We start from the raw sequence: 57,671 nt of genomic DNA on the forward strand, positions 1-57,671 counted from the left end.
TCCGCGATGGATGGGTTTCTAACATCAACTGCAGTTAAAACGATCACTGCTATGCCATTAACGATAAGATCTGTTGTGACTTACACGGACAATTGGTTGATTTTGCATAATCGGAAAGGGCATCAAACACAAGTAAATCCTAAACAATTTTATTCTGGTGAAATATTTGTTGTGAAAAGTCAGAGCGCTGCTGCCTCGGTTGACGAAGTCATCGCTTGGATTGACACGATTGGTTTGGATGGTCAGACCTTATATGTGTCTGAAAAGCTAACACCACAGTTAAATGATAATACGATGTTTAGTGGCGAATTATTTGATGTTAAATTCCAATCGCTAACGGAGGGACTGCCTCGAGGCGCACAGACGATTCATTTTCAGATTAGGTACAGTAATGGTGTTGTGAAAAAGGAAGATATTCCTATCGAAATCATTGGAAATGCTCAGCAATCGGTCGGTGTTCATCGGGTGCAATAACGTTTATATTGTAAAATCGGTGAACTGAAATTGCACCTATGGTACAATTAGTCGATATGAAGAGAGCGAGGGAGAGGATACCTTGAACTATCGATTAATCGCACTGGATGTTGATGGCACACTGCTTAACGATCATCACGAATTAACGGATCAAACGATTGAAACTATACAAGAGGTTCATGATCAAGGCTGTCATATTGTGCTATGTACGGGGAGAGCGCCGGCTAGTACGTTACCTATCCTAGAGCAATTGGGGTTGGAAGGAACGATGATCACTCATAATGGAGCGGTAACCGTTCATGCCGATGAGCGAGGGCAGTCACTGGTGAATGAGTTTTCTTTTGAAATTAGGGAAATCGAAAGTATGTTGGCTTATGCTCGCCGTGAAGGAATTCACTTCGATGTGTGTACAGCATTTAATATGTATATCGAACGTGTCGGTGAGTATGAGAGGATGATGTATCAGAAATTTCTCATCAATCCTAAACTAGTTACGTCTGTTTCAGAGCTTGGCGTGCCGATCGTTAAATTTACGCTTTTTGCTCAACCGGATGTGTTGGATCGTGTTCAACTTGAGTGGGAAGATCAGAAGCTTTATGGCAATTTGAGGATGATTCGCAGTGGAGATTTGTTCATTGATGTGATGAATCCGACTGCGAATAAGGGGAACGCATTGAAAGCTTTGGCAGCTACTTTAGAGATAGAAGCCCAAGAAATTATGGCGATTGGCAATTATTATAATGATCTGGAAATGATGAGTTTTGCTGGTTTGGGGATTGCAGTAGAGAATTCGCCGAATGATGTGAAAGAGGCAGCAGATGCTGTGACATCCTCGAATAATAATGAAGGCGTTCATGAAGCCATTCGCAAGTACTGTTTCTAAATAGAAATCGGTCAAAAACCTCGTTTTTCGAGGTTTTTTGTCGTTTAAGGGGTTTTTAGTGCATATTTCGTATGATAGAATGAGAGAAAGACTAATAGATGATGGTGGTGTATAAGGGATGGGGAAAATGAAAGTCTCCAAAAGAAAAGAGAAATTGATCGGAACGGTAGCTGGTGTTACAGCTATAGCTGCTCCACTTATGATGATTCCAGGACAGATTAGCCATGCACAAAAGGATCCAACTATAAGTAATGCCTTAACAACAATTGTGGTTCCATTACATGGTACGAAATACATAGATTTAGCAGCACTATATAATGCTGAGGATTTTACAATTCGTTTAGTAGAAGAGAATGGTTATGCATCTATTGAACCTACATTTGGTCATGATGGGATTTATGAGATCAAAGCAAACGAAATTGGAACATCAACCTTTACAATATTTGCAACCCAATATGAAGCTGATCAAATAACAGATACATTTAAAGTTGTAGTCGTACCAACTACTGAGGATCCATTCGAATATAACTTTGATATTTCCAAAATGACTTCTGAGATGATTACTGATTTGGATGGAGCAACGGGTATATTACAAAATATTAGTCCCATATCCACTAATAGCTATGATCCAGTCCAATATCCATCTTCGAATACACCTCCATATCAGTATGGAGAAATGGAAATGATAATTCAAGGCAGATTAGGAGAGTCTATTTCCGGTAGTACGTTAGAAAGCCAGATATTAGATTATTTTAGTGATGAAGATAAGGATGAATATGGTGAAGGTCACGAAGAGTTATTTGTGATTTTTAAAAATGAGGATACTCCCTTTTTGCACATTTCCCATCATTATGAAAGTGGCAATGTAGTGCGGTCTGATTTCACACCAACAACAATTGGTTCCTTCACTCTAGATGTCACGATAACTGATCATCATGGTGGATTCACAAACGCGAAGATTCCTTTCGAGATACATGCCCCCATTCCTGCTCCTCAAATCAAATCAAATAGTGTGGTTGCCAATCATTTTAGAACCGTAGACATTTCTCCCATCATGTATTTGTCAAATGACGCAGAAATTGATTTGAACGAGATTTTCTATAGTGAAGAAGATTTAGATTATTCAATTTCTGTTGAATATGGTTTATACACACCGCACACGGCCACACTTACCCTAGAGAATGACGGGACTACGCTTACATGGACAAAATTAAATACATTATTAAACCAAAAGGTGAATACACAAGATTCCGTTAAGAATATTAAAAGAATTACAGCTACAACTTCAGACAAAGAAACTGAACTTATGGTTAATATTCAGCATACAACGGTAGATCCATTCCCTGCTTCAATTGACATGTATCAAACCAATGCTGCAGGAACTAGTTCTTACATCTTAAATTTTAAAAGTGATAAAGGTTTCAATAGTAATAAAATAGTCATTCATGAGACTGATATTCAAAATAAAGCCGCGAATTCGGTTACGGCATATGTATATCAAAATGATTATCTCAAATTCGATTTTGCAAATGGGACGAGCCCAAACAATTCGAAGGTGAAAATTTATGCGCACGATTCCAATCCTAATAATTTGTATCTAGATGACTTTAATTTTAAATTAGTCTCTCCAGCACTGACGCCTTTGGCAAACTCTAACATTCCAACAGTTCACATAAAACGTTTATATCCAGAAGTGTCTGATACATATTGGGAGAGTAGAGCAAGTGAACTCGGAAGTTTCATAACTTCTGAACGAATACAGGATGTTTTTCTAGAATATTGGAAAGATCAAGTTACCCAGGTCGTGACCGTTACTGGCGTATTCCGTTATGAAGCACGACAGGGGAGTGGAGTTCTACTGAATATCGATCCTTTCAATGGTACTAAAGTATTCCAAGTACCGTTCATTAAACCATAATGTCTAACCATAACCACATCATCACCCTTATCCAATCCAACAAACACCATGAAGCCGAAGCGGAGCTTCTCCAAGCCATCCGCCGCAAGCCTCTCGAAGCGCAGTTGTGGGTAATGCTTGGTGAAACGCTGCTTCTACAGCAACAAGCTGGCGCCGCGAAGCGGGTTTTCGACCGGGCGTGGCTGCTAGACCCGCAGGCGAAATGGGTGAATCACATCTACAAGGCGATGCAAGAGGTGCCGCTTGGCGAGCCGAGACATGACATCGAGGATCTCTTGTATGTTCCCAATGTCACAGTGACCGCGGCGATTCTTTCGTACAATGAGGCTGCGAACATCGCGAAGTGTATCGTTGCTCTGCAAGGAGCTGTCGATGAAATCCTACTTGTGGACTCTTCGACGGATGATACCCGTAGGATTGCTTTGCAGTATCCGAAGGTAAAGGTTGTCCCGATAGTGTGGGAGGACAACTTCGGAGCTGCTCGAAATATTGGCTTACAGCATATCCAAACAGATTGGGTCATCTGGATCGATGCCGATGAGGTTCTGATACCGGAGGATGTCAACGCGATTCGTGAGGTTGCCAGTGTTTTTAACCATTCCAAACTTATCCCAGCTCTGCATGTCTGGCATTTGAACCGAATAAACGGTACCGTTCAACATGATTTCTCTCAAGTGCGGATGTTTCCGGCGCAGCGAGGACTTCGCTATTATGGACGCATCCATGAGCAAATCGCAACGGAAAAAGGAGTTTATCAGCTCGATATGTATCGCAGAGCTGTTAAAATCCGACTGGATCATAACGGGTATGATCCAGCTGTCATTCAAAGCAAAGGAAAGCTAGAACGGAACCTTCGATTGCTTAAGCTCATGATTGAAGAAGAGCCTGAGAATCCAGGCCACTGGTTATTTTATGGACGTGAATCGTTGGGTCTCGGACTAGAGGAGCAAGCTTTCACTGCCTTAACCGAAGCCGAACGCTTAGGTTTACAAACGCCCCTATTCGGCCGGATGCCTGAAATCTACCGACTCCTCATACAAATCATGATGCAGCGCAAAAATTACGCCGAAGCGGAAGCCTACTGCCACAAAGCGTTGGCGCATTCACCTGATTTCCCTGATGCGCATTATTTGCTCGCGCAAGTGCGTATACGACAAGCAGATGAGCTGCTGCGATTAGCGGAAACGAGTATTAAGCAGTCGCTGTCTAGTTTGCCTAATTACCGCGGCAGTGTTAGCGCTGATTATCACATTGGCGAGTGGAAGGCAGCGACGTCGCTTGGCGAGTTAGCTATGCGTTCGGGAAAGCTTGCGAGGGCGAAGCAGATTTTCTCCCAGCTCAAGGAAAAACCAGGCGCAACGGAGATATTATTAGCGAAATTAAATGCCATTGAATCAGAGCGGCAACGGCTTAATCAAGTCGATCAACACCCCAAATGAGAAAGACGATCACCATGCCTCAGTGGGCTGGTAATCGTCTTTTTGCTTTTAGCTCAACGATTAGATAACGAATGCGCTAGTGATGATAACAAGAAGGATAAAAAGCACGAGAATTGCAGCTGACGAAGTTCCTACTCCTGACATGGACATTCCCCCCTTTCGTGATGAATGTTATAAGATAAGATATGTAAGTCGGGGCATAAGTGTATAGACGAATATCCTGATTACTCATATTTTGGTCGATAATGGGCATGCTACAGAAGAATGACACAAGATCTGTAGAGGAGGCGACGAAGTCGTGGCCGATATTATGCTAAGACCCGACCTGAAAACAGCAGGCGGCGAAGTCTGCGATATTATGTACAATGGGGAGTTTGTCGGTACGTTAACGCTAGTCTACAGGGAATCGGATCGTCTCAAAGGCGCGATTCATCTGGAGCAACAATCCATCACGATTGTGAATAAGCAAGCGGTCTATGATTTTGCTCAGTCCTATATCCAGGATGTGATTGATGCGCTTGGAATCGCTCAGTGTGAAGTTACGGTTAGTTATAGTGATTATGATTTCGTCATTGTGACGGATCATGCTGTTGAGCCGATAACGTATCAAGAGGATTATATATCGAGTGTAGATCTCTTACATGATGATGGGTTAGATTATTCTTGGCTAAGGGAAGATATTAGCTTGGATGATCAGGAATCGGAAATGTCTTCGGAACAGTTGGATATGCTCGAAGAACGGAAGAAAGAACAGGGATATGAGCTTGTTATTGTGAATGAAAACAGGAGCAGTGTCGAATATCACGTGTACGATAAGGACGCGGAGTTAATCGCGGAAGCCATCCTGCATATATATGGATCCGAAGTGATCGGGGATATTACATGGAAATTCGATCCATTTGATGAAGAGATGGATATTGTCACTGAACTTATGGTGGCAGATTTCAATGAAGAACAAACAGATTCGTTCGTGTTTCATATGATCTTTAATGGGGAGACCGTAGATACGGTGGAACTAACGCATATTGATATGTTGGATCTGGTGGATGACATTCAATTTGAAGATGAAATGTGGATACCGACGAGAGATGACTATTCCATCATTTTGGTTAGAGACGATTTGGATACGTTATCTTATGAGATTTATCAACAATCCTATGGTGGCTTACCGATCGGAACCGCTACGGTGGATATCAGCTCGCGGCAACTCACAGGGTTTATTGATTTCCGTGAGCCCGGTGATTCAGATGATCGAGAGTTGATAGCTACATTGTTGTTAGACGAGTTAGATAAAGAGAAGGAATACGAAACCTTCAATTTATCGATGCTCTATCGGAACAAGCTGATCGATGAAATTATGTTTGAAACCGAACAGTTCCACTAATCCAAGCACGCAAAAAAGGCATGATCTCTCACCCTAACATGAGAGGCATGCCTTTTATTACATGGACTGTTATTAGAAAGAGTTAGATACTGTGATTTGATCTAATGGAAGGCGACCACCCGCGCGTGCTGGCGTAGCTGCCAAACCAACGCTGATCAACATAACTGGTACATAACGAGCAGGAACGTTAAACGCTTCTACGAATTTACCAGCATCATAACCACCCATTGGGCAAGTGTCATAGCCAAGTGCTTTCGCTGCAAGCATCAAGTTCATTGCTGCCAAAGAGGCGTTACGAATCGCTTCATCGCGAGCAACTTGTGGATATTGGTACGCGCCTTCGATTTGTGCAACTAGCGTATCCATCACAGCTTGTGGAAGGAACCCGCCAGCAACTGCTGGACCGAAAACTGCTTGCGCATTTTTGTTAGCTTCAAGATCACCAAGAACGGCGATAACAACAGAGCTTTCAACGATTTGTTTTTGACCATAAGCGATTGGAAGCAATTTCTCTTTTTGTGCTTGGTCATCGATAACAAGAAGTTTCCAATGTTGCAGATTCCAAGCAGATGGTGCCAAGGAAGCGGAAGTTAGAATTTGTTCAAGATCTGCTTTAGGGATTGTGTGACCAGCTTGGTATTGTTTAACGGAATGACGGTCTTCAATTACTTTCAAAACTTCATTTTGTACTTGTGTGCTCATTACGGATCCCTCCAAGGATAAGAATTAGTTCTGTATATTGTTGTTCAACCTTCGAAAAGCATGCCTGTAAGTCGTTGGTAATCGATCGAAGAACTGTAAACAACTTTGTAACAATTTACTGTAATCATAAATGTTATAGTTGTGATTGTCAAGAGAGTCTTTCCCGTTGTCGTAAAATGTTGGATAATGGAAAAAGAAAGGGGTTGTTCCTCTTGAAATTAACGCAAAAAGAGTTGAATCACCTTATTTTTTTGAGCGAGGTCGTATTGACGGGGAAAAAGAAGAGCCTTATGGACGAAACCCTGCAATGCTTGCTCTATATTGTGAAATCTCTTGAAGAAGTGGAACTTCCAGATTCTGTTGCCCGCCAGATTGAGCAGCTGACTGCATTAATTGAAGCGGACTTGCGTGATGAGAATGTACGCATGCAAGAAATACGCGGACACTTAGATTGGATGCAAAAGAAGGAGCGAAATTCTTCCATGCCATCCTAGTAAGGTGACATTCTGTCTATTTATGATATAATATAGAGTACTGTTTTTTTTGAATATATGAGGTGATAAGTAATGAGCTATGAAATCCCAAGAAATGTGCAAGAGTTGGGGCGTGACATCCAAGAGAACCAATTGAAATATCACCATAAATCCGTTTTGATTTCCAAAGAATTTACGTTTGACAGTGCGCATCATCTGCATTGTTATGAGGGAAAATGTAAAAGTCTACATGGCCATACTTACAAACTGCAAGTGATTATGCGGGGAAAAGTGGATAGCCGAGGGATCGCAATTGATTTTGGAGATATCAAAAGAATTACGAAAGAACGTGTGATTGATCGCTTAGATCATCGCTATTTGAACGACGTATTGCCGCCGATGAACACGACGGCTGAGAATATGGTGGTTTGGATTTATGAAGAAATTCACCAAGCATTGCTTGATGAGAAGCTGTATCCAGCCATATCTTTGGACGAGATTCGCCTATGGGAAACGCCGACTAGCTATGCAGCCATCACTCGCTCGATGATGGAGGAGGATCTGTAATGCGAGATATCCGCATTCCCATGGTCGAGATCTTCGAGACGGTTGAAGGGGAGGGAACCCGTGCCGGGTTCCCAACCATCTTCGTCCGTCTTTTTGGTTGCAACCTGCGCTGCTCGTGGTGTGACACCACGTACAGCTACCCGCCGGCGGAAGCCGAGAACGTCATGACCATTGCTGAAATTATCAGCAAGGTTCAGACGTTCCGCTCCCGGCATATTTGCCTGACAGGCGGCGAGCCGCTCCTGTACGGCAACAAATCACTCGCGTTGATCGAGGCGCTCGCCGAACTGGAGCAGGTCGACGACCTGCACATCGAGACGAACGGTGCGATTGATCTAGTGCCATTCATCTCACAAGTCACATCACCGAAGGTTCGCTACGTGATGGACTTCAAGCTGCCGGATTCGGGTGAAATGGAACAGATGATTTACAGTAATTTCGAGTTGCTCCGTGAACAGGATGAGTTGAAGTTCGTCATCGGAAGCGATCTCGACTTCCGAACAGCAGTTCATGTACTTCAAGAGTATCCGACGAAGGCGCTGCCGATGTTCAGTCCCGTGTGGGAAACGATGCCGCCGCGCAAGCTGGTAGATCTGATGCTGGCCGAAGGATTATCGAAGGTGAAGCTGAACATGCAGTTGCATAAGATTATTTGGGATCCAGCGATGCGAGGCGTCTAGCCAGCAGGCATTGTACACCATGTGTACAGTGCCATTTTCTAATTATAAGAAAGAGGTGCTTAGGATGAGTGAAAACACAAAAAGAGCCGTTATTATTCTCAGCGGCGGTTTAGATAGTACGACATGTATGGGACTAGCGAAGGAAGCGGGCTATGACTTGTTTCCGATTTCTTTTGACTATGGACAGCGTCATAAGATTGAAATCGAGAATGCCAAGCAAGTTGCTGAGCATTATGGGGTTGCAGCGCGCCACAAAATCATCAAATTGGATTTCCTGCGTGATTTCGGTGGCAGTGCACTCACAGATGATTCGATAGATGTTCCGAATGTGATGGAGGGGGCAGAAGTTGAAGAAATCCCTGTAACTTATGTACCTGGGCGGAATCTTTTATTTCTTTCCATTGCAACCTCTTACGCAGAAGTAACTGGCTCTCAGGCGATTTACATCGGTGTGAATGCGCTAGATTACAGCGGTTATCCGGATTGTCGACCTGAATTCATCCACAAAGTAGAAGAGGTTATCGCACTAGCTACAAAAGTTGGAGTCGAAGGCAAGGGTATTACGATTGAAACACCTCTGATTTCCTGGACAAAAGCGAAGATCGTAGAAGAAGGATTGAAAATCGGTGTTCCTTATGAACTGACAACATCTTGCTACAATGGCAAAGCAGAAGCTTGTGGTGAATGCGATAGCTGTCGGTTACGCTTGAAAGGCTTTGAAGAAGCGGGTTCTAAGGATCCGATCGCTTATTTACCGTAGCTGCATGGTTGGAGAAAGGCGGTGCCTGCATGACTCGTATTATGGTTGTTGATGATGACGCTGATATCCGAGAGTTGATTCGCGTTTATTTGGCAGGGGAAGGCCTAACGGTTGTGCAAGCCAGCAATGGCCAAGAGGCACTAAGTCTTATGGAATCCGTTCCTGCTGACTTAGTCGTGCTGGATGTCATGATGCCCCTGATGGATGGCTGGGAGCTGTGCCGCGAATTGCGATCGCATTACCCGGAACTTCCGTTGTTGATGGTGACCGCGAAGAGTGAATCTGTTCATAAGGTGAAAGGCTTTCAGCTCGGCACCGACGATTATTTAGTAAAACCTTTTGATCCCGTAGAGTTAGTTATGAGAGTCAAGGCGTTATTAAAGCGATACCGGATTCATTCCTCTCAAGTCATTCTCATTGGTGGTATGACCATCGATCGTACAACATATGAAGTACGCTATCAAGATCAGCGGATTACGTTGCCATTGAAGGAATTTGAGCTTCTCTACAAGTTCGCAAGTCATGCGGGTCAAATCTTTACACGTACCCAGCTGATTGAGCAAATTTGGGGGATGGATTATGAAGGTGATGATCGAACGGTTGATGTTCATATCAAACGTTTGCGGGAACGCTTTGAGTCCTATTCGGATGGTTTCCAAATTACAACGATACGCGGATTAGGCTACAGGCTTGAGGTGAAGGTATGATCAAATCGCTATATTTGCGAGTGGTTTTAACCTTTCTGGCGATTGTAGTGGTCAGTGTGCTTGTCGCATTTCCTTTGGCCGAGTACTTTTTTACGAATATGATATCAACGCAATTTCAATCTGAGATGTTAGCCGTAGGAAATCAAATTGTCACGTTAAGCAATGAAGTGCAGCCGAAGAACCTATATTCTTTTGTAGCAGGAAGCAATCGACTGAATGAAAATTATTTGTTCACATTATTTGATTCCAGCGGCGTTTCATTAGGGCAGACTCCTGTGGATGTAAAAGGTAGGCCGCGCATACAATCGTCCGAAGTTGCTGACGTATTGAAGGGTCATATCTATAAAAGCCTGGATTTCAGTTCACCTTTATCCGGGATTAACAGCATTAAAGTCGGCGTGCCACTGATCGTTGGCGATCAGAGCTACGCGTTATTCATACATACGAACATCACAGATGCTGCACGCGGCCAACTCCAGACATTGATCGTATCAGTTCTCGGCATCGTCCTCAGTGTGGGGAGCATTCTTATTCTAATCGCTTCGCGATATTTAGTGAATCCTTTGAAGAAGCTGACCCTAGCAACAGAGAAGCTGGCTCGAGGTAATTTTAACGTCAATGTGAATGTGAGTAATAAGGACGAATTAGGCAAACTCGCAGAGAGCTTCAATCATATGGCTGGCGAGCTTAAGCAGTTGGAACAGATGCGTCAGGATTTCGTTTCAAATGTTTCACATGAGATTCAGTCTCCACTGACCTCGATTCGCGGCTTTTCCAAAGCGTTAAGGGAGTCGGATATCGCTGATAATGATCGGAACAAATACTTGGAGATCATAGAACGTGAGAGTGAACGTCTGTCTCGTCTAAGTGAGAATCTACTGAAGCTAGCTTCGCTGGAATCCGAGCATCATCCGTTTCATCCAACGATCTATGATTTGGACGAGCAGTTGCGTCGTATTGTTGTTTTCTATGAACCTCAATGGTCTTTGAAAGAGTTGGATCTGGATCTAGCCCTGCCTCGTGTGAAAATATTTGCAGATAGTGATCAATTAAGTCAAGTGTGGATAAATGTGATTGGTAATGCGATCAAATTCACAGCTACGGGTGGACATATTTATATTAAGCTTGTTCCACTGCGTGACCGGGTTCAAATATGGATTCAAGATAACGGGATCGGTATTCCAATCGATGAACAAGGTCGTATTTTTGACCGTTTCTATAAGGTGGATCAAGCCAGGCAGCGTGATAGTGGCAGTGGTCTTGGACTTGCTATTGTTAGGAAGATCATTGATATGCACGATGGATCGATTGAGGTGCAAAGTGAAGTAGGCAAAGGCACATTATTTCTTATTGTTTTACCAACAACGCACTCACCAACTAAAAAAAGTTGAACAAGAAACTTGGGATTGTTCACCAAGTTTTTTTGTTTTGTTCATATTGAGTTCATATTGAACCTGTATTCTTTATCTCACAATCATTAGTTGAGGGGAGTACAGGAATGAATCGACTCACACAGTTTTCGATGAAAAACGTTTCCGCGTTATTCATCATCATGATCATGCTTTTTGTAGGCGGCTTGTATTCAGCAACACAGCTCAAGGAAGAGAACATGCCGAACGTTTCCTTCCCAGTTGTGGCCGTTACAACGACCTACACGGGTGCGCCTAAAGACGTTATGGATGAAATTACAGTACCCATTGAGAAGAAGCTGGCGAATCTGGAAGATCTAGATTCCATGCAGTCCACTTCCAGTGATAATTTCTCCATGGTTATTATTTTGTTCAAACAAAATGTCGATATTGACAAAAAGAAGCAAGCTGTACAGGATGCCCTTTCCACGGTCTCCTTACCGGCTACGGCAGGTGCGCCTAAAGCATCTACCTTCGGTGCAGCATCCTTCCCATCCAATTATTTAGTCGCTTATGCGAACGAGGGAGTCAGCCAAACAGAGCTTGATAAAACGTTCAAAGATACGATTAAACCAGGTCTTGAAGGTATTAAAGGGATCGATCATATGGACATTATCGGGGCTAGAGACACCTCACTCGATATTGAGCTAGATGCAGCGGCCTTAGATGTCTACGGTTTATCCCCAGGCATGGTGAGCAATGCGATTAATACCGCGGCGACGAAAACACCGATCGGTTCTGTTGAAATCGATGGTAATAGTAAAATGACCCGAGTAACAGGCAACTTATCCAGTTTGTATGATCTGCAAAAAGTAGAGATTACGACGCCTAAAGGCGCGATTGTTACTTTGGATCAAGTCTCCAAAATAAAGGCCATTAGCGAATCCGACTTCAATGGACGTTTAGATGGCAAGCCAGCCATTGGGATGATTTTATACAAAGCTGGCAGTGCGAATGCCGTTGAATTCTCCGATGAAATTGAGAAGAACATTTCGGAGTGGAAAACAACGTTACCGAACATTACGTTCAAAAGTACTTTTGACAGTGCGGATCAAATCAAAGAATCGATCTCCGGACTTGTCCGTGAAGGGATTGTAGGCGCAGTTCTTGCCTCACTTATGATTCTTGTCTTCTTACGCAATGTACGAATGACGTTGATCGTACTCGTCTCGATTCCGCTTTCCATTTTGATCACATTATTATTAATGTCGCAGTTGAATCTCACGCTCAACACGATGACACTTGGTGGTATATTTATCGCGGTTGGACGGGTTGTCGATGACTCGATTGTTGTTATTGAAAACATTTATGCTTCCTTGGAAAAAGCGCAGGAACGGAAAGAATCCGTTATTGCTTTGGCAACGAAACAAGTTTCGATGGCGATTACATCGTCTACCTTGGCTACTGTAGGGGTATTTGCTCCACTTGCTTTGGTAACTGGGGTTGTAGGTGGTTTCTTCCGACCTTTCGCTTTGACGATTGCTTGTGCACTTCTTTCATCCTTAATCGTAGCTTTAACGGTTATTCCGATGCTTTCGAAATTACTTGTGCTGCGTAGTAAACCAGGTAAGGTACAGCATGATGAAACTAAGCCAACGAAGTTGACGATGTTTTATGAAAAAGCTCTCACGTGGAGCTTGAAAAATAAAATTAAAACGCTGTTAGTCGCTTTAGTCATGCTCATTGGGACGATGGCTGGAACGATTCCGTTCTTATCAGTTGCCTTCTTACCAGCATCAGGTGCATCGCATGTCATGTATTTCCAATTAAAATTGCCTTATTCAACGTCCTTTGATGCAACAGATAGCAAAACGAGAGAAATCGAAACGGTCTTGTTAGACCTGAAGGATTCAAAAGGCGAACCGGTATTTAAATTTGTTGAAGCACTTGTTGGTTACGCTGGTAATGATGATGAGCAAACCCCATATGCATCCCAAATTTTCCTTGAAGTGAATGACAAGGTGGATCCTGAACAAGTGAAGGATCAAACGACAGCTTATATTTTATCGGAGCTTCCGAATGGTTCTGAAGTTGAGCCTAAATCTATGGAAGGTGACTTCGGGGTATCAAGTACGGATTTCGCCTATACCCTCCAAGGTGACGATCAGCTTCAATTAGAGAAGGCAGCTAGAATGGTGAAAGAGAAATTAAATACGTTCCCTGAGCTTGCCGAAGTAGAAGACAATTTGAGTGATGCCAAAACAGAAATAGAAATTGCTGTTGATCAGAAGAAAGCTAGAGCCTTTGGTTTAAGTGCAGCATCCGTAAGAGATTCAGCACGTACATGGATTCAAAAGCAAAATCTAGGCGATATGAAATTCGATAATATTGTATATACAACAACGGTTTCATTAGAAAAAACAGACAAAGATTCCCTTGCTAAGTTGGGTAATATTCCGTTAACGGCTCAGAATGGCTCAACCATTCTACTGAAGGAAGTTGCTCAGATTAGTGAAACGAAAGGCGCTGCTTCCCTTGCAAGAGAGAATCAGGCGCAACTCGTGAAAGTTTCTGCCAAAATTAATTCAGACAATAAGACTGCAGTAAGTGCCAAGCTAAGTGCTGCTTTGAAAGAGCTAGAGCTTCCAGAGGGTGTTACACCGCAAATTACAGGCGTATCCGAAGATGTTAACGAAAGCTTTACACAGTTATTTGTGGCCATGGCTGCTGCGATCTTCGTCGTCTACTTGATCATGGTATTGGCGTTCGGGAATGCAAGTGCACCATTTGCGATTCTGTTCTCACTTCCTCTAGCTGTTATTGGAGGGCTCTTAGGACTCGTCATTGCTAGAGAACCATTAACCGTAACTTCCATGATCGGGTTCCTCATGTTGATTGGTATTGTCGTAACGAATGCGATCGTACTGATCGACCGTGCACAACAGTTGCGCGAAGAAGGTTATACCGTTCGTCATGCGCTTATTGAAGCAGGGAAAATCAGACTTCGTCCTATTATCATGACAGCCGGAGCAACCATTATGGCGTTAGTGCCACTCGCGCTCGGGATCTCTGCAGAAGGCGGATTGATCGGTAAAGGTCTTGGGGTTGTTGTTATTGGTGGATTGATTACTTCGACGCTCTTGACGCTAGTCGTTGTACCTATTGTTTACGAGTTGATCGAAAGTATGAAAAACCGCATTAGCAACATGTTTAATCGGAAAAAAGATAAAGAAAAAATGACAACGAGTTCGTTAGAAGTATAAGGAGGCACATCGATGATTAACGAAGGTTCACGAAGAGGGCATAGCAAATATCGCTGGATGGGGGTCATCACGCTGTTAACCGCTGCGACGGTGTTGGCAACAGCCTGCTCTGCACCAGGGGCTAAGGGTGCGGCAACCGTACAGTTAACGCCTAAAGCGGTCAAAACGGAAGCGATCAAGCTTCAGAAAATAAGTAATCCGATTGAACAGGTGGCAGATGTTGTGGCCGGAACAACACTCGATGTGATGGCGAAAGCAAATGGTGAAGTTACGGAAGTTCTGAAGAAACGAGGCGAATATGTGACGAAAGGTGATGTCCTTTTCGTTATTGATAATACAGATGCCATATCTGCTAAACGGAAGAGTGAGCTTCAAGTGAAGAGTGCACAGGATTCCTTGCAGCAAGCTCGAGATAATAAAGTGAATACACGGAAAGATTTGGCTGATAACCTAGCTCGTACACAAACGGCTTTGAATAACGCTCAGCAAGATTACAACAAAATCAGAAATGATTTTGAAGCAGGTAGTGCGGTTCAGCGCCAAGTAGATCAAGTTAAACAAGCCTTGGATAATGCTCAAATGAGCTTAGATGCTGCGCATAGTAAGCTATCCGCTTTCGATAATACGGATTCTATCTCCAGCATTGAAACTCAAGCAGAATCCGCGCGTCTAACATTAGAGGATGCTACTCGCTCTTTGGATAATTTCGAAGTGAAAGCTCCAGGCAGCGGTATTCTGACAGATTTCAATGTCGTGGTTGGTCAAACAGCATCTGCAGCAGCAGGCAAGGTTGGTCAAGTTCAGCAGATCGATCCTATCAAAATCAAAACTGAGCTAGCTGAAACGAACTACCAACTTGTGAAAAACAAGAAGGAGCTCGTGTACTATAACCCGAATACGCCTGATAAAAAAGGGACCGCTAAGATTAGCTACTTGGCGCCAATCATGAGTGCTGCTTCCAAAACTTATACGCTGGAATTGGATATTCCGAATCCAGATCGTACGATTCAACCTGGTGGACGCTATCTGGTCCAATTGACAACAGAGACGGAAGAGAACGTTGCTGTCGTGCCTACACTTAGTATCATTCGTGAAGAATCCGATACCTTCGTGTTCGTTCAACAAGGTGACCAATACTCGAAACGGAAAGTGAAGCTTGGACGCATTAACGGCGAATTCCAAGAAGTGCTGGAAGGCGTGAAGGAAGGCGAACAACTGGTCATCACTGGACAGAACACATTGAAAGACGGTCAAAAGGTGACAAGCCCTGCAGCATCCGCACAACCAACTGCATCACCAGCTGCCAAATAGCATCATTGAAATTCATATTAAGGGAGACGTTATAGATGAAAAAAAGACCATGGAAATCCAGTCTAACAGCCATTATGCTGGGAGCAATGATCGTTCAAGGAGGTACCGCAGCGTGGGCTGCGGAGCCTTCCACGCCAACTGTTGTCGCACCAACTGTGAATTATGGTTTAACGAGTGATATTCGCGCTGCTATCAAAAGTGTAGGTGAAACACCAACAGCGACGGGCTCACAGCTTGCTGTGACAGTTCGCTTGTACAATGGCGGCACAACGCAAAATCGCGTACCGGAGCATGAGCTTCGCTTGCAAACATCGAGCGGGATTTCTTACACGCTGAAACCAAGTGCAAGTAATAAAGCTTCCCTGCAACCGAAAGAAATTGCAGAGCTTGTTTATTTCGCAGCGATTGATTCGAAGGAAATCGGCAAGATTGAAAGCCTTTCGTTCGTGAATGTCGACTTGTATGCTTATCCAAAGGTAGAGACTACACTGCTTTCAATGCCAACTAATCAAGTCTGGTATGGCGGTACAGGCAGTGCAGCACTGGAAAGCATCGCTAGTACAGAGTGGGGACAAGAATTCACGATTTCTGGTGTGAATTCAGGACTTACGTATAAGACGGTGGAATCTTCCCTACAGAACACAGCAACTGGTCGTGTAGCCGTTGTGACTGTCCTTGTAAGCAATCCGGGAGCAGGTCGTGAAACGGTACCCGCATTCCGTATAGATGCTCAATCAGAGTCGAAGAATTATGAGGGAAAACGTACAGAAGTGGCTCCAGTTGTCTTGGCAGCAGGAGAAACGACGTATATTCACTACGCGATCCCCGTTGAAAGCGGTGTGACGTTAACGAATGTAGTCGTGCTATCGACAGATACGTTTGTCCCGAAAGACGGTGGACAGCCTTCGGAATTGGCAACAGCTAAGTTGGCTATCAACTGGCCAGTAGATGGGGCTAATGCAACAGCAGCCGCGTATACGATCGGTAAACCGATCACTTTCAATGCACAAGCCAAAGTGATTGATAAGTCGACGGAAGTATCCTTAATGGAGCTGCATTTGCATGAGAATCCAGGTGAGGGCTATAAGACAGCCGTAGCGAAGTTCAAATTAACCAACACAAGCACAACGCCAGTAGCAACACCAGCATTCTTGACGGAGCTAACAAGTAAGCTAGGTGCCTCCTACCAAGGTGTTCGTCAAACGAATGTAACGACGATGCTGAATCCTGGATTGAGCTATGTGGTCAGTTATTCTTATATTGTTCCACAATCCGAAGATAGTGAAAGCTTTGCTTTGAAAATATTAGATGCACAGGCTGCAGCTCCATATACGACGACGATTGCTGCGTTGCAAACGGATGTACAGAAGGAAGAAGCGGATGCACCACTTTCCTTGTATCCGTTTGATTTGAAAATAAACGATATCTCAACTAGCATGCAAACGACTGCACAGTTGACCTACACGTATAAATTAAGAATGGATTTAAGCATAACACAACAAGAGAATGTCGTTGTCGACAACAACTTCTCCAAATTAAGATTTGAAATTATTGATCCAGCAGGACGTCTCGTTGGTGCTAAGGATGCTTCTTTTGCAGGTCCTAACAAATTAGTGAGTGGTGTTCAAATGATGGATGTATCAAATTTCTCAACAGATCAATTCACCTATCCGTTTACGATTCATGTATACGAGATCATTGAAACGCAGAACGGTACAGCGAAACGATTACTTAAAATTATTAAATAAGTCGTATTTAATAAGGGCGTCTCTCAAGTAGAAATCATTCTACAAGAGAGATTGCCCTTTTTTTACAAGTAAGACTTTTAATTGTGTACCCTAGCTTTCACAGATTTCGCATAATCCGATGGTGACATCCCGACGGTTTTCTTAAAATCTCTAGAAAAATAATGAATGCTTGTGTAACCAAGCAAGCTCGCAATTTCTGTTATGTTATAAGGTCCTTCGCGCATATAGGTTTTGGCTTGCTCGATTTTGAGGGATTTGAAGGCTTCCATAATCCCCATTCCCTTCTGGGATTGAAAGAGTTCCTTCATACGACTTTTGCCCAAGTGAAAGGTTTGGCAGAGGTCATCAAGGGTAAAGGAATCTGCCAGATGATCGCTCAAATAGGTCATAATCTGACCGACTAGCCCAATCTCAGCTTTCTCCTTTTGCAACGAGGACTGTTTCAACTTCTGAGCTTCCTGAACGTTTCCCCGTGCTTCTTGTTTACGGATAAGGGTGATAAGGAGAATTTCTAAATAAGCCTTGATGAGCTGCTCACTAGCAAACGATGCCTCTTCGTTTCTTTCTAACAAATGAACGGAAGGAGAATCGAAGGGAGGGAGGAACGCATGAAATCCCTCTTGCGTGATGATTGAAAGCATATTGCGTTCGCGATCGCCTAACGATACGACTTTATTAGCTAGCTGAGACATAGCCTCAGAATGGCAGACGAAGGCGATCACGATGAGATTCGGCGGCTTATGCGCATGTCTGACATGAACGGTATGGAACTCCTCCGGCTTGTGGAAAATCATATTCCCCTGCTGGAGGGTATGGATGACATCGTCGGCACGAACCTCGACTTCCCCCTTGTCCACGTAGAGAATTTCCCAGAAGTCATGCTGCTCACCGTCGAATACAAAGCCTTTGGCATATTCAAAATAGTGAAAGGAAATGAGCGCTTCGATCGAAAGTGATTCCTGTAAATAAATCCTTGGGAAATCCATGGTGTCCGTCCTCTCTAGGGGATTTTCTTCCCGATTACAGCCATTTTACCACATTCAAATTAGCTAAAGTGCAAATAATTCGGCTTAATAGATAAATCCAATGGGACATCACTCTTTTATAATAAAGGAAAGAAGCGGAGGCGATTATCAATGAAAAAAGGGATTAATATTTGGTCATTTCCAGGCTCTATGAGCGTGAAAGATTGCATTACAACTGCGAAAAAAGCCGGATTCGACGGCATTGAGTTAGCTTTGAACGAAACAGGTGAACTTAGTCTGGAAAGCACGGAAAGCGAAGTTCGTGCGTATCGCCAGCATGCTGACGATACAGGGATTGAGGTAAGCAGCCTAGCAACAGGCTTATTCTGGTCTTATTCCTTGACAAGCAGTGCACCGCAGACGCGTCAGAAGGCGAAAGACATTGTGAAGAAGCAACTAGAGCACGCCGCGGCACTTGGTGTTGATACGATTTTGGTCGTACCTGGTGCGGTAGGTGTTGATTTCATCCCTGACTCTGAAGTGGTTCCGTATGACCAAGCCTATGACTACTCCCTTGAAGCGATTCAGGAGCTTTCGGCCGTTGCCGAGTCTTTGAAGGTTTCGATTGGGATTGAAAATGTGTGGAACAAATTCTTACTATCACCGCTGGAAATGCGGGATTTCATTGATAAAGTAAATTCACCTTATGTAGGTGCCTATTTCGATGTAGGGAATGTTATATTCTCTGGGTACCCGGAGCACTGGATTTCTATTTTGAGCCATCGTATTAAAAAAGTACATTTCAAAGATTATCGCCGCGCAGCTGGCGGTTTGCATGGTTTCGTTGATCTGCTTGCAGGCGATGTGAATTATCCGGAAGTGATGAAAGCCCTTCAAACCATCGGTTATGAAGACTATGTGATCGCTGAAATGATCCCAGGCTATACGCATCACGGTGAGCAAATTGTTTATAACACATCAGGCGCTATGGATGCTATTCTGGGGAGGAAATAATCATGCTAAGAATCGGACTAGTTGGACTAGGCTTCATGGGAAGAACACATTTGGAGAATTATGTACGCCTAGAAGCAGAAGGTGTTGCGATTAAAGTTGTAGCGTTATGTGATATTGACCCGGTTAAGCTAGAAGGCAACGCGGTTGCTGGAAATATTGATACAGGTGATTCGGCGATCGATTTCAACCTCTATGCGAAGTACACTAGTGTGTCCGAAATGATTGAAAAAGAACAGTTGGATTACGTGGATCTAGCTCTCCCGACATACCTGCACCGTGATATTACGATTGAATGTCTAAATAAAGGTCTGCACGTGCTGTGTGAGAAGCCAATGGCTTCGAATCCGCAAGAGTGTGAAGAGATGATTGCAGCTGCTGAAGCGAATGGTAAGCAGTTGATGATTGGACAGTGTCTGCGCTTTTGGCCAGCCTATGTCTTCTTGAAAGAAGCTGTGCAGAATGGGACTTATGGTAAAGTAACAAGCGGTTATTTCTACCGCGGCGGCGCTACGCCGACTTGGGGACCATGGCTAATCGATAAAGAGAAGAGCGGCGGAGCTTTACTCGATATGCATGTTCATGATATTGATATGGTCAATTGGTTGTTCGGAAAACCTGAATCTGTTTCGTGTTTGGCACGGAATGTAGTTCCAGGCAGCGGCTATGATGTCGTGTCTACGAATTATTTGTACGGGGATGGCAAAGTTATCAATGCGCAAGCTGACTGGACGCTCGAAGGTGATTATGGCTTTGATATGCAGTACCGTGTCAATTTCGAGAAAGCGAACATTATTTTTGGCGCAAGCGGCCTGAAAGTAAACCCGAATGATGCGGCTGGATTCAATCCAGAGCTATCACCAGAGATGGGCTATTACTTGGAGCTGAAATATTTCATTGAGACGCTTCTCGCAGGGGAAGCAGTCACGACTGCAACACCGGCTAGTACACGGGAAACGATTGAAATTGCTGTCGCTGAGATCGCATCGGCAGACAAGCAAGGGGCTTGGGTGGAAGTGAAATAGTAAGCGAGATCTGCATGTAAACCTTGGGAATCGAATCTGATTTCTAAGGTTTTTTTGAATTGAGGCACTAAGTATACGCGGCTAGCTCTGGTAGGCAGTAGAACGCATACCTCTACATCATATAAAGGAATGACATCTTCGATAACTTCAGTGTCAGCAACAAAAACGGCAGTCTAGGACATATTTCCGTTTCCTAGTCCGCCGCTGTTTCCGCTGTTTCTTTTCTCGGATCAGTCTGCAATTTTATGTGCTTGAATGTCATCCCACTTGCGAAGGAATCTCGAGGAGATTCGCCTTATTTTATGCTCCATCGAGAAGCGAATAGGCGAAAAGTCGCTGCGAGTTTGTTTAAACGAAATTGACAAGGATATCGGCTGTTGTTCGACCCTTTTCCTTATGGCTGCAGCAATTTCTTTGCGCAAATGAGCATGTGCATCCCCGATTTTGAACAATGCCATGAGGCTGAACGAAAAGTATTGAAAGTATAGCTCTTCATCGTCTGCGATAAATTCGGTATGACCATTTATATTTCTTATTCCGGAAGGATCGGACAACAAGGCGATCAATTCAGGCACAATAACCGTATCCTTTAATTTACCCAGCAAATAGATCGCTGTATATCCTCTGGCATTATTATATTTGATGCTCGTTTTCGGGACGAAGGAATCGCGTTCCACGACCATAGCTCGCAGTACAGGAAGCGCTGCTTCATCCTGCATAAGGGCTAATGCAAAGGAACTGTGCTTGCGCAAATGTTCATTCTCCTGCTGATGCAGCCATTCGAGAAGCAGCGGCTTCATGGAGGGACCGTTTTTTATTGCTGACCATATGGCTAGGCCCGGCTTTTCACTGCTTAAGCCTTTCTGAATGTTCACCGTTTCGTTCAACCAATGAATAATCGGATTCTTCTCATCCTCGTAGGCGATTCGATCCTTCATTCCTACATGATTGTGCGGATTCAAACAACCGGTTGATCTTAGCAGTGCCGCTAATTCATCATAAGGGACGTTCAAGAGATCTGTTTGATGCCGGGTAGCCAGATAGGCCGCCATAGCCGCCGCTTCTCCGCACTTCTGCATATCCCGTTTCATCCGCACACAAGGGGCAAGATCATGGTCGAGCGCCAGGCACCGCCCTGCGACGATCAGACCCTTCATCCCTTTGGGGATGAGTGCCCCGAGCGGGACAGGGACTGAGAAGTTTACGCCCCACATGCTGCCTGCTACGGTCCAATCCTGCTGAGTTTCGCTTTCGAATGCCACGTCCTTACTATGATTATCCAAATTAGCATAGGCGTAAAATAAGGGCTGATCGGTGAGGCGATTGTGCAGGTATCCATCAAACGTCAGATTGGACTCGCCTTCGATAAACCTTCCTTCGCGAATACCAAGCAGCGGTGCTAGGCGGAGAAACCGCTGCTGATCGTCGTATCGATCCTTCAAGTGCGTATGCAGAAGCGCAGAATCGACAATCGCCCGAGTCAAATCCTTTTCATCTGCCTGATCCACATAGCCGGAATCGGTATAAACAAAAGTAACTCGTTGTTTCTCTAAGGCGACGATGACATTAGAAAAAGGTTGGGATTGGCCGTCGCTCTCGCGTCCTTTGCGAGTCGGACAGCCGGCCATCGTGCATACCTCTGCATCTCCCGAGCTGTCGATAACGATACGGCTTCCAGCGGTATGAACGCCATCAGCGTCGATCCAGCGTATCCCCTTGACCGTCACTCCTTCCAGATAGACGCCAGTTACTGTCGCCTCATAGCATAATTCAACACCTGCCTCCAGCGCCTTCTGTTCCATCACATACTTCTTCAACTCGCCGTTCACCGTCACCTGGGGTGTGTAAGAATCGCGTTCCAGTTCCAGAACCTGCTTATCAATTTCTTCGTAGAAGCCGCCCTTAGAACCGTAATAATAAGCAAGCACACCACCCGCCGTACCCACGCCACCCATACAATTGAGTCGCTCGATACCCAGCACCTTCAACCCCATCTTCGCTGCTGTGATAGCAGCTATCGCCCCGGCAGTTCCAAGTCCTACAACAATAATGTCATATTCGTTATCAAATGAATGATTATGAGCAAGGGTTTCAATAACGGACTTATTTACTATTTCTGATAAAATCATTCGGGCTCACCTCCTGCTTCGCATAGGATATTCCTGCTTCGAAGGCTTCCATGAAATTATCATAAGCGCAAGAGGGCAGCCAGCTCGAGCCCATTGCCGCGACTTGAACCCCCTGGTTTACCTTAATATCGAACGTATCGGCAACTGCCGCCAATTTCCATGGACGAAGCATCTTCGGCCTGTTCATCCAGAATTGATGTAATTTGTCACGAGCCACGATCCAATTGTCCTTGTTATCTACCTTCAACTGGAAATAAATCTCCGATGGAAATCCTCCTTGCACCATTTCGTAGCTTCGCCCGGAATCGCCTATCGATGCTGCCAGTGGAGGACCATCAAGAATAGCATTAATGCTTTTTGCAAGGATGGGGGGATTCCACAGATGAGATGAGCCGCAGGTTGAAGTCGTATCTATAATGTTTCGGACTTGCACTGTTTGCGAGCCTGAAGTGTTGTAAAGCATCACTTCATATCCGTCTTCTGTTGATCTTACTTCGGTGATTTCCGTCATCATACGTATATTCAGGTTATGCTTTCGAATGAAATGAAACAGAACTGGTGAAATACCGGGAAGGTGGACGGCGCCGTCCGCTTGCACAATATTGCGCCTGACAAGCTCGTCATATAACTCCTGTCCGATACCGGAAGTCGGTCTGTTGGCAAGCCCGTGTCCCGGACGATAGCTGTTAACATATTCATGACCGACTAGTGAGGACCTTTCAACAAGAATGGACTGTTTGCCTAAGCTGTATGCCATCGCTAGACCGGCAAAAGTGGCTCCATAGATCAATACAGGAGCATCAGAATGAAAGGCTGTCATGATTTCTCACTCCTAACTTGAAGAATTTCCCTCAGCTTTGCGGCCAAATGCTCACCCATGAGCATGTGGCCGTAATCGGAAGGGTGAAGCAAATCAAATACAAGCGACGACATGTCTTTCATAATCTCGTAACCTTCAATCAGATAAAGCGAAGAGTGGTCCAGTTCGGAGACGATTTCTCGCAATATGTGATTAAATTGTGTTTCGTTCCTGCTGGCTGGATAATCCATGTGCGAATAGGTCGCCGCATTCGGATAGACGGTAATGACGACCACAGGCTTCTGAGGCTGCTTCTGAATCACGGTCTGGATTAAATAGTACGCCCGTTCTTTAAACTGTTCAGGTGTAAAGAGCGTTCTCATATTGACTCCCAGCTCCAGCGTAGCTATATCCCAGTCATTCCGATTTGCAATGTAATCCGCAGCTTCTTTCTCGCAGAGACACGAGCCACTCAAACCGAGATTAAGAACATCAACGCCAAGACGTCTTGCGGCCTGTTGAGCATAGCAATTGTAGTAATGGATTGCGGCGCCTCCATGCGTGATTGACGAACCGTAGGCAAGCCATCTTAGCGCAGGCACTTCGTTCTGATGCGGCGGGCGGACACTCCGGCCCAATGTATCCAACTCGTGAAATACCGCTGTATAGCGGCAAGTCATTATCCTCCACACATGGGGCGAGAACGATAAGGACGACTCTTCCGCCAACTTCCTATCAGGGCTTTCCCTCTTGAAGCGTTCGGGTTCTTCTAATAATAGTGTACGTCTGACGCCTGCTTGCAACCGGTGGTTGGAGTGAAAGTAATCGCCTTTAAACACGATCAGATCGCCATCTTCTTCTAGTGAGGAGATCGACAGCCTCACGGCCTCGGCATCGGTGACGAAGCGAATCTCGCAACCGCTGGATTGTGTGGATATATGGGATCCTCTTGTACTTAATCGATTCCGTACGTCTCTTGGATATCGATGTAGGCGCAGTCCGGGGAATAGTTTGTTTTCTTCCAATTCCACAACATTATGAAATTCAAGTTGATCGTAGATCATCATGTACTCCTTTTATGCGGGCTGCCTTATTTTTTTAAGGAAAGCTCCTTGTAGATCTTATTGACTTCCTCAGTAATTTCTTTGCCTCCCGACTTGTTCCATGTTTCCACAAAGCGGTCAAAACCTTTATCTGTATCTACTTCTCCTGTAATAAACTTAATGAAGTATTCCTGTTCGATATTGACCAAATCCGGATATTTGACAGCTGATGGGATGATGAATTTCGCTTCATTGACGACGCGCTCTACGCCTTGGGCCAGCTGGTCCCGCTGTGCAATCTCTTCTGCAGAGTAAGTAAACGGCTCGAACGCTTTCGATTTACGTGAAAGCAGGCCATAATAATTGCCGAATCCCATATTGATCCGCTTCTTACTATCCTTGAAATCTTCCTTAATTACAGGTTTTCCGTTCTCCATCGAGTAATGTACCCCATCTTCCCCAAATTGGGACATCAAGTAGCTGTCTTTATCAGAGTAGAACGAATTAAGAATTTCATATATTTTTTCTTTCTTAGCCGGATTCTTGCCTGCATCAACGCTCATGCCTATATAATTGCCCGTTAAGCCCCACATGGCCAATTTGCCGGGTCCGTATGGACCTTCAAGCGCTTTGCCGACCATAAGGTTGATGCCATTTTTTTTAGCTAACTGCCCGATTTTGCCGTTTTCTCTAAAGTTGCTCCAGTTTTCGGTTGAAATGCCCACGCGTTTGTTCTCGAAGTCATTTCTTTTGCCGTCATTTGTAATGAATTCCGGGTCGAGGACGCCATCTTTAAACCATTTGTTGAGCAGCTTGAACGATTCGCGGGCACCTTCTGTCGTTATCCCATAGACCAGATTACCGGATTTATCTTTGGACCACGATTTGGGATGTACATGATGGGCGCCGAACACGTATTGAAAGGAGTCCGCCGCCCCAATCTTCCCGTAACCAGTCAAGCCAAAGGTATCTTTCTTGCCATTGCCGTCTGGATCATTATTGCGGAATTTATACAGGACATCTTCCAGCTCTTTCAATGTTGTGGGAGGCTGGTTATATCCGACGGCTTTGAGCCAATCCCCGTTATAAAACGGATGAAGGGGGAGTACACCTTCAAGGTTGGTAATCGGAATACCGTAGCTTTTGCCGTTAATGAGGCCGTCATTCCACGCACTCGGCTGATTCTTATCAATAAACTCAGCAAGTGTTGGCATCTTCTTTTTGATTTCCTCGATGGGCAGTTCAGCCAGCAGACCTTGCTGGGAATACGTGCTCACATCAGCCGTCCCCCAAAGCAACCACATATCGGGAAGCTCATTCGTGGCTAATCTCAAATTGAGCTGGTCTTTCCAGTTTTGCCGGTCAATACGCATATTTTTGATTTTGACATTGAATTTCTTTTCTATCCAATTCTGTACCAAGGAACCGTCTTGCTCGGGAAAGTCAAAGCTAAGCCAGCTTATTTCTACAGGTTTCTGTACCTGCGGCGTTGGATTGCCGCTTTGACTCGGCGTTACTTCCGTTTTGGTGCAGCCGCTCAAGACAACAGATGCGGCGAGTACGGATGCGATTGTCATTTTCAAACCGTGATGTTTCATGGTGAAGCCTCCCTTTTATTAGTTTATAGAATAACGCTATGAAGCCATGGAGTTCAATCTACCGCTAAGTTGCAGAAGATGCGTTAGGCATCACTCCCTTCAATAGTTATGGGCATCATCCCTTTAGTGAACCGATCATTATGCCTTTGACAAAATACTTCTGAATAAATGGATACACAACCAGTATGGGGATTGTGGCTATCATAAGGACAGCAGCCTTAACCGACTCGGATACAACCTCGTCCTCGGAGGCCTGCGCCATCAATTCCCGCATCTGCATATCATCATTCTCCACAATGAGACGGCGAAGCAGGATTTGCAGCACGATCTTGGATTGATCCTGGATATAGATGAGTGCGTGGAACCATTCGTTCCAATGATACACAGCCATCCACAGTCCAATTGTGGCCAGAATCGGCTTGGAGATCGGCACAACAATTCGTCCCAGGATCTGAATATCGTTAGCGCCGTCGATTTTAGCAGAATCCTCTAATTCCTGTGGCAGCTCCATAAAAAAATTGCGCATAATGATCATATAAAAGGTGTTGATGAGACCGGGAATGATCAGAGCCCAACGAGTATCGTAGAGACCTATGCTCTTAATGAGTAAAAACGTTGGGATCAGCCCTCCGCTGAAAAACATCGTCAATACAATCAACATCGTATAAAAATGACGGTGGGGCAGGTATTTCTTCGACAACGCATACGCGCCAAGCGTCATAACGACTAAGGACAAGAAGGTCCCCACGACCGTTCGGAATAAGGTATTGAAATAACCGACCCATATTCCGTTGGTTTGGAAGGATTGCTTATAGGAGGACATGCTGAAATGCTTAGGGTACAAATGAATACCCGGACGCAGCGCTTCCTCAGGTGTGCTTAAGGAAACGGATAGTACGTGAACAAACGGATACAAAACACTGATGCATAGCGCAACAATGACAGTCATCGCTGCAAACTGGAACATGATCTCTCCTCGGCTCATTCTGCTTAACATGCTCATAAGATCCCTTCCTGTCCCATTCGTTTGATGGCATAATTGGTCAGCATGACAAGGATAAACGCGACCACATTCTTGAACAGTCCCACGGCTGCGGTTAAGCTATACTGCAGTTGTGTAAGACCCGCACGGTACACGTAAGTGTCCAGGATATCGGCAACACTGTAAGTATTCGGACTATAAAGATTCAGAACCTGATCAAATCCCGCATTTAAAATGTTGCCGACCCGGAATATGAACATGATGCAAATCACCGAAAGAATGCTTGGAAGCGTAATATGAAGCGTTTGCTTCCAACGTGAAGCACCGTCCATCACAGCGGCTTCATACATGGAGGGATCGATGCCTGAGAGTGCAGCCAGATAAATAATGGTGCCCCACCCAATTTCCTTCCATATCGAGGAGACAACAAGAGTAAATCGAAAATATGCGGGATCCCCAAGGAAATAAACAGGGTCAAATCCAAAAAAATGAATCAGGCCGCTCACAACGCCTGTACTCGGTGACAAGATAGTAATGAGTAATCCGCCTAATATGACCCACGATAGAAAATGGGGCAGATAGCTGATCGTTTGTGTAATTCGTTTGAAGGTATTGATGCGGATTTCATTAAATAGCAGAGCGAGCACAATCGGCGCCGGAAAACCAAAAACGATATGATAGAAGCTGAGAATAACAGTATTTTTCATGACTCGCGGAAAGTCCTGCGATGCTGTGAATAAATAATGGAAATGCTTCAAACCGACCCATGAGCTTCCCCAAATGCCTTCTCGAATCCGGAAATCCTTAAATGCAATTTGCACCCCGTAGAGTGGTCCGTACTCAAAAATCAAATAATACACTAAAGCGGGTACAAGCATAAGAAACAAATACTTGCACTTAGCATAGTCCTTCCAGATCGAAGAACGGAACGTAATCGTTTTCATAATGTTCTCTCCTTGTATTCGATGTGATAGCCACATCATAATTGCGTTCTTGGCAAGCTTCAATGTTAACATCTGAAACGAGACTGAAATATATGAAACAGTCAGAAAAAAAACGTTGTACTGCCGGCTTTTTACCGGAAACAACGTTTTAGTAACTTATATGAATTTGTCCTTAACCTGAATGAATCACACTTTTGTTAATGGGGGGCATGCTGCGGTATTGCATGGGGGTTACACCGGTATACTGTTTGAACTTGGTTCCGAAATACCCGGGACTCCTATAACCCGATTGTTCGGCCACATCTGAAATCGATAAGCGATCGTCTGCCAGAAGCTCTTTGGCTTTCTCTATTCTGATCTTCGTTAAATAATCGGCAATGGTCTGCGAATACTGCTCTTTGAAAACCTTGCAAATAAATTGCTTGGAATAAGATGTGACATTTGCTAATTCGTCCAAGGAAATGTCGTGCTGAAGATTTTCCTCGATGTAAGACTTCAAGGTATGGGCCAATACGGAATGCAATGATTCAGGTCGGTACTGTAGCCGAACCGCCAACTCCAGACTAAGCGCTTCCAGGGACTGAAGTGTAGCCGTAAAAGTTTCTTTTTTATGACTGCTCATCAGTTCGTTCGGACTCTTGAAGACGTAGTCACCGGTCATGGCTTCCAGCATGATCTTGGTCAAACACAATGTAAGCTGGTTCAGGTACAGCTCAATTCCCTGGATCGAATAGCTTTCTGCTTGCATACGGGTATGAATGTCGGCAAAGTAGTGTTGGATCTGCTCGGGAGTTCCTCCGTGGATCAGATTCTCGAATATCTCCCCAGGCATCAAATCCAATAGGACAGAGCTTCTTGTCCTGATTTCCTGATAGATTACGATACTCTGTTCGCCAAGGAGAAATTTATATTGGGCTGCTTCCTGAGCCTCTGTGAATGAAACGATTAATTGCTCAGCCTCCTCCACGATACAACCGATACCGGCAGAGAATTTGAGTTCCTCCCCGATCTTGAGGCGGAGGGCATTCAGCTCGTTACGGATTTCGGCCACCCGTGACACTTCATCGGTTTCTTCCGTATCGTCTAACTGATACACGATCGCGATGTGTTCTTTGCCCCATGGGATTGAGATGAGAGACAATCTTTGCTGCTTCTGTTCCAGCTTCTCTTTCAGTTCATCCCTGCGATGGGGCTCAACAGGTGTGAGGAGAGCGGCAGCGAATGCACCCTTCTCAGGAAAGGGGAACTGCTTCTCATCAACGGATAACGTACCACTCAACATATCCTGCAGATGCTTATCCCGGACATGTCGATGCAATTGATTGATGCGGTACGTCAGGAGCTGAATCGGCTTATCCAGTCTTAGGGACAGTAAGTAAGACAATAACAGACCAATGATCAGAATACTTGCAATGACGAGCCATATTTCTTTTTTCAACGTTTGCGTCAATAACAAATAGGAGGTAATCGGACGAATGCTTGCGTAAGACCACCCCAATTGAGACCTTTCGGGGGGGAGTACGGACAGCACGGTGCCATTGCGATAAGGGATAGTTGTTACTTGACTCTGCAAGAGAGGCGCAACAATTTGGTTATCATCGAGAACCGGACCCTTACCTGTCAGATCGGAGGATAACATCCCCGTATCTGTAAACAGGTAGATTTGCTCCTTTGAGTGGCGCAGCATGTTCCGCACATTGTTCATCAGTTCTTCAGCATTAACATCCACAATCATATAGCCTTTGACATTGGAGCCAGCAGATTTATAAGGCAAGGTATAGATATACGACAGAACCTTATGGTCTGATCCTTCGGCACTCACTTGATCGCGAACAAACCATTTATGAGGCTCAATCGTTTGTAAATGATCGATTAATGGACCGTTCGGAGAACGCTGCGGATCTGCATAAAAGTAATTCGTATCTACAATGAACCCCGATCTGTCAAACACAATCGTTACGTTGTCCAGTCCGGGTTGAGTAATTGACAGCGTTTTCAAATCATGAACTAAACGAGTTGCACGGAAATAATTCCCGTCGATAGGGTGATCCAGGAAGAAATGAACCTCCTCCATACTGGATTCTCGAATTGTTGTCATCGCTTTATCCAATAATGCGTTATGATAACGCTCCAGGTAATTGTCTTCCACATAGGATTTAACGCGCTCAAGTTCATATAAGCTTTCCTTGGATATTTCCTTGGCAAGCAGGTCATTGGTACGTTTCGTAAAATAACCACCGAATAAACTGATAATTACGACAGTTAATGCAAGGTAAGATAGTACAAGTTTACGCAAGTAACCACTAGGTTTTTTAAATAATATCCACATATGCGTTCCCCCTTTCTGCTATGAGTTGCGATATTCCTGCATCATAACTAAATTTACTGGCAAAGTAAAGCGGTTCCACATAGCCTACTTCACTGCCAATTCCGGTGATGGGGGCTGCGATAAGACGGGTATTCTCGTCCTCATCCTGGGATCTTTCTGTTTCCAACGATTCATAATTTAAACATCAAATTCAAATAGTGAGATTGTTGCCTTGAAATAAAACGCTTACCCTTAAAGAGGATGAAGCCTTCTGGAATTGGGCAGATCCAAACCAAATGCGAAAGGGTGCGAATTCATGAAGAGAAGAAGGATTAACAAGACATTGATTTCAATTCTGCTTGTATGCATGTTGTTTACCCTAAGTCCCTTACCAGCCCAGTTTGGAGGGATTCCCCTTGCTTCCGCAGACAGCCTTCCTTCGAATCTGGTTTCGAATAGCGGGTTTGAAGATGATCTCGACGCAAACGGCCAACCGGACAACTGGGTGCTCTCTAATGTAGGAGTAACAAGCGCAAGCGTTACCCTTGATACTTATTACGCGATTGAGGGGAGTAAGAGCGCCAAAGTTACTTTTACCGCAAATTCTCTGGCAGAAACTCATTATGCACAGATGCTTAGCACTCCGATACCTGTTAAAAAAAGTACCGCCTATACAGTTTCCTTCCAAACAGGGTTCAGTGGAGCGTTATCTGCCGTTAATGCAAGGGTCGTCTGGTACGATGAAAATGGAGCTTACATAGCCGGCAACGACTTGATAATTTGGAATCAGACGGTGAATAACAACAGTTCCGCCTTCAGCGGCTGGAAGTATAAAGCGGCGGGCACTCCCAACTCCCCGATTAATGCAACGACGGCGCGCATTCAGCTACGCTTTGAAAATGCCGCATCCGATAGTGGAATCATCTATTTGGATGATGTTAATTTGGTCGAAGGCAATGAGGAGCGGCTTGGAAATATACTGCCGAATGCGGATTTCGAACGGGATGCAGCCGGGGATACCGTACCGGATAATTGGACCGTGACCAAAACCATCGGCAGCGCCACCGCCGCATTGTCTGATGAACAGGTACTTGAAGGGAATAAGAGCTTGAAATTCAATATTCCGTCCGGGACAAAAGCTTTGAATTCGTACGTAAAGATTAAATCTGCTTATGTCAAATCAATTCAAGAATCGGAGACATACCTATATCGGGCCTATTTGAACTACTTGGGCTCGAATATGAATAACGAAGTCGATATAAGGGTCCTTTGGTACAGTACGGCCGATCTGGTTAATCCGCTTCGGGCAGACCATATTTATCAGATGACCCTCGTATACAATGATCCTGTGAACCATGCCGGATGGAAGATGTTCGAGAGTAATCTTATTCCACCTGCTTCGGCCGATAGAGCCATTTTCGAGGTAGCCGTAACTTCCAAAAGCACAACGGCCGCCGGAACGTTCTATGTGGATAACATGTACTTCGGTAAGAATAAACTGATGAATCCGTCCTTTGAATACGAGGATGTAGTTGATAACGCGACTATGGCCAATATGCCCGACGGCAAGATAGACGGTTGGGAATTTGCTGATCTGGATCAGAACGCGGCGTCGCTGACGGTTGACGCAACTTATGCCAAAGACGGTAAATTCAGCGGGAAGCTGTCCATTCCGGCTGGCTCTCCGACCACAGATCAGGCTTATGCAGAGCTGAAAAGCGGCAAACGGCCGATCGATAGCTCCCAAACCATGTTGGCCAAGCTATCCTTCAATTTGAGAGGCAAACTTCATCGAATACATAGTCAAATCCTTTTCTTTGACACTGCCGGCACGCAGATTGCAGCCAAGGACATATGGGACGAAACGATCCTTTACGACTCGGCGGTGTTGAGCGGCTGGTTCAATAAAAATCTGACGGTGATCCCCCCTGCAAACGCAACAGCAGCGCAGATTGCTATCCGTGTTTATACGCCATCGAGCTTATCTAATGAGGGAGCGGTGTATGTAGATAATGCTTATTTAGGCAAAAATGAAACCTATTCTCTCATCGCCAACAATAATGTGGAAGATATTTTGGATCCGATGTGGATCAGGACAATGAACAGCGAGCAATACTGGAAGCTGAAGCATAATGTCAACAACACAGCTGGGAATTTCGGGATATCTCGGGAAACCAGTGAACTTATGGTTTGGTATAAACAGACGGCAGGGACATACAACGAGGTACTCTACCAGCGAGAATTCAATTTGGATGTGCAGGGTATTTACGATCGGGTCATTATCGACACCAGCGGCGCCGGCGGTAAGGAAATCATTATGAGGGTGAATTACATCGATACGAGTGGGATGCCGGAGACAGTCGAAAGCATCAAAGAAATTACGGACGGCAAATATAAGGAAGTTCCGCTGGATTTGGTGAATCCGAAGATGCTGACGAGCATTGAACTGGGTATACGAGATCGAGCGGGAGCCGTGGAAATCCATGACGAAATTGCCGGCGCGAACTTTCATTGGATCATGCTTAAGAAGCCGGGCATGGAGACAAAACCGAACCATAGCCAAACCCCGATGAAGAGTACCATTGACGACCTATTGACGATAGGTATTCCCCATGGTCTTCTTTTCTCTCGCTCCGATGTTGCGACCTTAAGGAATAGAATCAAGACAGGTGTGGACAAAGATATATTCGATCAGGTGCAGAAGCAAGCCGACGCATACCTCAGCTATGTGCCGGAGAACGACATCGATGGTTATCTGCCTCCGTCTGACACTGCCAAAGGCAATTATTCACGTGACGGCAACGATATACCGCTGGGTTGGCCGGATAAAATTACCAAGCTGTCATACGCTTATGTGATGACAGGCAATCTGGCCTATGCCGATATGGCTCGCCGTATTCTGCTGACCATGGCCGATACGCCGGAGTGGACGCAATCCTTCATGTACCGCAGAACGGAAAAGCCGAACCCCGACGGGCGCTGGTCACCGTTCAATGAAGCGCAGGCGGTTGTCGCAGCTAGTCTTGGCTACGACTGGATTTATAATACACTGACAGATGAAGAAAGAACGCTCATTCGCAACGCTATCCGGGACAAAGGTGTCAAATATCTGGATGCGTTCGTGAACACGCAAACGTTCTGGCAAACCAATAATCAAGGGCTTGATTTCAACGGAGCTCTCGCCGTGGGCGCGATTGTCATTAACGACACCGCAAAGATTGCCAAAGCCAAGACCAACCTGGAGACTGTTATCAATAACTATTACAAGCCTGACGGGGATACCGATGAAGGTATGAACTATTGGATTTATTCTACTTCTTCAGCAATATTTGGCGCTGAGGTGTTGTCCCGCTACAATCCAAGCTGGACTTCTGGTTTAAAGACCGATGGACTGAAGCGATCGATTGAGTTCGTTCTTCATAATATTTCGATCGGTTCAGACAAGCCGCTGCAAACGTTGAATTTTAATGATGGCAATACCCTGTATATGAATGCCAATCACATAGCCGATTATTATGCATCGCAACAGTTTCAGAATCCATACGACAAGTGGGTGTGGCAAATCGGTACGAATGAGAACGAATTATTCGTCTCCGTATCCGGCAATCCTGTATTCAACCTGATTTTCTCCAACCAAACCGAAGCCTCATACCCGCAGTTACCTCTGTATGTTAACTTTGATGGCAATACAGCGAAGGCTGGAACAGGTTACATGTTCATGAGAAGCGGCTGGGAGCAAGGCGACGATATTATGCTCGGATTTGCCGGAGGGCAATGGCCAGCTGGTCATTATCATCTCGACAGGAATTCATTCATTCTGGAAGGCTACGGCGCCAAGTTTATTCAGGATCGCGGCAGAACGCTATTTTCCGACCCTTCCTATGCGGATTACATCAGAACGGCAAGTCACAATACGATCTCCCTGAATGGCGAGGATCAAATATGGAAGAAATCAGGGTCTGCGGCACAGGTCGAAAGGGAGTTCGCATCACCGCTCTTTGATTTCTATTCGAGCGAAGCGAAAGATGCCTACAACACCGGAGCTGTGCAGAAAATGAGTTCTTTCAAGCGCAATATCGTATATGCGAGGCCGGACATCTTCTTTATCGTAGATGAAGTTACCCCGACCGCAGCATCGACCATACAATATAATCTGCATACACGTCAACCTCGTTCGGTGAACGGGAACATGATTACCTTCACTGATTTTGCAACGAATTCAAGTCTTGAGATGGGGATTGTACTTCCGGCTTCCGGTAGCTACTCGCTCATGCCCGAGCAGCAGATCAAGGGAGACTCCGGCAATACGAATCTATACGATTTTCAGATGTACACACCCACAGCCAGATTGAATGAGAAGTTCTTCACAGTCTACCGACCAAAGCGATCCGGAGAGCAAGGGATGACCATTAATCAGATCGATGCAGACGTTCGCGAGATCAACGTGCCTGGCGGCGCTTATACGACTGCATATGGCAATACGATCACCACCCATGTGAATACGGATGCCAAATTCGCCCTGATGTACAAGAAGGAGACTGATAACTATGTATCTACTGTCGGTCTCATGAAAGGATCTAGACTTGCTTATAAAGGCGTGCAGTTGATATCTGCCAACGTTGTCAGTGATATATCAGTCGAGTGGAAGCCGGATCATACTGTGAGCGGTAAGATCAAGACGGATGGCGCGGGGACTGTAACTCTCATTTCGCCTTATGACGGAATGACGCAATACCAGTTTACTTTCACGGAGGCTGGGGAGCAAATCATCTCTAATACCCTGAGAACTGTGAATGCCGGCAAGAAAAGCGAAACGCTGAAGATCGGCTTCACACGGCAAATATCACTGCAGGGAAGACTCTATGATGGAACTCCGTCAGATCTGAGTACTGCCTCGAAAACATTCACGAGCAGCAATGTGAACATTGCTACCGTCAGCAGCAGTGGATTGGTGACAGGCTTATCGGAAGGAACGGCGGAAATCACCGCTGAAGTGACTTTATCAGGCGTTACGCGGGTAGTTAGTGTGAAAGTGACTGTAACTCCACTTGTGATCGGGAATCTGATCGTTAACGGCGGGCTTGACACTAATAGCAATAATTGGGACATAGCTAACTATAATGCCGCAGCGATCACCATGGATAACGTGACCCATCATGGGGGAACTGGGAGCTTAAAGTTGTCCATCGCTAATGCATCAGGCGGAGCTTTTATGAACACGCACGTCACCAGTACAAGGTTCGATATTAAGGAAAACGGGCTTTATGAGGCGAAGTTTTGGTACAAGATCGCTGCTGCGACGGTTGCGACGGCAACGAATGTGAACAAGCTCACAGGCAAAGTATACTGGTATGACAAAGACGGATATCGGATTGGCGGCCAGAACGATATCCTTATTGATCGAAATGCCACCGCTCCACAATCGACCGGATGGCTCCAGGCCCATGCTAAGGTTGTCGCCCCGGCGGGAGCAGTAAGCGGCAAATTAACCGTGTTTCTGTGGACAGACATGAAGAATGCCATAGACCTGTGGCTGGATGATATGGAAGTCACCTTCGAAGGTCAAGGGTTACTGGCTACGCAAAGTTTTGAAATAGACACCGATCAGAATGGAGTAGCTAACAATTGGAGCGGCTTGTATACCAATGGAGCATATTCTAACGTAAGCTTCTCCAAAGACGATGTTGCTAAGGCAGATGGTGATTATAGTCAGAAATATACGTTCAGTGGAACGAATCTCGATAACACCATCGTATATTTGAACAGTGATATTTTTGCGATTAACCCGAACTCCACCTACCGTTTTAGAGGACAGGAGCAGCACAGTGGCAAGTTGTATAAACAAGCAGCATATGTCATTTGGTACAACTCCGGCAATCAGGAAGTTGGAACGCGCTCATTATTATACGATGACAATGTGAGTTACAACTCGTCTACTCCTTCAGGCTGGGTTCAGAAGGAAGCTAACGCAATTGCTCCGCCACAAGGCGTTGGAGCGGTGAAAGCCAGAATTCAGCTCAGAACCCTGACGAAGACAGGAGATAGCGGATCAGCCTGGTATGATGACATTTATTTCGGTGAGTAACTTACGAGTTGTAGTAGGTAATCAAATAACCATGAAAAAGTTAATTTTTTTCATTTGACTGCAATCGCTTTCGTATTCTATGCTAATTGCATTTGCAATAACTAGAGGTGAAGACGAATGAAAGACATAGATTCAACAGCATCGTGGCAAAAACTCCGTCTATTCGCAGTCACTTGGCCGATTTTTATTGACTCTGTTTTACGTATGATGTTAGGTACTGCGGATGTCTTCATGTTAAGCCGAATTTCGGATGAAGTAACGGGAGCCGTAGGTTTGGCGAATGAAATCATTGTGTTCTGTATTCTAATGTTTGGTTTTGTGGGTATCGGGACGAGTGTGGCTGTGGCTCAGCATTTGGGAGCAGGTAAGGTGAAGGAAGCAAGTCGAATTTCTGCAACAGCCATTACAATTAATTTGATTTTCGGCATTATCGTAAGTATCGCGTTAGTTGTGTTTGGTGAGCCGTTGATGCATCTGATGCATTTGGATCCTCAGCAAATTGCGATCGCCAAAAAATACTTAACGATCATCTCCGGATTTATTTGGATTGAAGCGTTGTCGTATGCGATTTCTTCAGTATTGCGTTCCAATGGTCAGACCCGAGATGTGATGTTCGTTACGTTGGGGGTTAATGTGATTCACATCGTGGGTAACAGTCTCCTGATTTTCGGGAATTTGGGATTCCCTGAATGGGGAGTTACTGGGGCGGCTGTTTCAACGGTTGTAAGTCGATTTCTTGGACTCATTGTTCTTGTGATCATCTTGTACCGTCGCTTACAGGTTCCTATTCTTCTTAAGCACTATGTGAGCTTCAAGTCTAAGATTGTGAAGCAAATTCTTAGTATCGGATTACCTTCTGCTGGAGAGCATGTTTCATGGCAGTCGCAGTATTTGATGATTTTCAGCTTTATTAATATTATCGGGGCTACAGCGCTAAGTGCGCATGTGTATGTGATGAATGTGACCAATTATTTCATGGCTCTGGGAATGGCCATTGGCATGGGGACAGAAATTATTATTGGGCACATGGTGGGTGCTGGGGCTTTCCAAGCGGCTTATCATAAATTGATCCGAAGCTTGAAGATTACGTTTGTTCTGACATTCGTCATCGTAGGCATTACCTCGATCTTCCGTAAAGAACTGCTCGGACTATTTACCGATAATCCCGATATCATTGCTATGGGATCGACAATTCTACTTCTTTCTATCATTTTAGAACCAGGTAGAACGTTTAACTTGGTTGTCATTAATTCCTTGCGTGCTGCTGGAGATGCTAGATTCCCAGTGATGATGGGGGTTGTCTCCATGTGGGGGATTGCTGTTCCATTAGCCTATTATCTCGGGATTCATCTAGAGATGGGACTACTCGGTGTCTGGATTGCATTTACAGTTGATGAGTGGGTAAGAGGCTTGTTGATGTATCTGCGTTGGCGAAGCCGTGTATGGCAAAGTAAATCATTGGTTAAACCAAGCGGCGAGACATTGGCTCATTCGGCTTGATGGTAAATGAAGAAGCCTAAAACTCTTGATGAGAGAGTTCTAGGCTTCTTTCGTTTTATGAAAAGGATGACAAGAGGGTTGTGGCTGGCGGCTGGTAATCATACTATATTCAGTTTCTCGTAAAAGAATTGGATGTTTGTAGGAAATCATAGAAAACGTGCTAGTGTACCCCTGTATAGATGTGGATGGCATCTCTCAGAAACTCTGCCGTACCTGGTTGTTTCACATCATAATAGGCTTTGAAGCGTTCATCATCCACATACATCTGGGCAAGCCCGGCATGCGCTTCTTTACTGTACTCAGTCCAATAGGACATGAGCCATTGTTTGTGCAAATCAGCCGCTTTTTGGGCAAGCTCACTTCCAGGGTCACCTAGCTTGAAAGCTTCAGCTAAGGTATCGGCTACTTCCTCCGCCAAGCGAGTCACTGCTTCGTGCTGCTCTTGCGTCATATTTTGTAGTTTTTGATTGCTCTTATTCACTTTGTCATCGCCATATTTCTCACGAATCTCTTTCCCATAGTTCTTCTCGTTATCATCAATTAGCTTTTGTTTGAAGCCTTCAAATTTCTCTTTATTCGACATGGTAAGTCTCCCTTCTTTGGAAGCAATGGTTTGTTCGACGTTGGCAATGAGAATATCCAATTGTCTTCGCTTGTCGAGAAGCTGCTCGCGATGGTCCATCAGTGCACGGGTTCCGTCATAAGTAGGGGACGACATAATGTCTTTAATTTGCTCCAGAGGAATGCCCAACTCCCGATAAAATAAAATCTGCTGTAATCGGTCCACCTCATTTTGCCCATAAATGCGATATCCGGATGAGTTGATTCTTGCCGGCATAAGAAGTTCAATCTCATCATAATAGCGAAGTGTACGGGTGCTGATTCCAGCCAACTTTCCCAAGTGCTGTACCGTGTATTCCATCTGCTCACCTCCTGACAACTTAACTGTAAAGCTTTACGTAGCGTGAATGTCAAGTCCTTTTTCTACGGCATTACCTTCATGTCTTCGAGCAGTTAGAGGTTGCTGATGTTGATACATGGATGCGGAGATAATTGTTCTTCAATGGTTATTCCAGCTACCTGATTTGTTGTAACGAATCACCTAACCTCCACATTGTCCAGCAACGACCCGGAATGTCTGTTTGAAACCATTCAACATTTCCCTCATCTGCCATTGTCACGTAACAGGTACGGCCATCGTTACCGCCAAATGTTAGATTTGTACAATTTTTCGCATGCAAAGTGATCTCGAGCAATAATTCGCCCTCAGGTGATATTTTCGCAATGGTTCCCTTGCCATATCTTGTAACGTATAGATTCCCCATAGAGTCACAGCGCATCCCGTCTAATCCGTAATCTGGAAAATGGTGCAGTAGCTGTTTGTTGCTTACGTCAGACGAATCATTTAAATCATAGGACCAAATATTTCGTTGCACCGTCTCGTTAACATATAACTTTTTGCCATCCGGACTTACTTCAATTCCATTCGTAGTACCCATATTGCTTTCTAGAAGTGTTACTTCTCCGGTTGCATCGATCCGCCACATATTGCCTGTACTTTCCCCCCAATTAGGATCACTAGCGAATATAACACCACGATCTGAAATAGCAATGTCATTGGGCTGGTTCATTTTTGGTTCATGTGCATGAATAGAAAGCTTGCGAGTAGGCATATCTACACGGTAAATAATATGGTTTACATAATCTGCGATAAACATATCTCCCTGAAGATTAAACCGAATTCCGTTTCCGATACTGCCGTTAGGCAGCTCGATAAATACACTGCCATGACCTTCCGGCGTAATTAGACCAACGGTGTGGTTCCTCTCATAATTGACTGCATAAAGATTCCCCTGTCTATCGCATGCGGGTCCTTCAATCCCTTGGGTAAATCCAAAGGGTTTTGTGAACACTTGGCTTGAATAAATTCCCATATTAATCCTCACCTTTTTTGTGTATTTATTGGGACATTAATTTAAGTCTTGCACAATGAAACCAATGTTTTATAAATTGAATGTTAAATGAATCTGTTAAGTTTGTAAACCGTATATTTAAACCTGAAATAGCGCACGTTTACGACATGCTCTCCAGTCCGTTCTACTAAACTGTGTGAAATTGTAGTGATCCGCGAGGGTGAATTATTAATCGTAGAGTTGTGGTATGTAGATTTTCACATGATTGAAACATTAAATGAAATAATAGTGCGCGGAAAATGCGGAAGTTCAAAGGAACTTCCGTTTCTTTGTCTTCTAACTCTGATGAGTAAATTCATAGACGGAAATAATATTCTTATATATAAAAAATATTGACATACTATGAAGACAAGTTTTAATATTTAACTAACATAATTCTTCATACAAAAGGCAAGGGAGAGGTAGAATGAGTAAATTACAGTTAGCTGATAAAGTCATTTGTATTACAGGGGCACAAGGTACGGCTGGAAGGGCAGCGGTAAAGCTGTTTCTAGAAAAGGGTGCTAGCGTTGCAGCTTGTGATTTGAAGGAAGAAGAAAAACTAGGAGAAATGAAAACCTTTTCAGAGCTTTTTGGGAGTGAACGGTTTCTTTATATTCAGGCGGATGTCACAGATGAACAACAGGTAAATGAGGTATTCTCAGCAATGGAGGCTTATTTTGGACGTTTGGATGGACTATACCATAATGCATATGTCAATCACTATAAGCGAATTGCCGAGCAATCGCTGGCAAGCTGGAATGCTACTATTAACGGAACCCTGACATCTACGTTTCTTACATGTAAGTATGCAGCGGAGTTAATGGTTAAATCCAGCGGGGGATCGATCGTGAACAATTCGTCCATTCTCGGCTCCAAACCATTAGGAGGCAATGCGAGTTATGGTGCGGCTAAAGCAGGCTTGGAGCAATTTACGAAAGTAATGGCTGTGGAATACGCAGATCAAGGCATTCGTGCTAATTCCATTGTTCCAGGTGATTTTAGAACTGAAATAGATTGGCAGACGGGGACTGAAGAATTTAAAGAAAGTATGCGGAAAACCAGTTTGATTGGAAGGAGTGGCAAACCAAATGAAATTAATGAGGTTGCTGCTTTTTTGCTTTCCGATGCGGCTTCTTATATAACGGGGTCCACTTATCCAGTGACGGGAGGATTATGGCTGTGAATAATGTGTATATGCAAGAATGGACACGAGAAGAGATTAATCAAAAAGCGAAAGCAGGGTATGCGATTGTCATTCCTTTAGCGGCAACAGAGCAGCATGGGCCTCATTTACCTGTTTATACCGATACTTTGATTTGCGAGTATATAGCAACTGAATCTGTACGTCGTGCTTCAAATCAGGTTCAGATATTAATGACTCCCGTGCTTTCCATTGGCTGTTCTCAGCATCACTTGGCTTTTGGCGGTACGCTTTCTTATAAGTCATCGACTTACTTGCAGATCCTACGTGACATTGGCGAGAGTCTGATAACGGACGGTTTTAGGAAAATTATTTTTATTAATGCGCATGGCGGCAATGATCCCATCATGATGCAAACGGCCAATGATTTGGCTGTTCAATATCCCATATGGACTGCTGCAGCATCTTATTGGAGTGTAGCGGGTCAAGCTTTAACAGATTTAAATGCTGCCGAAATGGGCATGGTTCCAGGTCACGCCGGGGGCTTTGAGACAGCTGTTATTATGGCATTAAGACCAGATTTGGTGAAGACGGAATTATTAGGCTCTCAGCACAAGTCGAGAGAATGGATTAACTCCGGACCACGCGGTTCTTTCATCGGCAAGCATAGTGAATTGACGGGATTCGATGGCTATACGGATGCGCCACATCTAGCCACAGCTTTAAAAGGACAGCAATATCTGGATGCTATTGTGGTTAAGGTAGCCGATTGGCTGATTCAAACTGTGAGGTCCATGGAAGCAGGAGGGGAATGAATTGTCCGTAATGAATAACACACCAAAAGGAAATGCTAATCGGGTTGCTGTGATTGTGACCGAGTATCGTTTTAATTCCCACGCTGATGTTATCCTGGGGAGATTATTAGGTGACTTTGATTATTCGCCTACTATTGAAGTTGTATCTATTTACACAGATCAAGTACCGCATAACGATATGAGCAGGGCTGAAGCCAAACGCTGTGGAGTGCCTATCTATTCAACTATAGAAGAAACGATTGAGCTTCCTTTTGCCGAAGGTGGATTAGATGGTGTTATCATCATTGCTGAGCATGGCGATTACCCCAGAGATGAGAAGGGGCGCATCCACTATCCGCGACGTCAAATGCTGGAGGAAGTGCTGAAATCACTGGATAAGCTTCAGATTAGGGTTCCCGTATTCTCGGATAAGCACTTCTCTTACAATATAGAAGATACTTTGTGGATATATCAACAAGTGAAAAAACGCAACCTTCCCTTTATGGCAGGATCTTCAATCCCGCACACGCCCTATGTTCCACCTATTGCAGATGAGCAATTGATAACAGCAGAGGAATGGTTAGTAGCAAGCTACTCTAATTTGGTAGAGGCATACGGTTATCATGCTTTAGAAGTCTTGCAGTCAGTGGCGGAGCGTCGGGCAGGAGGGGAAACAGGGATTAAATCAATCCAAACCTTAGAGGGAGCTGAGGTCTGGGAGGCCATGGAGCAAGGGGTATGGCCGGAGGATATGCTGTTGAGCTGTTTAGCGCTGAATTCTTCCAAGAAGATCATTCATCCATCTGAATCGAATGAGCCTACCTATCTTATAGTTATTGAATATTTGGATGGAACAAAGGGCTATGTATTTCAACAAGAAAATCTGGAGAGCTATTGGAGTTTTTCTCTGCGCAATCAACAAGGGATTTTTGCGGCGAAATGTGAAAGTGATGATGATCGACCCTTTAAGCATTTCGAAACACTCACTCAGATGATCGAGCAGTTTATTATTACTGGAAAAGAACAGTTTCCGATTGAACGTGTTTTCATGTCATCCGGGATGATTAATTATGCGATAGAATCCTTGTATCAGCATAAGAAGTTGGAGACACTGGAGCTTCAGATTGACTATTGATTATCATGGAGGGTTTACACAGCTTTCTATTTGTAGAACAAGTTTGGGTCGGATATGCGTTAGTTATTCCTCGACATTTCCGAGAAGATTGTGTATTATGAATTCACATACATGAAATGAATTCTTAATATGGAGGCGAGATTATGGAACAACCAACAGTAAAAGTAAAATCTGCAGATAGAGTATTAGACATATTAGAGCTTTTTATTGGGAAAATTGGTTCATATAGTTTGACGGATATATCCAAATTGCTTAGTATGCCTCCCAGCAGCACACACCAGATTTTACAAAACATGCTGGCAAGGGGTTATCTGGAGATGGATGAAACAGGAAAGCAGTTTCGTCTAGGCTATAAATTGTTTGAGATTCGTACAGAATATACGAAGAACACAGACATGAAAAGAGAGTTTTATCGAGTCGCGGATTCCCTTTCCTCCGACCTGAATGAGATGGTGCTATTAGCTATACGTAGTGCAGATAAAGTGCTTTATATAGCGGAGAAGCAATCTTCGCAAGCATTGCGCATTACGGGTAATTTAGGCGCTGTGTTACCACTTTATGTTTCGGCATCAGGCAAGATATTTCTTGCGCAATTAACTGACGAGGAAATTGATGAGATATATCCTAATGAAGAACTGGAAATGTTAACGAAAAACACCATCCCCACTAAAACTATACTGAAGCAGCAACTGCAGCATGTTCGATTGGAGAATATCGCTTATAACCTGGGAGAATCTGTAGATGAGCTCCGTTGCATTGCCGGAGCTATCTGTAATGTAGAGGGGAAGGCTGTTGCATCTCTAAGTATAACAATACCACTTATGCGTGTGACAGATGAGAAATGGAGTAAAATGTTAGATGGGATTAAAAGATCATGTGAAGAAATTAGCAAAAGAGTTTTTTGTTAGAAATTTTCTGAAATATTCACGTTAACATACTAAAAGTTTAGAATAAAAAATGGACGTCTCTTAGTTTGAATTAATAATAAAACTAACTATAACTAAGAGGTGTCCACTTTCTTGACAGAAGAGCATTCGAATAATCAAAGTCACCTAATAATCTCCTTCCTTCTTTCTTCTTCCATGGACCAAACCTGGTCTTAATACCATAATAATAACTGTCTCAAAGCCGCCGCCGCGTACAGAAGGTTGGGATTCTAATTATGTATGTGATTGCGATTAAGGTGAAATTTTAAGCATCCTAAATATGAAATAGGTAGGTGATTCGCATGTTATCAGGTATTGGGATACCAGGTCTCATAATGATCGTTACTGTTGCGCTACTATTATTTGGACCAACGAAGCTTCCACAACTAGGTCGTGCTTTCGGGACAACAATTAAGGAGTTCAGACAAGGAACGAAGGGTTTATTGGAAGAAGATCAGGCGGAAGAGTGGAAGGAAAAGCCGAAGAATTTGTAAATTCCGGTATCCGGCATCTTGAGTTATTTTACAATCGGACAAGATCGGATGAATCCAAATTCAGGATGGGATCACCTTTGTATGTCGATGGCGGTGATGTACTCGGGAAGAATGCGTAAATAAAGCCTGCTTTTATTCGTAAACATAACATAGAGGAGGTGTACCTGTGAAACTAGTAACCATCGATCATTCTGGTGTATTTCACCTTGGTGTGAAGCTTGAGCAATTTGTATTTGATCTCACAGAGGCTTTGAAAGCGTTTCCTGAGGAAGGGCTTCCAACAGACATCATGTCCGTTATTGGTAAATCCGAAGCGGTACTTTCTCAAATTGAGCGTTATATCGCGAGAGTTATGGGAGGGGCATCAGAGGGAAATACGTTCCTATTGGACGAATTCCAAGTTAAATATGGTCCCTGTGTCACACATCCAGGCAAGATTATTTGCGTTGGTCTAAACTATCGCAAGCACGCTGAAGAGACGAACGCGACGATTCCACAGTATCCGATTCTTTTTAACAAGTTCAATAATACGATTACTGCACATAGCGATGAGATCCCGCTTCCGAATCGTGTTACGAGTCAAGTTGATTATGAAGCTGAGCTTGTGATTGTCATTGGGAAGCAGGCCAAGTATGTGTCCAAAGAGCAAGCGCTGAGCCATGTGTTTGGTTATTGCAATGTGAATGATTTATCGGCGCGCGATCTACAGATCCGGACGCAACAATGGCTGTTAGGGAAGTCCTGCGATAAATTTTCTCCGATTGGTCCTTATTTGGTTACTGCAGAAGAAGTTGGCGATCCCAATCAGTTGACAATTTCATGCACAGTGAATGGGGAAACGAGACAAAGCTCGCATACCTCGGATATGATTTTCCACTGCGATGAAATCGTTAGCTATATTTCGCAACATATGACACTGTCTCCAGGGGATATCATTTTGACGGGAACACCAGAAGGTGTAGTCCTCGGTAAACCGGTAGATCAACGTGTGTATTTGAAGCATGGTGATGTCGTAACGATTGCGATTGAGAAACTTGGTGCACTAACGAATCGGATGGTGGATGAGCAAATATAGGTGCTAATGAATACATATTTCCACCGTGAAAATTGACTATAGATATTTCAGTATTAAGAATAATGATATAAAATGACTGCTTTCTTCTAATAGATTAAGCGGTCTATTGTGTTTTAAATAACAAACGATATTTTTCATAAATGAAAATAATATTCACATACAAGAAAAAAAGATTGACAGTGCACTTAGCCTATTTTACAATTAGCTTAGAGATTGGGGGATAAGAATTTACATAGCTCAATCGCAATAGCTCAAATGAGCTGAACATAAAATAGGTTACAGGAGGGATTTAGTATGTATCGTAATAAAAAGCTGTCTGTCTTGTTGATGTTTGTTTTAGTGTTTACAGTAGTAATCGCAGGATGTAGTAGCAAGGATAAGAGCACCAGCAGCTCTCCAGAGGTTTCAGCGAATACAAAGCCTAATGCAAGTCCCGAGAATGGATTATCCAAAGACGAAAAAGTCAAGATCAAAATTGCAATTGATGAAAACGGTTACGGAAGAGCATGGGTTGATAACGCGATCAAAATTTTTACTACGAAATATCCGAATGTTAGCTTTGAGACAACTGCTTCTCCAAAAATAGGGGAGATGGTCAATACCAAAATCGCTGCAAATAACGACACCGATATGTTTGACATATTTCCTGGAACCGCCAACGTTACAACCATCATGAAACTTGGAAAGGTTGAAGCTATCGATGATTTGTGGGAACGCGAGCTTAGCGATGCACCTGGTAAGAAGTTAAAAGATATCCTAGCAGATGGGGTTTATGATAACCATGCGAGATATGATGGCAAAACCTACAATATTCCAGTAGGTGGTTATACTGCAGGTTTATTCTTTGATACTGTATTATTTGATAAAAATGGTTGGAACAAGTCCCCGCAAACATGGGATGAATTTGTAAAACTGCTAGCGGATATTAAAGCAACAGGTCTAGCGCCGATCACTTATGCAGGTGTGTATCCGGATTATCTTTACAGTTTTGGTCTGGGTGTGAAGCCATTTGAAATTGCCGAAAATAACGGAACCCTTGATGCATTTATCAAAAATTTCCGTAATGATCAGCTCCCTAAGTATGCATCTCCTGAAAACATTGAAATGTGGCAGAAAATTTATGGATTAGGTCAGAAAGGCTATTTTGCACCCGGATTAGCAGCGATGAACCATACCCAATCCCAGATGATGATGCTTCAACATAAAGCGGCGCTTGTACCAACAGGGGACTGGATTCAGAACGAAATGAAAACCGCAATACCGGAAGGCTTCAAATGGGGCTTTATGACGATTCCCTTCGGTAATGATCCCAAACAAACCAAATGGATTGCTAATGATGCAGGATCAGGTGGGATGTTAATTTGGGCGAATAAACCTGAATTGACTAAAAAATGGGCAAAGGAGTTCTTGCTTTCACTAACAACACTTGAAGTTCAAACATTTAATGCGGAAAATGCAGGAATCTTTCCGGTTCGTAAAGATTTCACCCAGGATGCAGCGCGTATGGCCAAGGTACAAGATGCGCCAAGAGCAGTGCTTGATTATATTGCAAAAAACAAGACAAGATTCGAATCTATGAGGATACTTAATAGAGTCGATGATCCAGCTGCAGTAAGCGCAAAAAAAATATTCACAGAGGCCGTGAATCAAATTGCTCTTGGTAATCAGGATCCAGTTCCGATTCTTGAAAAAGCCGATAAAAAATTTAAAGAAGCGATTGACGCACAGAAAAAGTAAGGCTGCTTAACAATAGATCGATAAGCAAATGGGCGGGCAGTCCCTCCCATTTGCTTTATAGTAAGGAAGGTGGACTCATGGTAACTAAAGGGGCAAGCCCAAGCGGGAATTCACAATTAACAGCTCCATCGAAAAGTGGGATAAAGGGTCTGGAAAGGCAAAAATGGTTGTTTGTATTACTTGCTATAGGGCCAAGTTACGTCGGATATTTATTATTTACCCTTTACCCAAATATCATGTCGGTCTATTATTCATTTCTAAAGTGGGATGGTTTATCAAAGCCGAAATTTATTTGGTTTGACAATTTTATTACAATGTTTCAAGATTATTTCTTCTGGCGCGCCTTGTATCATAACCTGCTGTTAATGATCACTATACCACCACTAATCATCATTATTTCCTTGGTGCTTTCTTATTTACTGATCAACAAAAGCTTTCGTGAGGCTCCAATGTACAAAATAATTTTCTTCTTTCCCAATGTACTTTCAATCGTTGTGATCACGTTATTATGGGTTTATATTTACGATGGTAGCAATGGATTATTAAACGGATTATTAAAAATTTTTGGATATGATAACAATAGTTATTACTGGTTATCAAATCCAAAAACTTCCATTTGGCTACTAGTTCCACCTACGATATGGGGTGCTATGGGTTTTTACATCGTTATATTCATCAATGCGATGAAAGGGATTCCAAAAACCATGTATGAAGCGGCTATTCTTGATGGCGCCAGCCATCTAACTCGGCTTATCTCAATTACAATGCCGTTGATTAGCCCGATTATTAAAATTAGTTTCTTATTTTTGTTTCTAGGTACTTTTAAAGGGTTTGAAATGATACTAATTATGACGAATGGAGGACCTGCTGGGTCTACAGAGGTTATAGGGTTATATATGTTTACTCAGGCCTTTAGCATAAGTGGACGAAATTATGGATATGCATCGGCTATTGGATTGTTTATATTTGTTCTACTTGTACTAGGAAAAGTATTGATTGACAAATTTATACCGAATACAGATGTAGAGTACTAGGCGTCAAGTTGTTTACAAGTGGGAGGATTTTATGGGCTTGAAAATGAAAACTGTAATAGACGTTTTCTGGAGGGGTATTCTAGTAATTTGGTCGCTTTCTATTATTCTGCCACTTTTTTGGATCGTTTATGAGTCCTTAAAAACAAATCAAGAATTTTTTCAAAATATATGGTCATTTCCCGAAAAATTGCAATGGCATAATTATAGGCAAGCATGGGTCTCTATGGACTTCAATCGGGTCATCTTAAATACGCTATATTATGTAGGAACTAGTCTTATTATTGGAACTTTTCTAACCGTACTCAATGCTTATGCTTTAACACGAGTTGAGTTTAAAGGAAGAAAATTTCTCTGGGCAACCATTTTAATATCTCTGTTTCTCCCGGGCATCAATGCGCTTGTGCCACAGTATGTTCTCATGCGCGAATTGCATCTAACGAATAGCTTAACAGGGCTTATTATTCTGGATAGCTTAGGGGAAAGTGTTTTTTTCCTCATGCTGATGAGTGGATTTATGCAATCCTTACCCAAAGAGCTTGAAGAAGGTGCCTTTATGGATGGCGCTTCACTGTTTCAGGTTTTTCGCAAAATTATATTACCTTTATCGATGCCAGGAATTGTAACGATCGCTATCTTTAAGTTCATTGGCTTATACAACAATTTTCTTGCGCCTTTTATATATTTGGGCTCAGAAGAAAAATATACAATTGGTGTGAGTATGTACTTTGCCAACCAGAGAATGCAGTATAGCTCCGATTGGGTAACACTATTTGCTGGAGTTATTATTGCGATGGTTCCCCCAACCATTCTCTTTATCTTTTTTCAACGCAAAGTAATGGAAGGTGCCACATTAGGATCAGTAAAAGGATAGGTAGGACAAATAGAGAAACTTAAAAGGAGTAATGTATGAAAAACGAAATTATAACTAATGTAAAGCAAGATCGTCCGTTTTCGTCCGGTATCGAGACAGAATCACTTGTATTTGTATCCGGTCAAGGTGGTTTAAATCCGATTACAGGAGAAGTTGTAGGTTCTGATATCGAAAGTCAGACGATTCAAACCATGGAAAATATACGATTAGTACTACTTGCTGCCGGATCAGATTTGAACGATTTAGTTAAAGTTAACGTGTACTTAACAGATCGTAAGCTCTATAGCGAATTCAATGAAGTTTTCGGGAGATATTTCCAGGTTCCATTTCCAAGCAGGACAGCCATTTACTGTGATCTGAATTTTGATTTGCTTGTCGAAATAGATGGGATTGCTGTGAAAAAAAGATAGAATATTTGCACCTAGACTGCCATAAATCGGTATCCAACTTGCCTCCTCAGATCAGAGTTCAATCTTGATTTCACTGAGAGAGGCTATTGCTTTTTCAGAAGAGGAGTTCCTGATCTTGGGTTTAACTAATTTCAACCTAGAGACATATCCTTCACTCGATCTATGGATTTGAACCGCACGAAACCTGAATAGCTTAGTACTGCTGTCACAGGAAGGAATATGGAAAGAAGCGCAAATATACGGTGACCGAGCAATATAAGTGGTATGTCCAATTTACGTACTGGGAGCTGAAAGTTATGTTAAAAAGAAAAATAAAGCGCGTGTTTTTTTTCATAGTATGTCTTTCAATGTTAATGACTCTTTCAAACTGGAATATAACTGCTAATGCAGCAATACTAACACCATCCGTTCCGTTGAATTTTCAGAATAATATTGTTTTTGGCAGTTCAGGCACAGGGACAGCGGAAATATCTAATCCTTCAAGTGGTTACACGATGAATCCTAATTTCGCAGCTGACTTCAGCAGCTACTTTAATCAGCAATTCAATACACAGCCTCTGCCACTTGACGTTGTGACCCCAGGTTCAGTAATAGTCGGAAATAAATCTATTTCACAGAATAGCAATAGTATGGCTTTGCCACAACAGCTATACGCCGGCACTATTTCAATTTCGAATGTCTATGGGACGATGTCCATTGGTGATCCAACAACTGTTGGGACTACAGTGCTCTATGGTGGAAGCTCATGCACCATAGGAGCGACATCAAACCTTACTATTTACGGGGATGTTGTATGTAATGGACCGATTACTTTTACGGGGAATATCACTGGGTTGACCATCCACGGGAATGTAATTGCCGCAGGCAGTATCACATTTAACTCCAGTGTAGGATCGTTTACGATTGATGAAACCATGAGTGCACAGGGAAGCATTACTTTCAGAGGAAGCAATATCGCAGAGGGCGTTATTGGAGGCGACCTTATTGGGCAGGGGATTAGCTTTAATGGATTAACATCCCTTTCTGTAGCCGGTAATGTGAGCAGCACGTTGGATTTTATGCCAAGTAGCGGGAACTATACAAACTTCCTTATCGGTAAATCCTTGTATGTAACCGGTAAATCCCAATTTTCAACCTTCAATAAAGTAGTGATTCAAGGCTCATATTATGGAAAAGGTAATATCGATATGCATAACCAAATATCCTCTAACGGTCTAACCGTGGGTAAATCTATGCTATCTAATGGCACGATCGACTTTCACGGGATAGGAGCGCCAGTGAATATAGGTAATTTTTTAGGTGCCTTAAATCAGCTTAATTTTAATTCCAATATTTCTGGTAATGTACGTGTCGGCGGCATAACAGCAGGACAAATCAACATATACAATAATTTTGCCCCAGCTAATATATTTATCAATTATAATCCACCAACAACAATACCAAGCCCATCGTCAAAGATAGTGAAATCGGGAATAGCTAATGCAGATATTATCATTAGCCCTTCTGCTGATAAACTGGAAGTCCTTGCTTCATCTGAACTGCAAGATACGATTAAGATGATTAGTGGTGCTGATCTGCCGATTGTAGTCGGGGATATCAGTAGTAAGGTCAGTGTAGAGCTACAGCAGAAAGAATTGAATATAAAGAATAGCGGCAAATATCCCGTACAGTTCCAACTTCTTAATAACACAAATACTTCAGCAAGCGTGGATTTAGTAAATAACAATAATGGTCCTATTACGTTTGGAGACACACGTGGAATTGAGATTTTGGCAGGACAGAGTAGAACAGTAAGCAGTCTTGTGTATGTCTCACAAGCAACCCAGGACGGAACTTACACGATGCCAATCCAGGTCGAAGTGGATGGCCTACAGACAAGTTCATTGAACTTGACAGTCAATCTCAATCGTAATCTGCTCTACAATGGCGGGATGGAAATCCAGAATCCAAGTAGCGCCACGTTACCGAATGGTTGGTACATTCCACCTGGGTTTGCCGTATTGGACAAAGAAGTTAAGCATAGCGGCAACCATTCGCTGCGAATTGATATGGGTACACGCCCATATGGCAGCGTAAGAACAGATCGGACGGATCTCAAATTGGTTCCGGGCAAGGACTATACAATGATAGCTTGGGTAAAGGGAACGGCTGCAGGACAAAGTGTATCGATGCAAATTTTCGAGATGCGGCTTGCTGGCGGGGGGACGGTTGCCAAGACACAGTCCTTTAAAGTAGATGATACATGGCAACGAATTGAGATGAAATTTACACCTGCTATTGATAGTGTCTCTGATTATAATTGGGCATACTTTTTTGTCGCGCCCCCTACAAATACGCTATGGATTGATGACGTTACGCTGGTCGAGGTTGAGCCAGTGAGCGTACAACTGCAGCAGAGTGAACTGAACGTAACGAAAAGTGGAACGTATCCAGTTCAATTCCAGCTTGCCAATTCAAGTGATACTCCAGTCACATTGGATTTAGCCCAAATGGATAACAGCGTTATGACGTTGTCTTCCATAACTAGAATTGAACTTGGGGCTCATCAGAGTAAAAATATGGACAGCATGTTGTTTGTTCCGACGACAGTCACAGATGGCACCTACACAGTTATGGTAGATGTTAAATTGGATGGGCAACCTTTATCTCAAATGACCTTAACTGTAAATATGAACCGTAATTTGCTCTACAATGGTGGAATGGAAACCCAGAATCCGAGTAATGCGACTCTACCGAATGGTTGGTACATTCCTCCTGGTTTTGCCGTATTGGATAATGCAGTTAAGCATAATGGCAATAGTTCATTGCGAATAGATATGGGTACACGCCCATATGGCAGCATAAGAACAGACCGAACAGATCTTAAAATGGTTCCGGGCAAGGACTATACAATGACAGCCTGGGTGAAGGGACTGGCTGCTGGACAAAAAGTATCGATGCAGATTTACGAGATGCGGCTTGCTGGCGGGGGAACAGTTGTCAAGTCACAGTCCTTTAATGTAGACGACAGATGGCAACGGATTGAGATGACATATACACCTGCTATTAACAGTGTTTCTGATTATAACTGGACCTACTTTTTTGTCGCTCCCCCCACAAATACACTTTGGATTGACGATGTCCAGGTGAGTGAAGTTGAAGTCGCACCAGTGAATGTAGCATTGCAGCAGGTTGATCATGAGAACATTTTAGATTCTGATTCGCTTGTACACCCGGAAGAGGTCAAGATACTGAGCTTGACTCCTGACGATAACGACCGTATTCAAATCATTCTAGGAACAGCCGCATCCTATCCACAACTCATGGAAAGCTATGCAACTGACCTGGATTTCCTCAAAGATTCGGATGGATTTGCGATTAGAAAAGCTGGAAATAAGATATATATTTTAGGGGCTGAGCCCAAGGGCGTTTTAAATGGTGTCTATGATTTTCTGGAGAAAAATGCCGATATATTCTGGACGAGGTCCACGGAATTAGGAACACTCTATGAACCGAAATCTACGATAGAGGTGACCGAAGTTAATTACCGGGAAAAATCACCTTTTGCCGTACGCGGATGGCATCTTACGGGTACCGGTGAAAATGGCGATATTCATTCCGATTTAGAGACGGAGAAATTGATGGCGCGCAACAAATTAAATGCCAAATTTGCCGAAACAAGTAACATGCAGTTATGGCAAAGGTATGAAAACACAGGGCTCAGAGCTGTTAATCTTGGTCACAATCTGGGATTCTGGTTGCCGAATGCACTGTATTTCGCTGATCATCCTGAATATTACAGTACCGATCTGAGTGGGAATCCAGTGCCTGTTGCGAATGATACGCAAATTAATTTTTATAATGAAGATGTGCCTGTCATTATCGCTGGGAGAGTAAAGGAATTTCTGAAAACTCAGTCGATTGAATATGTGGGCATAGGAATCAATGATACACATAACTTCAATATGGGTAATTTAAGCTCACAGCCGTTTGAGACGGTAGACGGTATTATCGTTCAACCAGAAGATCCGGCTTACAAATCCACTGTATTTTTTACATTCCTGAATAAAGTGGCAGCACAAGTGAAAGTAAGTAATCCTGGCGTGAAAATTGTCACATATGCCTATTTTTTTACAGATGTGCCTCCAAAGGTGGAGCTTGAGGATAACATTGTCATTGTCATGGCACCAGCGAATGAAGATGGACGTACGCCATTAAATTCGAACGACATCAATAATCCGAATTATGGTTACAAGCTTAAACTGGAAGAATGGACGACGAAAACCAAAAATATAGTGATGTACAATTATTATGGTTGCTGTTATACGCATGCCTATGAGAGACCGATGGCTGAGAAGGTTCAGGCAGATATGAAATACTATAGAGAATTAGGTATTATGGGCGTAATTCCTGAAGGTTCAGTCGATTATGGTATCGTAGATACGCTTGGAATGAATAGATTCAAAGGTGTCGCACCATCATGGGGGGTTAACGCACTGCAGTTTTGGTTATATCATAAGTTGTTTTGGAATCCAGATGCCGACTTGGAGAAGCTGACGAACGAATTTATGACAAAGGCTTATGGTAATGCAGCAATTCCAATGAAAAAGTACTATGATCTAATCAAGCAAGGCTGGAATCATGATCAACAGGTAATTAACTTCTATTCCGGTGAGAGTCAATTAATAGGGAACTATATTATGAAAGCGGGCATTAAGGATGCTGCACAAAGCGCTCTGAATGAAGCATGGCTACTTGCTAATGAGATGGAAAGGGGACGAATTGAACCGATTAAAAAGACTTTTGAAGTGATGACCTATTTAATTGGAGATCGTCCAGTGCTATCAGCGAATGCAGTCAAAACGACAGCAAGTAAAGCAGAAATCCTACAAACTCTCGATTTTAGCAAGGGACCTTGGACAAATGCTGAGCCGTTTAATGACTTTAAGGTGATGAAAACCATGGAACAAGTGTCAGCGGAAACGAAGGTACATTTACTGTGGGACGACGAGAACCTGTACGTTGGCTATGAGAATTATGATAGTGATTTATCGAAAATGATTGTAAGTGACAGTGCACCTGGCTCTTGGTGGAGCAGTGGTGCGGATGATTCTGTGGAAACCTACATCACAGGGGATATTCAAGGAGATTATTACGCTTTCTTTACTAATCCAAAATCTGTTCAGTTTGCTTATAAGAAAGGCGTGATTCCTTCACCTGGGACATTATTTGAAACGAATGCCAATATTGGAACAGATCGTTGGAACAGTATTCAAGTGATACCATTCTCCAGTATAGGTGTAGATATTAATGAAACAGATACATTAATGGGTTTCTTCTTTAGAAATTATCATGGAACAAAAGGTTTGTATGGCTGGGGAGGCGGTTCCGTCTGGAACTCATCTGATTTTGGCCCGATTCATCTTATCACGAAGAACTAGCTTGCTTTGAAGAAAGTAGAAAATATTTGTACAGGAAAGCCGCTCCATACTTAATGAGGTGGGGCGGCTCTTTTATAATAGATGAAACATCAAAGGAGGCCAAGGGAATGAACGAGGAAAAAACTATTATTATCGATGGAAATGAAAGCGTTCTATCTAAAAGCGGGGGATTTATTAGCAGGCGGAAATTACTTGCCTCACTAGGTGCAGCGGGAGCTGCACTAACGTTAGGCAGCTTGCTGCCTTTTAAGGGAACCATAGGCGTTGCGCATGCTGCAGTGGGGAGTGTGGAAATGGTCACGATTGCTGATTTAAGGCTGACGACGAGTCCAAGCGCGCTGACGATTTATTTTGTTTTGGATGATGAAAAGGAAGGATATTTTTATTATACGCCTACAGACACAAGTTCTGTGGATAATACAGGAACCGTGATCGTATCCTCATCGGGAGCTCGCTTTAAACGAATTATGGAAGAGAACTGTGTAAATGTGAAGTGGTTTAATGCGAAGGGGGACGGAGTAACGGATGATACAGCTGCGATGCAAGCGGCTTTGTATGCTGGAGTAGGCACGGTATATGTACCTGAGGGCACTTATATCATAGACGGTGTAGTGACCTGGGCTTACCGCGATAAGCCTAACCGTGGACTGGACATTCCAGACCACACGCATTTTCAGCTATCTCCGAAAGCTGTGATTAAAATGATTACAAATGCTTCAGATTCTTCAACGATTATTCGCATTCAGGATCGCTCTCATGTGAGAATATCAGGTGGCACAATTGAAGGTGATCGCAGCACCCATACAGGCGTAGGTGGTGAATGGGGCTATGGAATCTGCCTGAACGGGGCGAAGAACGTAACGATCGAGGATGTCATTGTCAAAAACTGTTGGGGGGACGGCATCTTCATTAGTCAAGGTATTGCGACAACTGCGCCATCCTCAAATATTAAGATCATGGGAGTCACATGTGACAATAATCGACGTCAAGGAATGAGCAGTCTTGCTGTAGACGGTATTTACATTGGCGGCAGCAGCTTTAGAAACACGAACGGTACAGCTCCCCAATCGGGCATTGATTTCGAGGCTGAGCTCAACATGGAAAATAAAAATATTAAAATTGTCGGTTGCGAGTTTATCAATAATACGGGGGATGGCATCCAGTTAAATAAATCAGCGACGTACTTTATTTTCAGCAGCAATACTTTTGTCGGTAATGGCGGCAGAGGGATTTCCACCTTTTTGAATGCACACGGGTCGATTATTGGGAATACGTTCATCGGACATACAACTAACAATGCGATTATGGTATTGAATTGCAATTATGTTACAGTTTCGGAAAATCAATGTAGTGGAAATAATACAGGGATTTATGTTGGTGCCTCCTCTTCTTATCTTTCTATTAGGAATGGGGACAACAATGTTATTACCAATAATACAACAGATCAAAACACACTATATGGAGTAATGGTTGCTGGCTCTTTCAATAATCAAGTTACAGGCAATCAATGTGATCACAATTCTAATATAGGCATCTACTTGTATGAGGCAGGGCATAATATCGTCTCTAATAATAAAGTAAATTATAATAATTCGGGTATCGTTTCGTCGAATGGTTCCAGTGACAACATAATCAGTGATAACATCGTCGAATTCAATCTCAAGAACGGTATACATGTTAGTGGCGGAACTAATTATGTAGCGGTCAATAATTACTGCGTGGGCAATGGGCAGCTTTCGAACGCTACCTACTGTAATATCTATTTGAACAGTTGTACGAATTCCTCTATACAAGGCAATGTTTGCCGCAGAGGAAATTTGACGAACAAGTCAGCGTATGGGATCTCTCTAGAAGGGACAGGCAGCGCGAATTTTGTCACTAATAATGATTGCTATCAGGGGGGGAGTGTGAATGGGATCAGAGATCTGCATACTTCCACTGTTTTTGGAGCAGGCAACCGTATAAATGGCGGGGCATTTTCTGTAACGCCTAGTTAATCGTTTGTTGTTCTAACTAACAAACAGGCATCTTTGGCACATATAAATTGTGCAAAAGATGCCTTAATTAATTTGCGGGTCTTTTAACTTCCACCACCGCATGTACAGATAGGAATACTTTATACAGCATGGATAGTTGGCCATTCCAATTCGATACCTTCATTTACAAGCATTTGCTGGAATTGCTTTAAATGTTCGGGTACGTTCCGCACTTCACGGGGCTTTATTCCGTGATCCAGACAGTAGGCGACCAAATATCCGGAAACTTCGCCAATGTTCCATTCGACAGGATGTAATCTGTAACAACCGTTCGTAATGTGTGTAACGCCCAAGTTCTTACAAGCTGGCAGTAGGTTGTTTACTCGAATAGGGATTAAACTTCCGAGGGGAATCTGGAATGGCAGAGAAGAAATGTCGATATAATGGCGGTTCGCCGTACTTGGGTGCAAATCAATGCGATAACAGCCAACACCGACTGAATCGAAGAAGGTCTCGGCTTTGCCATCAGGTCTGCATTCTGCTGCGATGTGCTGCTCCACTACGGTAAACTCAGCTTTAATTCTGCGGGATTCGCGAATATACGGATATTTTGCCAAACCATCTTCTGTACCCAGAATGTCTTTGCGTAAGCGTAA

General features: G+C 43.6%; 43 protein-coding genes (2 of these 43 running past the window's edge). 30 read left to right on the forward strand and 13 right to left on the reverse strand.

Annotated elements, in window-relative coordinates; translation table 11 throughout:
- The 4 genes from GC096_RS25330 to GC096_RS25345 all read left to right on the forward strand — a co-directional run.
- On the forward strand, positions 1–474 hold the final stretch of the coding sequence (locus GC096_RS25330) for a glycoside hydrolase family 78 protein (protein WP_171634054.1). 6,042 nt of this gene lie to the left of the window's left edge; 474 of the gene's 6,516 nt are visible here — the last part of the coding sequence; the start codon falls outside the window, past its left edge; its stop codon occupies positions 472–474.
- Positions 475–556: 82 nt separating this feature from the next.
- The gene (locus GC096_RS25335; protein ID WP_171634055.1) at positions 557–1,357 is read left to right on the forward strand and encodes a Cof-type HAD-IIB family hydrolase; all 801 of its coding nucleotides are present in this window, start codon (positions 557–559) and stop codon (positions 1,355–1,357) included.
- Positions 1,358–1,475: 118 nt separating this feature from the next.
- Positions 1,476–3,275, forward strand: coding sequence for a hypothetical protein (locus GC096_RS39675; RefSeq protein WP_246302935.1), 1,800 nt, complete (start codon positions 1,476–1,478; stop codon positions 3,273–3,275).
- The gene (locus GC096_RS25345; RefSeq protein ID WP_171634056.1) at positions 3,275–4,714 is read left to right on the forward strand and encodes a glycosyltransferase; all 1,440 of its coding nucleotides are present in this window, start codon (positions 3,275–3,277) and stop codon (positions 4,712–4,714) included. The genes GC096_RS39675 and GC096_RS25345 overlap by 1 nt, the downstream gene beginning before the upstream one ends.
- 60 nt (positions 4,715–4,774) lie before the next feature.
- On the opposite strand, the gene GC096_RS25350 is transcribed toward GC096_RS25345, so the two are convergent.
- Positions 4,775–4,858 (reverse strand): YjcZ family sporulation protein, encoded by an 84-nt coding sequence (locus tag GC096_RS25350; RefSeq protein ID WP_171634330.1) that lies wholly within the window; start codon positions 4,856–4,858, stop codon positions 4,775–4,777.
- 154 nt (positions 4,859–5,012) lie between these two features.
- On the opposite strand from GC096_RS25350, the gene GC096_RS25355 reads away from it, so the two are divergent.
- Positions 5,013–6,098: a hypothetical protein gene (locus tag GC096_RS25355; RefSeq protein WP_171634057.1), complete on the forward strand. Its 1,086-nt coding sequence runs from the start codon at positions 5,013–5,015 to the stop codon at positions 6,096–6,098.
- A gap of 72 nt (positions 6,099–6,170) precedes the next feature.
- Here the strand turns inward: GC096_RS25355 and GC096_RS25360 are convergent, their stop codons facing one another.
- On the reverse strand, positions 6,171–6,800 hold the full coding sequence (locus GC096_RS25360) for a nitroreductase family protein (RefSeq protein WP_171634058.1): 630 nt from the start codon (positions 6,798–6,800) through the stop codon (positions 6,171–6,173).
- A 212-nt stretch (positions 6,801–7,012) separates the two neighbouring features.
- On the opposite strand from GC096_RS25360, the gene GC096_RS25365 reads away from it, so the two are divergent.
- The 9 genes from GC096_RS25365 (at position 7,013) to GC096_RS25405 (ending at position 17,658) form a co-directional block, all read left to right on the forward strand.
- Positions 7,013–7,294: a hypothetical protein gene (locus tag GC096_RS25365; protein WP_171634059.1), complete on the forward strand. Its 282-nt coding sequence runs from the start codon at positions 7,013–7,015 to the stop codon at positions 7,292–7,294.
- Between the two features lie 72 nt (positions 7,295–7,366).
- Positions 7,367–7,840, forward strand: coding sequence for a 6-carboxytetrahydropterin synthase QueD (queD, locus tag GC096_RS25370; protein WP_056616183.1), 474 nt, complete (start codon positions 7,367–7,369; stop codon positions 7,838–7,840).
- A complete protein-coding gene (locus tag GC096_RS25375) occupies positions 7,840–8,520 on the forward strand; it encodes a 7-carboxy-7-deazaguanine synthase QueE (protein WP_171634060.1) in 681 nt (226 codons plus the stop codon). The genes queD and GC096_RS25375 overlap by 1 nt, the downstream gene beginning before the upstream one ends.
- Positions 8,521–8,584: 64 nt before the next feature.
- Positions 8,585–9,280 carry a 7-cyano-7-deazaguanine synthase QueC gene (gene queC, locus GC096_RS25380; RefSeq protein WP_171634061.1) on the forward strand — a complete coding sequence of 232 codons (696 nt, stop codon included), beginning with the start codon at positions 8,585–8,587 and terminating at the stop codon, positions 9,278–9,280.
- Positions 9,281–9,309: 29 nt separating this feature from the next.
- A complete protein-coding gene (locus tag GC096_RS25385; protein ID WP_171634062.1) occupies positions 9,310–9,987 on the forward strand; it encodes a response regulator transcription factor in 678 nt (225 codons plus the stop codon).
- Positions 9,984–11,378, forward strand: coding sequence for a sensor histidine kinase (locus GC096_RS25390; protein ID WP_171634063.1), 1,395 nt, complete (start codon positions 9,984–9,986; stop codon positions 11,376–11,378). Before GC096_RS25385 ends, GC096_RS25390 begins: the two co-directional genes overlap by 4 nt.
- 107 nt (positions 11,379–11,485) lie before the next feature.
- A complete protein-coding gene (locus tag GC096_RS25395) occupies positions 11,486–14,599 on the forward strand; it encodes an efflux RND transporter permease subunit (RefSeq protein ID WP_171634064.1) in 3,114 nt (1,037 codons plus the stop codon).
- A gap of 12 nt (positions 14,600–14,611) precedes the next feature.
- Positions 14,612–15,910, forward strand: a complete 1,299-nt coding sequence (locus GC096_RS25400; RefSeq protein WP_171634065.1) for an efflux RND transporter periplasmic adaptor subunit — start codon at positions 14,612–14,614, stop codon at positions 15,908–15,910.
- Positions 15,911–15,945: 35 nt separating this feature from the next.
- Entirely contained in the window at positions 15,946–17,658 is a 1,713-nt protein-coding gene (locus GC096_RS25405) for a hypothetical protein (protein ID WP_171634066.1), read from the forward strand.
- 77 nt (positions 17,659–17,735) lie between these two features.
- On the opposite strand, the gene GC096_RS25410 is transcribed toward GC096_RS25405, so the two are convergent.
- Positions 17,736–18,644 carry an AraC family transcriptional regulator gene (locus tag GC096_RS25410; protein ID WP_171634067.1) on the reverse strand — a complete coding sequence of 303 codons (909 nt, stop codon included), beginning with the start codon at positions 18,642–18,644 and terminating at the stop codon, positions 17,736–17,738.
- 150 nt (positions 18,645–18,794) lie between these two features.
- Here GC096_RS25410 and GC096_RS25415 point away from each other — a divergent pair, with 150 nt between their 5' ends.
- On the forward strand, positions 18,795–19,637 hold the full coding sequence (locus tag GC096_RS25415) for a sugar phosphate isomerase/epimerase family protein (protein WP_171634069.1): 843 nt from the start codon (positions 18,795–18,797) through the stop codon (positions 19,635–19,637).
- Between the two features lie 2 nt (positions 19,638–19,639).
- Entirely contained in the window at positions 19,640–20,659 is a 1,020-nt protein-coding gene (locus GC096_RS25420) for a Gfo/Idh/MocA family protein (RefSeq protein WP_171634070.1), read from the forward strand.
- 230 nt (positions 20,660–20,889) lie between these two features.
- Here the strand turns inward: GC096_RS25420 and GC096_RS25425 are convergent, their stop codons facing one another.
- From GC096_RS25425 to GC096_RS25455, 7 genes are all read right to left on the reverse strand, one after another.
- Positions 20,890–22,788: an FAD-dependent oxidoreductase gene (locus GC096_RS25425; RefSeq protein ID WP_171634072.1), complete on the reverse strand. Its 1,899-nt coding sequence runs from the start codon at positions 22,786–22,788 to the stop codon at positions 20,890–20,892.
- Entirely contained in the window at positions 22,763–23,608 is an 846-nt protein-coding gene (locus GC096_RS25430) for an FAD-dependent oxidoreductase (protein WP_171634073.1), read from the reverse strand. The genes GC096_RS25425 and GC096_RS25430 overlap by 26 nt, the downstream gene beginning before the upstream one ends.
- Positions 23,605–24,654: an SGNH/GDSL hydrolase family protein gene (locus GC096_RS25435; protein ID WP_246302936.1), complete on the reverse strand. Its 1,050-nt coding sequence runs from the start codon at positions 24,652–24,654 to the stop codon at positions 23,605–23,607. The genes GC096_RS25430 and GC096_RS25435 overlap by 4 nt, the downstream gene beginning before the upstream one ends.
- Before the next feature lie 23 nt (positions 24,655–24,677).
- On the reverse strand, positions 24,678–26,228 hold the full coding sequence (locus GC096_RS25440; protein ID WP_171634074.1) for an extracellular solute-binding protein: 1,551 nt from the start codon (positions 26,226–26,228) through the stop codon (positions 24,678–24,680).
- A gap of 115 nt (positions 26,229–26,343) precedes the next feature.
- Positions 26,344–27,231 carry a carbohydrate ABC transporter permease gene (locus GC096_RS25445; protein ID WP_171634076.1) on the reverse strand — a complete coding sequence of 296 codons (888 nt, stop codon included), beginning with the start codon at positions 27,229–27,231 and terminating at the stop codon, positions 26,344–26,346.
- Complete coding sequence (locus GC096_RS25450; protein ID WP_171634078.1) at positions 27,228–28,154, reverse strand: ABC transporter permease; 927 nt, start codon at positions 28,152–28,154, stop codon at positions 27,228–27,230. The genes GC096_RS25445 and GC096_RS25450 overlap by 4 nt, the downstream gene beginning before the upstream one ends.
- 172 nt (positions 28,155–28,326) lie before the next feature.
- On the reverse strand, positions 28,327–30,483 hold the full coding sequence (locus GC096_RS25455) for a helix-turn-helix domain-containing protein (RefSeq protein ID WP_171634079.1): 2,157 nt from the start codon (positions 30,481–30,483) through the stop codon (positions 28,327–28,329).
- A gap of 295 nt (positions 30,484–30,778) precedes the next feature.
- Between GC096_RS25455 and GC096_RS25460 the strand changes: the two genes are divergently transcribed.
- Complete coding sequence (locus tag GC096_RS25460) at positions 30,779–36,547, forward strand: heparinase II/III domain-containing protein (protein ID WP_171634081.1); 5,769 nt, start codon at positions 30,779–30,781, stop codon at positions 36,545–36,547.
- 117 nt (positions 36,548–36,664) lie between these two features.
- The gene (locus GC096_RS25465; protein ID WP_171634082.1) at positions 36,665–38,047 is read left to right on the forward strand and encodes an MATE family efflux transporter; all 1,383 of its coding nucleotides are present in this window, start codon (positions 36,665–36,667) and stop codon (positions 38,045–38,047) included.
- Between the two features lie 160 nt (positions 38,048–38,207).
- Here the strand turns inward: GC096_RS25465 and GC096_RS25470 are convergent, their stop codons facing one another.
- Both GC096_RS25470 and GC096_RS25475 read right to left on the reverse strand, forming a co-directional pair.
- Positions 38,208–38,969, reverse strand: coding sequence for a MerR family transcriptional regulator (locus tag GC096_RS25470; RefSeq protein WP_171634084.1), 762 nt, complete (start codon positions 38,967–38,969; stop codon positions 38,208–38,210).
- A gap of 154 nt (positions 38,970–39,123) precedes the next feature.
- Entirely contained in the window at positions 39,124–39,981 is an 858-nt protein-coding gene (locus GC096_RS25475) for an SMP-30/gluconolactonase/LRE family protein (protein WP_171634085.1), read from the reverse strand.
- Between the two features lie 445 nt (positions 39,982–40,426).
- Between GC096_RS25475 and GC096_RS25480 the strand changes: the two genes are divergently transcribed.
- The 12 genes from GC096_RS25480 to GC096_RS25535 all read left to right on the forward strand — a co-directional run bounded on the left by GC096_RS25480 (position 40,427) and on the right by GC096_RS25535 (position 57,036).
- Positions 40,427–41,185: an SDR family NAD(P)-dependent oxidoreductase gene (locus tag GC096_RS25480; RefSeq protein ID WP_171634087.1), complete on the forward strand. Its 759-nt coding sequence runs from the start codon at positions 40,427–40,429 to the stop codon at positions 41,183–41,185.
- On the forward strand, positions 41,182–41,958 hold the full coding sequence (locus tag GC096_RS25485; RefSeq protein WP_312886339.1) for a creatininase family protein: 777 nt from the start codon (positions 41,182–41,184) through the stop codon (positions 41,956–41,958). Before GC096_RS25480 ends, GC096_RS25485 begins: the two co-directional genes overlap by 4 nt.
- Before the next feature lie 10 nt (positions 41,959–41,968).
- Positions 41,969–43,072 carry a hypothetical protein gene (locus GC096_RS25490; protein WP_376769524.1) on the forward strand — a complete coding sequence of 368 codons (1,104 nt, stop codon included), beginning with the start codon at positions 41,969–41,971 and terminating at the stop codon, positions 43,070–43,072.
- Between the two features lie 143 nt (positions 43,073–43,215).
- A complete protein-coding gene (locus tag GC096_RS25495) occupies positions 43,216–43,980 on the forward strand; it encodes an IclR family transcriptional regulator (RefSeq protein ID WP_171634090.1) in 765 nt (254 codons plus the stop codon).
- A gap of 320 nt (positions 43,981–44,300) precedes the next feature.
- Positions 44,301–44,492 (forward strand): twin-arginine translocase TatA/TatE family subunit, encoded by a 192-nt coding sequence (locus GC096_RS25500; RefSeq protein ID WP_171634091.1) that lies wholly within the window; start codon positions 44,301–44,303, stop codon positions 44,490–44,492.
- Positions 44,493–44,658: 166 nt separating this feature from the next.
- Positions 44,659–45,567 (forward strand): fumarylacetoacetate hydrolase family protein, encoded by a 909-nt coding sequence (locus GC096_RS25505; protein ID WP_312886340.1) that lies wholly within the window; start codon positions 44,659–44,661, stop codon positions 45,565–45,567.
- Positions 45,568–45,861: 294 nt separating this feature from the next.
- Entirely contained in the window at positions 45,862–47,304 is a 1,443-nt protein-coding gene (locus GC096_RS25510; RefSeq protein WP_171634092.1) for an ABC transporter substrate-binding protein, read from the forward strand.
- Between the two features lie 77 nt (positions 47,305–47,381).
- The gene (locus tag GC096_RS25515) at positions 47,382–48,338 is read left to right on the forward strand and encodes a carbohydrate ABC transporter permease (RefSeq protein WP_171634094.1); all 957 of its coding nucleotides are present in this window, start codon (positions 47,382–47,384) and stop codon (positions 48,336–48,338) included.
- Between the two features lie 43 nt (positions 48,339–48,381).
- Positions 48,382–49,209, forward strand: a complete 828-nt coding sequence (locus GC096_RS25520) for a carbohydrate ABC transporter permease (RefSeq protein ID WP_246302969.1) — start codon at positions 48,382–48,384, stop codon at positions 49,207–49,209.
- Positions 49,210–49,244: 35 nt separating this feature from the next.
- A complete protein-coding gene (locus tag GC096_RS25525; RefSeq protein WP_171634096.1) occupies positions 49,245–49,619 on the forward strand; it encodes a RidA family protein in 375 nt (124 codons plus the stop codon).
- Positions 49,620–50,113: 494 nt separating this feature from the next.
- Positions 50,114–55,039, forward strand: coding sequence for a DUF4838 domain-containing protein (locus GC096_RS25530; RefSeq protein ID WP_171634098.1), 4,926 nt, complete (start codon positions 50,114–50,116; stop codon positions 55,037–55,039).
- A gap of 107 nt (positions 55,040–55,146) precedes the next feature.
- On the forward strand, positions 55,147–57,036 hold the full coding sequence (locus tag GC096_RS25535) for a right-handed parallel beta-helix repeat-containing protein (RefSeq protein WP_171634099.1): 1,890 nt from the start codon (positions 55,147–55,149) through the stop codon (positions 57,034–57,036).
- A gap of 119 nt (positions 57,037–57,155) precedes the next feature.
- Here GC096_RS25535 and GC096_RS25540 read toward each other — a convergent pair whose 3' ends face one another.
- A protein-coding gene (locus GC096_RS25540; protein WP_171634100.1) for an FAD-dependent oxidoreductase crosses the window boundary here: on the reverse strand, positions 57,156–57,671 show its final stretch. It continues 1,059 nt past the right edge of the window; 516 of the gene's 1,575 nt are visible here — the last part of the coding sequence; its start codon lies off the right edge, out of view; its stop codon occupies positions 57,156–57,158.

The sequence above is a fragment of the Paenibacillus plantarum genome, assembly GCF_013141695.1.
Lineage (GTDB): Bacteria > Bacillota > Bacilli > Paenibacillales > NBRC-103111 > Paenibacillus_E > Paenibacillus_E plantarum.

Bases quoted from the DNA above. Each gene is read 5' to 3' on its own strand.
- GC096_RS25420 (WP_171634070.1), top strand. From the start codon at position 19,640: ATGCTAAGAATCGGACTAGTTGGACTAGGCTTCATGGGAAGAACACAT.
- GC096_RS25460 (WP_171634081.1), top strand. From the start codon at position 30,779: ATGAAGAGAAGAAGGATTAACAAGACATTGATTTCAATTCTGCTTGTA.
- GC096_RS25395 (WP_171634064.1), top strand. From the start codon at position 11,486: ATGAATCGACTCACACAGTTTTCGATGAAAAACGTTTCCGCGTTATTC.
- GC096_RS25345 (WP_171634056.1), top strand. From the start codon at position 3,275: ATGTCTAACCATAACCACATCATCACCCTTATCCAATCCAACAAACAC.
- GC096_RS25475 (WP_171634085.1), bottom strand. From the start codon at position 39,981: ATGGGAATTTATTCAAGCCAAGTGTTCACAAAACCCTTTGGATTTACC.
- GC096_RS25440 (WP_171634074.1), bottom strand. From the start codon at position 26,228: ATGAAACATCACGGTTTGAAAATGACAATCGCATCCGTACTCGCCGCA.
- GC096_RS25500 (WP_171634091.1), top strand. From the start codon at position 44,301: ATGTTATCAGGTATTGGGATACCAGGTCTCATAATGATCGTTACTGTT.
- GC096_RS25410 (WP_171634067.1), bottom strand. From the start codon at position 18,644: ATGGATTTCCCAAGGATTTATTTACAGGAATCACTTTCGATCGAAGCG.
- GC096_RS25360 (WP_171634058.1), bottom strand. From the start codon at position 6,800: ATGAGCACACAAGTACAAAATGAAGTTTTGAAAGTAATTGAAGACCGT.
- queC (WP_171634061.1), top strand. From the start codon at position 8,585: ATGAGTGAAAACACAAAAAGAGCCGTTATTATTCTCAGCGGCGGTTTA.
- GC096_RS25465 (WP_171634082.1), top strand. From the start codon at position 36,665: ATGAAAGACATAGATTCAACAGCATCGTGGCAAAAACTCCGTCTATTC.
- GC096_RS25385 (WP_171634062.1), top strand. From the start codon at position 9,310: ATGACTCGTATTATGGTTGTTGATGATGACGCTGATATCCGAGAGTTG.
- GC096_RS25470 (WP_171634084.1), bottom strand. From the start codon at position 38,969: ATGGAATACACGGTACAGCACTTGGGAAAGTTGGCTGGAATCAGCACC.
- GC096_RS25530 (WP_171634098.1), top strand. From the start codon at position 50,114: ATGAATCCTAATTTCGCAGCTGACTTCAGCAGCTACTTTAATCAGCAA.
- GC096_RS39675 (WP_246302935.1), top strand. From the start codon at position 1,476: ATGGGGAAAATGAAAGTCTCCAAAAGAAAAGAGAAATTGATCGGAACG.
- GC096_RS25425 (WP_171634072.1), bottom strand. From the start codon at position 22,788: ATGATTTTATCAGAAATAGTAAATAAGTCCGTTATTGAAACCCTTGCT.
- GC096_RS25390 (WP_171634063.1), top strand. From the start codon at position 9,984: ATGATCAAATCGCTATATTTGCGAGTGGTTTTAACCTTTCTGGCGATT.
- GC096_RS25430 (WP_171634073.1), bottom strand. From the start codon at position 23,608: ATGACAGCCTTTCATTCTGATGCTCCTGTATTGATCTATGGAGCCACT.
- queD (WP_056616183.1), top strand. From the start codon at position 7,367: ATGAGCTATGAAATCCCAAGAAATGTGCAAGAGTTGGGGCGTGACATC.
- GC096_RS25415 (WP_171634069.1), top strand. From the start codon at position 18,795: ATGAAAAAAGGGATTAATATTTGGTCATTTCCAGGCTCTATGAGCGTG.
- GC096_RS25490 (WP_376769524.1), top strand. From the start codon at position 41,969: ATGAATAACACACCAAAAGGAAATGCTAATCGGGTTGCTGTGATTGTG.
- GC096_RS25405 (WP_171634066.1), top strand. From the start codon at position 15,946: ATGAAAAAAAGACCATGGAAATCCAGTCTAACAGCCATTATGCTGGGA.
- GC096_RS25435 (WP_246302936.1), bottom strand. From the start codon at position 24,654: ATGATGATCTACGATCAACTTGAATTTCATAATGTTGTGGAATTGGAA.
- GC096_RS25400 (WP_171634065.1), top strand. From the start codon at position 14,612: ATGATTAACGAAGGTTCACGAAGAGGGCATAGCAAATATCGCTGGATG.
- GC096_RS25480 (WP_171634087.1), top strand. From the start codon at position 40,427: ATGAGTAAATTACAGTTAGCTGATAAAGTCATTTGTATTACAGGGGCA.
- GC096_RS25520 (WP_246302969.1), top strand. From the start codon at position 48,382: ATGAAAACTGTAATAGACGTTTTCTGGAGGGGTATTCTAGTAATTTGG.
- GC096_RS25445 (WP_171634076.1), bottom strand. From the start codon at position 27,231: ATGAGCATGTTAAGCAGAATGAGCCGAGGAGAGATCATGTTCCAGTTT.
- GC096_RS25450 (WP_171634078.1), bottom strand. From the start codon at position 28,154: ATGAAAACGATTACGTTCCGTTCTTCGATCTGGAAGGACTATGCTAAG.
- GC096_RS25525 (WP_171634096.1), top strand. From the start codon at position 49,245: ATGAAAAACGAAATTATAACTAATGTAAAGCAAGATCGTCCGTTTTCG.
- GC096_RS25535 (WP_171634099.1), top strand. From the start codon at position 55,147: ATGAACGAGGAAAAAACTATTATTATCGATGGAAATGAAAGCGTTCTA.
- GC096_RS25510 (WP_171634092.1), top strand. From the start codon at position 45,862: ATGTATCGTAATAAAAAGCTGTCTGTCTTGTTGATGTTTGTTTTAGTG.
- GC096_RS25515 (WP_171634094.1), top strand. From the start codon at position 47,382: ATGGTAACTAAAGGGGCAAGCCCAAGCGGGAATTCACAATTAACAGCT.
- GC096_RS25375 (WP_171634060.1), top strand. From the start codon at position 7,840: ATGCGAGATATCCGCATTCCCATGGTCGAGATCTTCGAGACGGTTGAA.
- GC096_RS25350 (WP_171634330.1), bottom strand. From the start codon at position 4,858: ATGTCAGGAGTAGGAACTTCGTCAGCTGCAATTCTCGTGCTTTTTATC.
- GC096_RS25495 (WP_171634090.1), top strand. From the start codon at position 43,216: ATGGAACAACCAACAGTAAAAGTAAAATCTGCAGATAGAGTATTAGAC.
- GC096_RS25455 (WP_171634079.1), bottom strand. From the start codon at position 30,483: ATGTGGATATTATTTAAAAAACCTAGTGGTTACTTGCGTAAACTTGTA.